Origin of the sequence: Streptomyces sp. 184, from assembly GCF_045781775.1 — a bacterium.
Taxonomy (GTDB): Bacteria; Actinomycetota; Actinomycetes; order Streptomycetales; family Streptomycetaceae; genus Streptomyces.
The window spans coordinates 340,426-397,651 of record NZ_CP123230.1 but is presented as its reverse complement, the minus strand read 5'-3'; the positions used below and the strand labels follow the sequence as shown (position 1 = coordinate 397,651).

50 protein-coding genes and 2 pseudogenes (2 of these 52 running past the window's edge) are annotated in these 57,226 nt (G+C 74.2%); 36 read left to right on the top strand and 16 right to left on the bottom strand.

Annotated features, from left to right (window positions below; genetic code table 11):
- Positions 1 to 69, bottom strand: partial view of a hypothetical protein gene (locus QBL21_RS01630; protein ID WP_407560157.1) — the start only. 834 nt of this gene lie to the left of the window's left edge; only the first 69 of its 903 coding nucleotides appear in the window; its start codon is at positions 67 to 69; the stop codon falls past the left edge of the window.
- A gap of 19 nt (positions 70 to 88) precedes the next feature.
- Here QBL21_RS01630 and QBL21_RS01625 point away from each other — a divergent pair, with 19 nt between their 5' ends.
- From QBL21_RS01625 to QBL21_RS01615, 3 genes are all read left to right on the top strand, one after another.
- On the top strand, positions 89 to 1,015 hold the full coding sequence (locus QBL21_RS01625; RefSeq protein ID WP_407560156.1) for a Ppx/GppA family phosphatase: 927 nt from the start codon (positions 89 to 91) through the stop codon (positions 1,013 to 1,015).
- Between the two features lie 188 nt (positions 1,016 to 1,203).
- On the top strand, positions 1,204 to 2,073 hold the full coding sequence (locus QBL21_RS01620; protein WP_407560155.1) for a sugar phosphate isomerase/epimerase family protein: 870 nt from the start codon (positions 1,204 to 1,206) through the stop codon (positions 2,071 to 2,073).
- On the top strand, positions 2,073 to 2,732 hold the full coding sequence (locus QBL21_RS01615; protein ID WP_407560154.1) for a TetR family transcriptional regulator: 660 nt from the start codon (positions 2,073 to 2,075) through the stop codon (positions 2,730 to 2,732). Before QBL21_RS01620 ends, QBL21_RS01615 begins: the two co-directional genes overlap by 1 nt.
- Before the next feature lie 13 nt (positions 2,733 to 2,745).
- On the opposite strand, the gene QBL21_RS01610 is transcribed toward QBL21_RS01615, so the two are convergent.
- Both QBL21_RS01610 and QBL21_RS01605 read right to left on the bottom strand, forming a co-directional pair.
- Positions 2,746 to 3,663: a phosphoribosylaminoimidazolesuccinocarboxamide synthase gene (locus QBL21_RS01610; RefSeq protein WP_407560153.1), complete on the bottom strand. Its 918-nt coding sequence runs from the start codon at positions 3,661 to 3,663 to the stop codon at positions 2,746 to 2,748.
- 78 nt (positions 3,664 to 3,741) lie between these two features.
- Positions 3,742 to 4,890: an alkene reductase gene (locus QBL21_RS01605; RefSeq protein WP_407560152.1), complete on the bottom strand. Its 1,149-nt coding sequence runs from the start codon at positions 4,888 to 4,890 to the stop codon at positions 3,742 to 3,744.
- Positions 4,891 to 5,001: 111 nt separating this feature from the next.
- Here QBL21_RS01605 and QBL21_RS01600 point away from each other — a divergent pair, with 111 nt between their 5' ends.
- The 8 genes from QBL21_RS01600 (at position 5,002) to QBL21_RS01565 (ending at position 14,008) form a co-directional block, all read left to right on the top strand.
- Positions 5,002 to 7,785 carry an AAA family ATPase gene (locus QBL21_RS01600; RefSeq protein ID WP_407560151.1) on the top strand — a complete coding sequence of 928 codons (2,784 nt, stop codon included), beginning with the start codon at positions 5,002 to 5,004 and terminating at the stop codon, positions 7,783 to 7,785.
- Positions 7,786 to 7,915: 130 nt separating this feature from the next.
- Positions 7,916 to 8,218, top strand: coding sequence for an urease subunit gamma (locus tag QBL21_RS01595; RefSeq protein WP_407560150.1), 303 nt, complete (start codon positions 7,916 to 7,918; stop codon positions 8,216 to 8,218).
- Between the two features lie 13 nt (positions 8,219 to 8,231).
- Entirely contained in the window at positions 8,232 to 8,618 is a 387-nt protein-coding gene (locus QBL21_RS01590; RefSeq protein WP_407560149.1) for an urease subunit beta, read from the top strand.
- Entirely contained in the window at positions 8,611 to 10,332 is a 1,722-nt protein-coding gene (locus QBL21_RS01585) for an urease subunit alpha (RefSeq protein WP_407560148.1), read from the top strand. Before QBL21_RS01590 ends, QBL21_RS01585 begins: the two co-directional genes overlap by 8 nt.
- Positions 10,333 to 10,335: 3 nt before the next feature.
- Entirely contained in the window at positions 10,336 to 11,043 is a 708-nt protein-coding gene (locus QBL21_RS01580; RefSeq protein ID WP_407560147.1) for an urease accessory protein UreF, read from the top strand.
- Between the two features lie 40 nt (positions 11,044 to 11,083).
- Positions 11,084 to 11,794: an urease accessory protein UreG gene (gene ureG / locus QBL21_RS01575; RefSeq protein WP_407560146.1), complete on the top strand. Its 711-nt coding sequence runs from the start codon at positions 11,084 to 11,086 to the stop codon at positions 11,792 to 11,794.
- 8 nt (positions 11,795 to 11,802) lie between these two features.
- Complete coding sequence (locus QBL21_RS01570; protein WP_407560145.1) at positions 11,803 to 12,819, top strand: urease accessory protein UreD; 1,017 nt, start codon at positions 11,803 to 11,805, stop codon at positions 12,817 to 12,819.
- 10 nt (positions 12,820 to 12,829) lie between these two features.
- Entirely contained in the window at positions 12,830 to 14,008 is a 1,179-nt protein-coding gene (locus tag QBL21_RS01565; RefSeq protein WP_407560144.1) for an epoxide hydrolase family protein, read from the top strand.
- A gap of 16 nt (positions 14,009 to 14,024) precedes the next feature.
- Here QBL21_RS01565 and QBL21_RS01560 read toward each other — a convergent pair whose 3' ends face one another.
- The 3 genes and pseudogenes from QBL21_RS01560 to purD all read right to left on the bottom strand — a co-directional run bounded on the left by QBL21_RS01560 (position 14,025) and on the right by purD (position 19,181).
- The gene (locus QBL21_RS01560) at positions 14,025 to 15,476 is read right to left on the bottom strand and encodes a N,N-dimethylformamidase beta subunit family domain-containing protein (RefSeq protein ID WP_407560143.1); all 1,452 of its coding nucleotides are present in this window, start codon (positions 15,474 to 15,476) and stop codon (positions 14,025 to 14,027) included.
- 138 nt (positions 15,477 to 15,614) lie between these two features.
- Positions 15,615 to 17,572, bottom strand: a pseudogene (locus QBL21_RS01555) (hypothetical protein); the annotation flags it as partial.
- A gap of 337 nt (positions 17,573 to 17,909) precedes the next feature.
- Positions 17,910 to 19,181 carry a phosphoribosylamine--glycine ligase gene (purD, locus tag QBL21_RS01550; protein WP_407560142.1) on the bottom strand — a complete coding sequence of 424 codons (1,272 nt, stop codon included), beginning with the start codon at positions 19,179 to 19,181 and terminating at the stop codon, positions 17,910 to 17,912.
- Between the two features lie 289 nt (positions 19,182 to 19,470).
- On the opposite strand from purD, the gene QBL21_RS01545 reads away from it, so the two are divergent.
- Positions 19,471 to 20,304, top strand: coding sequence for an SLATT domain-containing protein (locus QBL21_RS01545; RefSeq protein WP_407560141.1), 834 nt, complete (start codon positions 19,471 to 19,473; stop codon positions 20,302 to 20,304).
- Positions 20,305 to 20,378: 74 nt separating this feature from the next.
- Positions 20,379 to 21,341, top strand: a complete 963-nt coding sequence (locus QBL21_RS01540; protein WP_407560140.1) for a M23 family metallopeptidase — start codon at positions 20,379 to 20,381, stop codon at positions 21,339 to 21,341.
- A gap of 13 nt (positions 21,342 to 21,354) precedes the next feature.
- Here QBL21_RS01540 and QBL21_RS01535 read toward each other — a convergent pair whose 3' ends face one another.
- A complete protein-coding gene (locus QBL21_RS01535) occupies positions 21,355 to 22,005 on the bottom strand; it encodes a hypothetical protein (protein ID WP_407560139.1) in 651 nt (216 codons plus the stop codon).
- A 129-nt stretch (positions 22,006 to 22,134) separates the two neighbouring features.
- Positions 22,135 to 22,815 (bottom strand): GntR family transcriptional regulator, encoded by a 681-nt coding sequence (locus QBL21_RS01530; RefSeq protein WP_407560138.1) that lies wholly within the window; start codon positions 22,813 to 22,815, stop codon positions 22,135 to 22,137.
- 110 nt (positions 22,816 to 22,925) lie between these two features.
- Here QBL21_RS01530 and QBL21_RS01525 point away from each other — a divergent pair, with 110 nt between their 5' ends.
- The 4 genes and pseudogenes from QBL21_RS01525 (at position 22,926) to QBL21_RS01510 (ending at position 28,566) form a co-directional block, all read left to right on the top strand.
- On the top strand, positions 22,926 to 23,561 hold the full coding sequence (locus QBL21_RS01525; protein WP_407560137.1) for a DJ-1/PfpI family protein: 636 nt from the start codon (positions 22,926 to 22,928) through the stop codon (positions 23,559 to 23,561).
- A 170-nt stretch (positions 23,562 to 23,731) separates the two neighbouring features.
- A pseudogene (locus tag QBL21_RS01520) lies at positions 23,732 to 24,241 on the top strand (MarR family winged helix-turn-helix transcriptional regulator); the annotation flags it as partial.
- A gap of 253 nt (positions 24,242 to 24,494) precedes the next feature.
- Positions 24,495 to 26,684 (top strand): serine/threonine-protein kinase, encoded by a 2,190-nt coding sequence (locus tag QBL21_RS01515; protein WP_407560136.1) that lies wholly within the window; start codon positions 24,495 to 24,497, stop codon positions 26,682 to 26,684.
- Positions 26,685 to 26,715: 31 nt separating this feature from the next.
- The gene (locus tag QBL21_RS01510; RefSeq protein ID WP_407560135.1) at positions 26,716 to 28,566 is read left to right on the top strand and encodes a protein kinase domain-containing protein; all 1,851 of its coding nucleotides are present in this window, start codon (positions 26,716 to 26,718) and stop codon (positions 28,564 to 28,566) included.
- A gap of 72 nt (positions 28,567 to 28,638) precedes the next feature.
- Here the strand turns inward: QBL21_RS01510 and QBL21_RS01505 are convergent, their stop codons facing one another.
- Complete coding sequence (locus QBL21_RS01505) at positions 28,639 to 29,922, bottom strand: adenylosuccinate synthase (protein ID WP_407560134.1); 1,284 nt, start codon at positions 29,920 to 29,922, stop codon at positions 28,639 to 28,641.
- Positions 29,923 to 30,064: 142 nt separating this feature from the next.
- Between QBL21_RS01505 and QBL21_RS01500 the strand changes: the two genes are divergently transcribed.
- Positions 30,065 to 31,402 (top strand): diacylglycerol kinase family protein, encoded by a 1,338-nt coding sequence (locus tag QBL21_RS01500; protein ID WP_407560133.1) that lies wholly within the window; start codon positions 30,065 to 30,067, stop codon positions 31,400 to 31,402.
- Positions 31,403 to 31,637: 235 nt separating this feature from the next.
- Here QBL21_RS01500 and QBL21_RS01495 read toward each other — a convergent pair whose 3' ends face one another.
- The gene (locus QBL21_RS01495) at positions 31,638 to 32,219 is read right to left on the bottom strand and encodes a GbsR/MarR family transcriptional regulator (protein WP_407560132.1); all 582 of its coding nucleotides are present in this window, start codon (positions 32,217 to 32,219) and stop codon (positions 31,638 to 31,640) included.
- Between the two features lie 93 nt (positions 32,220 to 32,312).
- Here QBL21_RS01495 and QBL21_RS01490 point away from each other — a divergent pair, with 93 nt between their 5' ends.
- Both QBL21_RS01490 and QBL21_RS01485 read left to right on the top strand, forming a co-directional pair.
- Positions 32,313 to 33,236 (top strand): ATP-binding cassette domain-containing protein, encoded by a 924-nt coding sequence (locus QBL21_RS01490; protein ID WP_407560131.1) that lies wholly within the window; start codon positions 32,313 to 32,315, stop codon positions 33,234 to 33,236.
- The gene (locus QBL21_RS01485) at positions 33,236 to 34,936 is read left to right on the top strand and encodes an ABC transporter permease (RefSeq protein WP_407560130.1); all 1,701 of its coding nucleotides are present in this window, start codon (positions 33,236 to 33,238) and stop codon (positions 34,934 to 34,936) included. The genes QBL21_RS01490 and QBL21_RS01485 overlap by 1 nt, the downstream gene beginning before the upstream one ends.
- A 178-nt stretch (positions 34,937 to 35,114) precedes the next feature.
- Here QBL21_RS01485 and QBL21_RS01480 read toward each other — a convergent pair whose 3' ends face one another.
- Positions 35,115 to 36,131: a 2-hydroxyacid dehydrogenase gene (locus QBL21_RS01480; protein ID WP_407560129.1), complete on the bottom strand. Its 1,017-nt coding sequence runs from the start codon at positions 36,129 to 36,131 to the stop codon at positions 35,115 to 35,117.
- Between the two features lie 66 nt (positions 36,132 to 36,197).
- Positions 36,198 to 37,382: a pyridoxal phosphate-dependent aminotransferase gene (locus QBL21_RS01475; protein ID WP_407560128.1), complete on the bottom strand. Its 1,185-nt coding sequence runs from the start codon at positions 37,380 to 37,382 to the stop codon at positions 36,198 to 36,200.
- Between the two features lie 101 nt (positions 37,383 to 37,483).
- Here QBL21_RS01475 and QBL21_RS01470 point away from each other — a divergent pair, with 101 nt between their 5' ends.
- From QBL21_RS01470 to QBL21_RS01420, 11 genes are all read left to right on the top strand, one after another.
- Positions 37,484 to 37,720 (top strand): hypothetical protein, encoded by a 237-nt coding sequence (locus QBL21_RS01470; protein ID WP_407560127.1) that lies wholly within the window; start codon positions 37,484 to 37,486, stop codon positions 37,718 to 37,720.
- Between the two features lie 227 nt (positions 37,721 to 37,947).
- Positions 37,948 to 38,466, top strand: coding sequence for a DUF2617 family protein (locus QBL21_RS01465; protein ID WP_407560126.1), 519 nt, complete (start codon positions 37,948 to 37,950; stop codon positions 38,464 to 38,466).
- Between the two features lie 115 nt (positions 38,467 to 38,581).
- Positions 38,582 to 40,237, top strand: coding sequence for a polyamine aminopropyltransferase (locus QBL21_RS01460; protein ID WP_407560125.1), 1,656 nt, complete (start codon positions 38,582 to 38,584; stop codon positions 40,235 to 40,237).
- 179 nt (positions 40,238 to 40,416) lie between these two features.
- Entirely contained in the window at positions 40,417 to 41,397 is a 981-nt protein-coding gene (locus QBL21_RS01455) for a hypothetical protein (protein ID WP_407566269.1), read from the top strand.
- A gap of 353 nt (positions 41,398 to 41,750) precedes the next feature.
- A complete protein-coding gene (locus QBL21_RS01450; protein WP_407566268.1) occupies positions 41,751 to 42,521 on the top strand; it encodes an aldose 1-epimerase in 771 nt (256 codons plus the stop codon).
- Between the two features lie 10 nt (positions 42,522 to 42,531).
- Entirely contained in the window at positions 42,532 to 43,089 is a 558-nt protein-coding gene (pyrE, locus tag QBL21_RS01445) for an orotate phosphoribosyltransferase (protein ID WP_407560124.1), read from the top strand.
- A 164-nt stretch (positions 43,090 to 43,253) separates the two neighbouring features.
- Positions 43,254 to 44,276 (top strand): class II fructose-bisphosphate aldolase, encoded by a 1,023-nt coding sequence (gene fbaA / locus QBL21_RS01440; RefSeq protein WP_407560123.1) that lies wholly within the window; start codon positions 43,254 to 43,256, stop codon positions 44,274 to 44,276.
- A gap of 172 nt (positions 44,277 to 44,448) precedes the next feature.
- On the top strand, positions 44,449 to 44,862 hold the full coding sequence (locus QBL21_RS01435) for a DUF3151 domain-containing protein (RefSeq protein WP_407560122.1): 414 nt from the start codon (positions 44,449 to 44,451) through the stop codon (positions 44,860 to 44,862).
- A 180-nt stretch (positions 44,863 to 45,042) separates the two neighbouring features.
- Positions 45,043 to 45,927 (top strand): tryptophan 2,3-dioxygenase family protein, encoded by an 885-nt coding sequence (locus QBL21_RS01430; protein WP_407560121.1) that lies wholly within the window; start codon positions 45,043 to 45,045, stop codon positions 45,925 to 45,927.
- A complete protein-coding gene (gene kynU, locus QBL21_RS01425) occupies positions 45,920 to 47,251 on the top strand; it encodes a kynureninase (protein WP_407560120.1) in 1,332 nt (443 codons plus the stop codon). The genes QBL21_RS01430 and kynU overlap by 8 nt, the downstream gene beginning before the upstream one ends.
- The gene (locus QBL21_RS01420) at positions 47,238 to 47,981 is read left to right on the top strand and encodes an alpha/beta fold hydrolase (protein ID WP_407560119.1); all 744 of its coding nucleotides are present in this window, start codon (positions 47,238 to 47,240) and stop codon (positions 47,979 to 47,981) included. Before kynU ends, QBL21_RS01420 begins: the two co-directional genes overlap by 14 nt.
- A gap of 189 nt (positions 47,982 to 48,170) precedes the next feature.
- Here QBL21_RS01420 and QBL21_RS01415 read toward each other — a convergent pair whose 3' ends face one another.
- From QBL21_RS01415 to QBL21_RS01405, 3 genes are all read right to left on the bottom strand, one after another.
- Positions 48,171 to 48,794 (bottom strand): YbjN domain-containing protein, encoded by a 624-nt coding sequence (locus QBL21_RS01415; protein ID WP_407560118.1) that lies wholly within the window; start codon positions 48,792 to 48,794, stop codon positions 48,171 to 48,173.
- Between the two features lie 165 nt (positions 48,795 to 48,959).
- Positions 48,960 to 51,566, bottom strand: a complete 2,607-nt coding sequence (gene clpB / locus QBL21_RS01410; protein ID WP_407560116.1) for an ATP-dependent chaperone ClpB — start codon at positions 51,564 to 51,566, stop codon at positions 48,960 to 48,962.
- Positions 51,567 to 52,142: 576 nt separating this feature from the next.
- Positions 52,143 to 52,307 (bottom strand): hypothetical protein, encoded by a 165-nt coding sequence (locus QBL21_RS01405; protein WP_407560115.1) that lies wholly within the window; start codon positions 52,305 to 52,307, stop codon positions 52,143 to 52,145.
- A gap of 117 nt (positions 52,308 to 52,424) precedes the next feature.
- Here QBL21_RS01405 and QBL21_RS01400 point away from each other — a divergent pair, with 117 nt between their 5' ends.
- The 4 genes from QBL21_RS01400 to QBL21_RS01385 all read left to right on the top strand — a co-directional run bounded on the left by QBL21_RS01400 (position 52,425) and on the right by QBL21_RS01385 (position 56,445).
- A complete protein-coding gene (locus QBL21_RS01400; protein ID WP_407560114.1) occupies positions 52,425 to 53,426 on the top strand; it encodes a hypothetical protein in 1,002 nt (333 codons plus the stop codon).
- Between the two features lie 6 nt (positions 53,427 to 53,432).
- Positions 53,433 to 54,398: a LuxR C-terminal-related transcriptional regulator gene (locus QBL21_RS01395; protein WP_407560113.1), complete on the top strand. Its 966-nt coding sequence runs from the start codon at positions 53,433 to 53,435 to the stop codon at positions 54,396 to 54,398.
- Between the two features lie 124 nt (positions 54,399 to 54,522).
- Positions 54,523 to 55,491 carry a helix-turn-helix transcriptional regulator gene (locus QBL21_RS01390; RefSeq protein WP_407560112.1) on the top strand — a complete coding sequence of 323 codons (969 nt, stop codon included), beginning with the start codon at positions 54,523 to 54,525 and terminating at the stop codon, positions 55,489 to 55,491.
- A 3-nt stretch (positions 55,492 to 55,494) separates the two neighbouring features.
- Positions 55,495 to 56,445, top strand: a complete 951-nt coding sequence (locus QBL21_RS01385) for a helix-turn-helix transcriptional regulator (protein ID WP_407560111.1) — start codon at positions 55,495 to 55,497, stop codon at positions 56,443 to 56,445.
- A gap of 153 nt (positions 56,446 to 56,598) precedes the next feature.
- Here the strand turns inward: QBL21_RS01385 and QBL21_RS01380 are convergent, their stop codons facing one another.
- On the bottom strand, positions 56,599 to 56,991 hold the full coding sequence (locus QBL21_RS01380) for a helix-turn-helix transcriptional regulator (protein ID WP_407566267.1): 393 nt from the start codon (positions 56,989 to 56,991) through the stop codon (positions 56,599 to 56,601).
- Positions 56,992 to 57,135: 144 nt separating this feature from the next.
- Between QBL21_RS01380 and QBL21_RS01375 the strand changes: the two genes are divergently transcribed.
- On the top strand, positions 57,136 to 57,226 hold the beginning of the coding sequence (locus QBL21_RS01375) for an NACHT domain-containing protein (protein WP_407560110.1). The gene runs 3,164 nt beyond the window's last position; 91 of the gene's 3,255 nt are visible here — the first part of the coding sequence; its start codon is at positions 57,136 to 57,138; the stop codon falls past the right edge of the window.

Below are 57,226 nucleotides of genomic sequence, written 5' to 3'. Positions count from 1 at the left end.
CGAACCGGCTTGCGTTTTGCCCTGTTTCTTCCTCTTGCTCACGGGACCCAGCGTACGGCCGTGCGGCAAGGCGCTAGCGTTTCCCGTTATGCGACTCGGCGTTCTGGATGTGGGTTCGAACACGGTGCACCTGCTGGTGGTGGACGCGCACCCCGGTGCCCGGCCGCTGCCCGCGTACTCGCACAAGGCTGAGCTGCGGCTCGCCGAACTCCTCGACGAGGAGGGTGCGATCGCCGACGACGGGGTGGAGCGGCTGATCGCCACGATTCACGAGGCGGTGCAGGTTTCGGAGGACAAGGGCGCAGAAGACGTGCTCCCGTTCGCCACCTCCGCGGTCCGCGAGGCGGCCAACGCCGAGGCCGTGCTCGCGCGCGTCGCCGACGAGACCGGGGTCAAGCTGACCGTCCTGACCGGCGAGGAGGAGGCGCGGCTGACGTTCCTGGCCGCGCGCCGCTGGTTCGGCTGGTCGGCCGGGAAACTGCTGGTCCTGGACATCGGCGGCGGGTCGCTGGAGATCGCGTACGGGATCGATGAGGACCCCGACAAGGCGGTCTCGCTGCCGCTGGGGGCCGGCCGGCTGACGACGTCCTGGCTGCCGGGCGACCCGCCCGACCCCGACGACGTACGGGCGCTGCGGCGGTACGTGCGCGCGCAGATCGCCCGGGTCGTCAGCGAGTTCAGCCGGCTCGGTGAGCCGGATCACGTGGTGGCGACGTCCAAGACGTACCGGCAGCTCGCGCGGATCGCGGGCGCGGCGCGCTCGGCGGAGGGGCTGTACACGCACCGGTCGCTGTCGGCGAAGGCGCTGGAGGAGTGGGTGCCGCGGCTGGCCACGATGGCGTCGGCGGAGCGGGCGGAGCTGCCGGGGGTGTCGGAGGGCAGGGCGCGGCAGTTGCTCGCGGGGGCACTGGTGGCGGAGGGGGCGATGGACCTGTTCGGGGTGGACACGGTGGAGATCTGCCCGTGGGCGCTGCGCGAAGGGGTCATCCTGAAGCGGCTGGACCAGTTGCCGTGACGAGGCCGGACGCGCGGGAGGCCGCGTACGCTGTCTCCGTGGCAGGAGCATCCCGTTACCGGACCGACGAGCATGATGAAACCGGCAAGACCGGCAAAACGGACGGGCGCGGCACGGCCGGTGAGACCGGGGCCGGGACCGGGTCCGGGACGGAGACCAGGACCGGGGCCCGTACCGGAACCGGCACCATGACCGACGCCGAGAGCGGCGCCGGCGGCGACGCCGAGCCCCGCGGCGACGCCCGCGGGGTCCGGGTGCCGGACGCGCGGGTCACCCTGTCCACCGCGTCCGTCTACCCCGAGCCGACCGCGACCGCCTTCGAGACCGCCGCCCGCCTCGGCTACGACGGCGTGGAGGTCATGGTCTGGACCGACCCCGTCAGCCAGGACATCGAGGCGCTGCGCCGGCTCTCCGACCACCACGGCGTGCCGGTGCTCGCCATCCACGCGCCGTGCCTGCTGATCACGCAGCGCGTGTGGTCGCGGGACCCGTGGGAGAAGCTGCGGCGGGCGCGGTCGGCCGCCGAGCGACTGGGCGCCGAGACCGTGGTCGTGCACCCGCCGTTCCGCTGGCAGCGCAACTACGCGCGCGACTTCGTCCGCGGCATCTGGCGCATGGCCGACGAGACCGCGGTGCAGTTCGCGGTGGAGAACATGTACCCCTGGCGCTACCGCGAGAAGGAGATGCTCGCGTACGCGCCCGACTGGGACGTCACCAACGAGGACTACCGCCACCACACCCTGGACCTCTCGCACACCGCCACCGCCCGCAACGACGCGCTGGAGATGGCCGACCGCATGGGCGACCGGCTGTGCCACGTGCACCTGGCCGACGGCTCCGGCTCCGGCAAGGACGAGCACCTGGTGCCCGGGCGCGGCAACCAGCCGTGCGCCGGGATGCTGGAGCGGCTGGCGGCGCGCGGGTTCGGCGGGCAGGTCGTGGTGGAGATCAACACCCGGCGGGCGATGTCCGCCGCGGAGCGCGAGTCGGACCTCGCGGAGTCGCTGGCGTTCACCCGGCTCAACCTCGCGGCGCCGGTCCCGCGCGGCGCGTCGTGATGAGGCCGAAGAGGGCGGGGGACGACCCTCCGAAACGGGGCCGGGGCCGGCCCCGGCGCGGCGCCGTCGAGGACGGGCCCGGCACCCGGGACCGGATCCTGGCGACGGCCCGCTCCGAGTTCGCCGAGCACGGCTACGACAAGACCTCCATCCGCGGCATCGCCAAGTCCGCGGGCGTCGACCCGGCGCTCGTCCACCACTACTTCGGCACCAAGGAGCAGGTCTTCGAGGCGGCGCTCGAAGTCACCTTCGCGCCCGCGATGGCGGTGCCGGACCTCGTCCTCGCCGGCCCGATGGACGGCGCGGGCGAGCGCATGACCCGTTTCTTCTTCGGCGTCTGGGAGAACCGGCTCTCCCGCGAGCCTTTACTCGCCGTCATCCGCTCCGCGGTCAGCAACGAGACGGCCGCCGCGATCTTCCGCCGCATCGTCACGCGCAACCTGCTGCACCGGATCACGCCGTCGCTGCCCGGTCCCGACGGCGAGATGCGGGCGGAGCTGGCGGTGGCGCAGCTCGTGGGGACGGCGATGCTGCGCTACATCGTCAAGCTCGAACCGATGGCCTCGGCGGACCCGGAGGAGCTGATCGGCAAGCTGGCGCCGATCGTGCAGTACCACCTGACGGGCGCGCCGCCCTCGCCGCAGCCCGCGGCGGGCTGAGCGCCCTCCGGGCTCAGTCCTCCCAGCGCTCCCCCGTCAGCCGCTCGTACGCCTCCACGTACTTGGCGCGCGTACGTGCCACGACCTCCGCCGGCAGCTCCGGCGGCGGCGCGTCGCCGTGCCGGTCCCAGCCGGACTCGCCGGACGTCAGCCAGTCGCGTACGTACTGCTTGTCGAACGCCGGCTGCGGCCGGCCCGGCAGCCAGTCGTCGATGGCCCAGAAGCGCGACGAGTCCGGCGTCAGCACCTCGTCGGCGAGGACCATCTCGCCCTCGCCGACCGCGTCGCCGGTGTAGCCGAACTCGAACTTGGTGTCCGCCAGGATCAGCCCCCGCTTGCGGGCGATGTCCCGCCCGCGCCCGTACACCTTCAGCGTCACCCGGCGCAGCTCCGCCGCGACGAGCGGGCCGACCCGGCGGACGACCTCCTCGTACGTGACGTTCTCGTCGTGCTCCCCCACCTCCGCCTTCGTCGCCGGCGTGAACACGGGCGCGGGCAGCGCGGAGGCGTCGGCCAGCCCCGGCGGCAGGTCGACGCCGCAGACCGAGCCGGACTCGGCATACTCCGCGAGCCCCGAGCCGGCCAGGTAGCCGCGCGCCACGCACTCCACCGGCACCATCCGCAGCGGGCGGCACACCAGGACGCGCCCCGCCCAGGCGGCGGGGGCGCCCTCGGGCACCTCCGAGGAGAGCACGTGGTGCGGCACGATGTCGGCGATCCGGTCGAACCACCACAGCGACAGCCGGGTCAGGATCCGGCCCTTGTCGGGGATCTCGGTGGGGAGGACCCAGTCGTACGCGGAGATCCGGTCGCTGGCCACCATCACCAGCCGGCCCTCGGCGTCCTCGTACAGGTCGCGGACCTTGCCCGTGTGCAGATGCACGAGGCCGGGCACTTGGACGGGCTGGGGCTTCTCCACGAAACCGGTCACGAAATCCTCCGGGGTTTGCCGATGCGACAGTCGAATTGTCTCGCATCGCCGCCCCGGCGCCCCGACCAGGCGGTCGGCTCAGCCGGCGGCGGTGGCCGCCGGCGGCGCGACCGCTGCCTCCCGCGGCGCAAGCGCTGCCTCCTGCGGCGCAAGCGCCGGGTAATCGGTGTATCCGCGGTGGTCGCCGCCGTAGTACGTCGCCTCCTCGGCCTCGTTGTACGGACCGCCGGCCCGTGCCCGCGCGAGCAGGTCGGGGTTGGCCAGCCAGCGTGCGCCCAGCGCCACGACGTCCGCCGTGCCCGCGGCGACCAGGCGCGCCGCATCCTCGACCGGGTCGCCGCCGCCGTGGTGCGCGGAGTTCAGCATCAGCGGGCCCGCCCAGCCGCGGCGCACCTGCTCGGTCACGTCGCGCAGCCCCGGGTGGGCCTCCAGGGTGTGCAGGTAGGCCAGCGGATACGGGGCGAGCGCCGCGAGCAGCGCCGCGTACAGCTCGGCCGTGTCGGTCTCGGCGACGCCGTTGGCGTCGTTGCCGGGCGAGATGCGCAGCGCGGTGCGCTCCGCACCGATCGCCTCGCTGACCGCCCGTACCGTCTCGACGGCGAAGCGGACCCGGTTCTCCGCCGGGCCGCCGTAGTCGTCGGTGCGGCGGTTGGAGTTGCCGGAGAGGAACTGGTGGATGAGGTAGCCGTTGGCGCCGTGCAGTTCGACGCCGTCGAAGCCCGCCTCCACCGCGTTGCGCGCGCCGGCCGCGAAGTCCCGGACGATACCGCCGATGTCGTCGGCGGTCAGCTCGCGGGGCACCGGGTGCGGCAGCAGCCCCTGGTCGTCGGTGAACAGCGACTCGCCGGACGCGACGGCCGACGGCGCCTCCGGAAGCCCGCCGTCCGGATACAGGTAGGGGTGCCCGACACGGCCGGTGTGCAGCAGTTGCAGGAAGATCCGGCCCCCCGCCGCGTGTACCCGGTCGGTCACCTTCCGCCAGGCGGCGACCTGCTCCGCGGTGTGGATGCCGGGCGTCTGGATGTAGCCCTGGCCGCGCACGCGGGGCTGGGTGCCCTCGGTGACGATCAGCGCGGCGGTGGCCCGCTGCTCGTAGTACTCGGCGGTCAGCTCCGACACCAGCCCGCTGCCGGCGGTGGCGCGGGAGCGGGTCATCGGGGCCATCGCCAGCCGGTGCGGGAGGTCGAGGCGGCCGATCCGTACGGGTTCGAAGAGGGTGTTCGTCATGCGTCGAACGTACGAAGCGGGGAATGCCCGCCGGATCCGTAGCGCTTCGGTAGTCGCATACGTAAACCGCCGTCCGCGGCGCCGCCGACCCACCCACGTAGGTGCTGACTGGTGAATCTGTACGGGCGTCAGAAAGAGCTGGCCGGACTCGACGCGCTGATCGGCGCCGCCGCGGACGGCCGCGGGCAGAGCCTCGTGCTGCGCGGCGAGGCGGGCATCGGCAAGTCGTCGCTGCTCGCGTACGCCGAGGACGCGGCGCGGCGGCGCGGGTTCACCGTGCTGCGCGCCGTCGGCTGGGAGGCCGAGCGGGCGCTCGCGTTCGCCGCGCTGCACCAGTTGCTGCGGCCCGTGCTCGACCGCGTCGGCAAGCTGCCGCAGCCGCAGGCGGACGCGCTGGGCGCCGCGGTCGGCACCGGTGCCGCCGAGGGGCACGACCGGTTCCGCGTCGGGCTGGCGGTGCTGTCGCTGCTCGCCGAGGTGGCCGAGGACGCGCCGGTGCTCTGCCTGGTGGACGACGCGCAGTGGATCGACGCACCGTCCGCCGACGCGCTGCTGTTCGCCGCCCGCCGCCTCGGCGTCGAGCGCGTCGCGCTGCTCTTCGCCGCGCGCACCGCGCAGCCGGACGGCGACGCCGGCTTCCCCGCCGCCGGGCTGCCGCAGTTGCCGCTCTCCCGGCTCGGCCGCGACGACGCGCTGGCCCTGCTCGCGGGCCTCGACGTGCCCGCGGCGGTACGCAACCGGGTGCTGGAGGAGTCCCTCGGAAACCCGCTCGCGCTGCGCGAGTTCGGCGCCGCGGGACCCGCCGCCGACGGCCGGCAGCCGAGCCCCGGGCACCCGCTGCCGGCCGCCGAGCGGGTGCTCGCCGCGTACCGCGGCCGGGTGCTGGAGCTGCCGGAGCGGACCCGGCTGATGCTGCTCATCGCCGCCTCCGACGCGCGCAGCACCCTGCGGTACGTGCTGGCCGCCGCGGCGCGGCTGGACGTCGGGCTCGCGGACCTGGCGGCGGCGGAGCAGCGGGGGCTGGTGGCCGTGGTCGGGGAGTTCGTCGAGTTCCGCCACCCCCTGATCCGTACCGCCGCCTACACCGCCGCCCCGCTCGCCACCCGCATCGCCGTGCACGAGGCGCTGGCCGCCAGCTCCGGCGACCCCGACTGCCGCACCCGGCACCTGGCGTCGGCCGCCACGGGGCCGGACGAGGCGGTCGCCGCCGGACTGGAGGCCGGCGCGCGGCGCGCCATGACCCGCGGCGGCCCGGCCGCGGCGGCGGAGACGTACGCCGAGGCCGCCCGGCTCACCCCGGAGACGGAGCCGCGGGTGCGCCGGCTGACGGCGGCGGCGTGGGCCGCGCAGCAGGCCGGGCACGCGGAGCAGGCGGCGGAGCTGGCGGAGGAGGCGTACGGGCAGACGGCAGACGCGAACCTGCGGGCCGAGCTGGCGTACATCCGCTCCTTCTGGCTCTTCGAGAAGGACGCCGCCGCCGAGGCCGCGGCCTTGCTCCTCGCGCACGCGCCCGACTCCCTCGCCCACGGCCCGACCATGACGCGCACGGCGGCCACCTACGCCTGGCTCGGCGGCGACGTCGCGGCCGTGCACCGGGCCGCGACGCTGCTCGGCCGGCGCGGGGGCGGCGACGGCCGGGACCGGTCCGTGCGCGGCCTGGCACACCTCGCGGAAGACGACTTCGCCCGCGGCCTGCCGCTGCTCACGGAGCTGCTGACGGACGCGCCGACCGGCTCCCCGGCCCGGCTCCAGGCCATCTCCGCCGGCTCGCACCTCGCCGACGCCACGCAACTCCCGCTGGTCGCCGAGGAGATCGACCTCGCCCGCCGGGAAGGTCTCATCGGCCGGCTGCCGTACCTGCTGCACGTGCTCGCCCGGCACCAGATCTACGCCGGGAACCACCGCGAGGCCGAGGCCACCGTCGCCGAAGCCGCCACCATCGCCCGCGACACGGGCCTCCAGGCGCGCGTCGGCCGCCTGAACAACCTCCTCGCCCGCATACCCGCGATCGAGGGCGACGAAGACCGTGTACGGTCCCTGGCCACGCCGGCGATGACCGCGGGCGGGGCGTACGGCGCCACCGCCCTGGCCCTCCTCGACCTCGGCCTCGGCCGGCACGAGGACGTGCTGAACCGGCTGGCGGAGGCCCGCGTCGGGGTGGCCCGTTACAGCGCGGCGCTGCTGTTCGCGACGGCGGACGAGGTGGAGGCGGCGGTGCGGCTGGGGACGCCGGAGCGCGCCGCGGCGCCGGCCCGCCGCTTCGCGGCGTGGGCGGCGGCGAGCGGGCAGCCGTGGGCACGGGCGGTGGCGCTGCGCAACGCGGCGCTGCTGGCGGAGGCGCCGGGCGGACAGGCGCCGGGCGGACAGGCGGGCGGCCAGGCGGACCGGGAGGCGGGCGGCGGGTCTCCCGGTGCGGCGACGGCGGGCCGCGTGGAGGGGGCGTACGCCGAGGCGGTACGGCTCCACGCGGAACCGGCCGGCCGCCCCTTCGAACAGGCCCGCACCGAGCTGCTGTTCGGCGAACACCTCCGCCGCGCACGCCGCCGTACGGAGGCCCGCACCCACCTCCGTACCGCACTCGCGCTCTTCGACTCCCTGGCCGCCGCCCCCTGGTCGGACCGCACCCGCGCGGAACTCCGCGCGGCCGGCGAAGTCCAGGCGACGGCCCGCGCCACGGCCCCGGACCCGGCGGACCGGCTGACGCCCCAGGAACTCCAGGTCGTCCGCCTGGCGGCGGACGGCACCAGCAGCCGCGACATCGCGGCCCGGCTGTTCCTCTCCCCCCGCACGGTGGAGTACCACCTGTACAAGGCGTACCCGAAGCTGGGCGTCACCTCCCGCCGCGAACTCCCCGCGGCGCTGGCGTCGATGAAGCCGAGGAAACCCGTGGAGTAGCGCGGAGCGCCGACGTCACCGGCGGCGGCCGCGTAACGCGCCCGAAAAACGCGCGGGCTACCGTGGCCCGCCGGACTCCGGGCCTGGACGGCGCCCGGGGGGACCGGAGCCGGAAGGGCAGGTGGGACGCGTGCGACTGACTCCCCGGGAACAGGAACGGCTGCTCATCCACGTGGCCGCGGACGTCGCCGAGAAGCGCCGGGCGCGCGGGCTGCGGCTCAACCACCCGGAGGCGGTCGCGCTCATCACCTCCCACGTGCTCGAAGGCGCCCGCGACGGCCGCAGCGTCGCCGACCTGATGGCCTCCGGCCGCAAGGTGCTCACCCGCGACGACGTCATGGACGGCATCCCCGAGATGCTGCGCGACGTGCAGGTGGAGGCGACCTTCCCGGACGGCACCAAGCTCGTCACCGTCCACGACCCCATAGCCTGAGGGAGGACCGGCCGTGATCCCAGGAGAGATCCGCTACGGAGCCGGGGCCGTCCGCCTGAACGAGGGCGCGGACGTCATCCGGCTCACCGTGCTCAACGCCGCCGACCGGCCCGTCCAGGTCGGCTCCCACTACCACTTCGCCGAGGCCAACCCGGGCCTGGAGTTCGACCGCGCCGCCGCCCGCGGCAGGCGCCTCGGCGTCGCCGCGGGCACCGCCGTGCGCTTCGAGCCCGGCGTGCCGGTGGAGGTCGAGCTGATCCCGCTCGCCGGCCGGCGGGTGGTGCCGGGGCTGCGCGGCGAGACGGGCGGGGCGCTCGATGACGGGGCACTTGAGGGCGGGGCGCTGGACGGCGGGGCGCTGGACGGCGGGGCGCTGGACGGCGGGGCGCTCGATGGCTGAGCTGTCCCGAGCCGCGTACGCCGACCTCTTCGGGCCCACCACCGGCGACCGCATCCGGCTCGCCGACACCGACCTGCTGATCGAGATCGAGGAGGACCGCGCCGGCGGCCCCGGGCGCGCGGGCGACGAGGCGGTCTTCGGCGGCGGCAAGGTCATCCGCGAGTCCATGGGCGTCTCCCGCGCCACCCGCGCCGACGGCACGCCCGACACCGTCATCACCGGCGCCGTCGTCCTCGACCACTGGGGCGTCGTCAAGGCCGACGTCGGCATCCGCGACGGGCGCGTCACCGCGCTCGGCAAGGCCGGCAACCCCGACACCATGGACGGCGTCCACCCCGAGCTGGTCATCGGCCCGGACACCGAGATCGTCGCGGGCAACGGCAGGATCCTCACGGCGGGCGCCGTCGACGCCCACGTCCACTTCATCTGCCCCCAGCTCGCCGACGAGGCGCTCGCCGCCGGCATCACCACCCTCATCGGCGGCGGTACGGGCCCCGCCGAGGGCAGCAAGGCCACCACCGTCACCCCCGGGCCGTGGCACCTCGCCCGGATGCTGGAGGCCATGGACGGCGTCCCCGTCAACGTCGGCCTGCTCGGCAAGGGCAGCACCGTCTCCCGCGAGGCGCTGCTCGGCCAACTGCGCGGCGGCGCCCTCGGCTTCAAGATCCACGAGGACTGGGGCGCCACCCCCGCCGTCATCGACGCCTGCCTTACCGTCTGCGAGGAGACCGGCGCGCAGCTCGCGCTCCACAGCGACACGCTCAACGAGGCCGGCTTCGTCGGCGACACCCTCGCCGCCCTCGCCGACCGTACCGTCCACGCCTACCACGCCGAAGGCGCCGGCGGCGGCCACGCCCCCGACATCATCACCGTCGTCTCCGCCCCCCACGTCCTGCCCAGCTCCACCAACCCGACCCGCCCGCACACCGTCAACACCGTCGAGGAGCACCTCGACATGCTGATGGTCTGCCACCACCTCAACCCCGCGGTGCCCGAGGACCTCGCCTTCGCCGAGTCCCGCATCCGGCCCTCGACCATCGCCGCGGAGGACGTCCTGCACGACCTCGGCGCCATCTCCGTCATCTCCTCCGACTCCCAGGCCATGGGCCGCATCGGCGAGGTCGTGCTGCGCACCTGGCAGACCGCGCACGTGATGAAGAAGCGGCGCGGCGCGCTGCCCGGCGACGGCCGCGCCGACAACCTGCGGGCGCGCAGGTACGTCGCCAAGTACACGGTCAACCCCGCCGTCGCCAACGGCGTCGACCACGAGATCGGCTCCGTCGAGCCCGGCAAGCTCGCCGACCTCGTCCTGTGGGACCCGGCGTTCTTCGGCGTCAAGCCGCAACTGGTCATCAAGGGCGGCCAGATCGCGTACGCGCAGATGGGCGACGCCAACGCCTCCATCCCCACCCCGCAGCCGGTCCTGCCGCGCCCCATGTTCGGCGCCACCGGCCGCGCCCCGCACGCCAACTCCGTCTCCTTCGTCTCCCCCCTCGCGCTCGACGCCGGCCTCGGCGACCGCCTCAGGCTGGGCAAGGCGCTGGTCGCGGCCCGCTCCACGCGGTCGCTGACCAAGGCGGACATGCGGCTGAACGACGCGACCCCGGACGTACGGGTCGACGCCGACAGCTTCACCGTGACCATCGACGGCGACGCGGTCGAGCCCGCCCCGGCGACGGAACTGCCCATGGCCCAGCGCTACTTCCTCTTCTGAGCCGTGCCGCCGCCGCCCGCCGCCCGCGCCGCGCTGCTCGTCCTCGCCGACGGCCGCTTCCCCGCCGGCGGCCACGCCCACTCCGGCGGCGCCGAACAGGCCGTCGCCGCCGGGCGGATCACGGACGCCGCCGACCTGGCGGCGTACTGCCGCGGCCGGCTGCACACGGCCGGGCTCACCGCCGCCGCGCTGGCCGCCGCCGCCTGCGCCGGAGCCGACCCGCTCCGCCTCGACGAGGCCGCCGACGCCCGCACCCCGTCCCCCGCCCTGCGCGCCACCGGCCGCCGGCTGGGCCGCCAACTGCTGCGGGCCGCCCGCGCCGCCTGGCCGTCCGCGGAGCTGGACGCCCTCGCCGAGGCCCGCCCGCGCGGCGTCCACCAGCCCGTCGTCCTGGGCCTCGCCGCCCGCGCCGCGGGCCTCGGCCCCGGCGACGCCGCGCACGCCGCCGCGTACGAGGCGGTCTCCGGGCCGGCGACCGCGACCGTACGGCTCCTCGGCCTCGACCCCTTCGAGGCCACCGCCGTCCTCGCCCGCCTCGCCCCCGAGCTGGACGACGTCGCCGCGCGGGCCCTGGAGGCGGGCGTCCAGGCCGCCACCGAAGACCGCACCGGCGGCGACCCCGGCGACGTGCTGCCCGCGGCGGGCGCCCCTCTCCTCGACATCGCCGCCGAGGAGCACGCCGTGCGGGCGGCGCGGCTCTTCGCCTCGTAGCCAGACCTCAGCGTCCTCGTACGAACCCCAGGGAGACGGCATGCACCTCGACCACCCCGAGACCCCGCCGCAGCGCTTCACCTACGGCACCGCCGCACCCCGCACCGGCGCACCCCCGGCGGCGGCCGGGAGCGCCACCCGCCGCGCCCTGCGCGTCGGGCTCGGCGGCCCGGTGGGCTCCGGCAAGACCGCCACCGTCGCCGCGCTGTGCCGGCTGCTGCGCGAGGAGCTGTCGCTGGCCGTCGTCACCAACGACATCTACACCCGGGAGGACGCCGAGTTCCTGCTCCGCGAGGCCGTGCTGCCGCCCGAGCGGATCACCGCCGTGCAGACCGGCGCCTGCCCGCACACCGCCATCCGCGACGACATCTCCGCCAACGTCGAGGCCGCCGAGGAGCTGGAGGCGGCGGTGGGGCCGCTCGACGTGATCCTGGTGGAGTCAGGCGGCGACAACCTCACGGCCACCTTCTCCCGCGGCCTGGCCGACGCGCAGGTCTTCGTCATCGACGTCGCGGGCGGCGACGACATCCCCCGCAAGGGCGGGCCGGGCGTCACCATGGCCGACCTGCTCGTCGTCAACAAGACCGACCTCGCCCCGTACGTCGGCTCCGACCTCGCACGCATGGCGCGCGACGCGCGGGCCCAGCGCGGGGAGAAGCCGGTCGTGTTCACCTCGCTGGCGCGGGAGGGCGGGGTGCGGCCGGTCGCGGACTGGCTGCGTACGCGCGTCGCCGCGTGGCGCGCGGCGTGACGGAGGGCATGGCGCACGGCGCTACGGAGGGCACGGCACACGGCACGGCGCACGGCGCGGGGCGCGGCGTGACGGACCGCGCGGCACACGGCGCCACGGACCGCGCGGAGCGCGGCATGGCTCGCGGCCCGGCGGGCGCGGCACACGGCGCTACCGACGACGCGGCGCACGACGCGGTACGCGGCCTGGCGGGCGGCAGCCCCGCGTCCGCCGCCCGCGCGCCCGGCGGCGGAGTCCGCGCCCACGCCCGTATCACCGCCGCCCCCGACGCCCGCGGCGGCACCGCGCTGCCGGAGCTGGCCGGGGACGGGCCGCTCGCGCTGCGCCGGGTGCGGGCCGGCGCCGGGGAGGTGCGGGTGTGCCTGGTGGGGGCCATGGCCGGGCCGCTCGGCGGCGACCGGCTGCGGCTCGACGTACGCGTCGAGGCCGGCGCCGCGCTCTGCGTCACCAGCGCCGCCGCGACCCTGGCCCTGCCGGGCACCGGCGGCGCACCCGCCCGCTACGACGTGTGCCTGACCGTCGGCGACGGCGCCGAACTGCGCTGGCTGCCCGAGCCGCTGGTCTCCGTGCGCGGCAGCAGCCTCCACGTCACGTACCGCGTCGACCTCGCCCCCACCGCCCGCCTGGTGTTCCGCGAGGAGCAGGTGCTCGGCCGCGCCGGCGAGCCGCCCGGCCGGCTCGCGTCGCGCCTGACGGTACGCAGCGGCGGCCGGCCGCTCCTCGACCAGGCCACCGACTACGGGCCCGGCGCCCCCGCGTGGGACGGCCCCGCCGTACTCGCGGGCAACCGCGCCACCGGACAACTGCTCGTCGCCGCCCCCGAGTTCGCCGACGCCCCCGCCGAGCCGTACGTCCTCGCCCCCGGCCGCGCCGCGATCACCCCCCTGCCGGGCCCCGCCGCCCTCACCACCGCCGTAGCCCCGGACGCCCTGCTCCTGCGCACCCTGCTGGACGACGCCCGCACCCGCACCGCCGCCCCGCCGCCACCGCGAGATCCCGAGGCCGAAGGCGGCGGCGCCGCCTAGGCTCCCGATCATGACGACGGACGACACCATCAGGCCGTTCCGGGTCTCGATCCCGGACGGCGACCTGGACGATCTGCGGAACCGCCTCGACCGTACGCGCTGGCCGGACGAACTGCCCGGTGTCGGCTGGGCCTACGGCGTTCCGCGTGACTACCTGCGGGAACTCGCGCACTACTGGCGGCACGAGTACGACTGGCGGGCGGCGGAGGCCCGGCTGAACCGGTGGCCGCAGTTCATGACCACCATCGACGGCGCGGACGTTCACTTCGCGCACATCCGCTCCCCGGAGCCGGACGCCACTCCGCTGGTCATCACGCACGGCTGGCCGGGGTCCATCGTCGAGTTCGAGCGGATCGCCGGCCCGCTCACCGATCCCCGGGCGCACGGCGGCGACCCCGCGGACGCCTTCCACCTGGTCCTGCCGAGCATCCCCGGCTTCGGGTTCTCCGGCCCCACCCGCGATACGGGCTGGGAGTACCGCCGGGTCGCGGGCGCGTTCGCCGAGCTGATGCGGCGCCTGGGCTACGAGCGTTACGGGGCGCAGGGCGGCGATTGGGGGGCCGCCGTCTCCCGCGAGTTGGGGCGCACCCGTCCCGAACATGTCATCGGCGTCCATCTGAACATGATCCCCGGTGCCCAGGCAACGGCCGAGCCGACCGAGGCGGAACTCGCCGCCCTCGGACCCGCGGAACGTACCCGCACCCTGGCCTCCTGGGCGCGCATGCAGGCATGGAGCCGTGACCGGCAGGGCTACGCCGACATCCAGTCCACGCGACCGCAGACCCTCGCCTACGCGCTCACCGACTCGCCGGTCGGCCAGCTCGCCTGGATCGCCGAGAAGTTCAAGGAGTGGACGGACTCCGTCGACCGGCCGGAGGACGCCGTCGACCGCGACCATCTCCTGACCAACGTGATGCTCTACTGGCTGACCGGCACCGCCGGTTCCGCCGCGCGCCTCTACTACGAGCGCGCCCACGCCGCCTACCGGGGGGAGCCGGCGGAGCGCTCGACCGCCCCCACCGCGTTCGCGTCCTTCCCGCAGGAGAACTACATCGTCCTGCGGCACGTCGCCGAGCGCACCGACGACATCGTCCGCTGGACGGAGTTCGACCGGGGCGGCCACTTCGCCGCGATGGAGCAGCCGGAGCTGCTCGTCGGCGACATCCGCGCCTTCTTCCGCAGCCTGTGACGCCGCGGCGCCGGCGTCAGTCCCGCTTGCAGATCCGGTCCAGCAGGTTCGCCGTCGCCCGCTGGATCACGGTGTTCACGTGGTCCGGCCGGTCCAGGGCCGGCGACCACGCGAACGTGCCCGCCGCGAAGACCAGGCCGCCCGCCGGCGTCTCGTACAGCGACGTCTCCTGGTAGCGCCGGACCCCGCGGCCGTCCGGGTACGGCGAGTGGGCCAGCAGCTTGCGCTTCGTGTGCTTCGGCAGCGGTGCGCGCGGGAAGTAACGGTCCGCCTCGCCCGCGACCAGGCCGGGCAGTTCGTCGCCCTCAAGGGCGCCGGTCGCCTCCCACAGCCAGTGGTCCGCGTTCCGTACGACCAGCGGGCTCGGCTCCGGCACCCGGCCCACGTACTGCACGCCCAGCAACTCCTGCTCCGGCGCGCCCTGGTCGCGCCAGAGCGCGGGGCGTCCGGGGCCCTGGCGCTTGGTGCAGTGCAGCAGCCGGTCCGGCTCGCCGGACGCGGAGGGTGCCAGGACGACGCGCCAGTACATGGTGTTGGCGGAGAGGAACACCAGCGACGTGCCGGCGTCCCGGGCCCGCTCGGCGGCCCGGCGCATCCGCACCGACCAGTACTCGTCGTGGCCGGGGAAGACGATGCCGCGGTAGCGCGTCGGGTCGATGCGGCCGGCGTGCAGGTCGCGGGCGTCGCCGTAGGCGAGGTCGTAGCCGTAGCGCTCCGCCCAGCGGATGAAGTCGTAGGCGTGGCCGGCGTGCAGCGGCAGGCCCGCGCCCGCGTAGGGGCGGTCGAAGGAGACCGTCGTGGCCGCCTCCGGCTCGCCGAGGAGGCAGCCCTCGTCGTCCCAGGCGTGGTAGAGGCTGGCGCCGGTGCGGCCGTCCTCGGGGTAGAGGTTGTACGCCTGCCACGTGACGTCCGGGAGCAGCAGCAGCAGGTCGGCGGGCTCGGTGGAGCGGACGGTGAACGGCGCGTGGGAGCGGTGGCCGTCGGCGGTGGTGAGCACGGCGACGTACGCGCCCGGGGAGAAGTACGTCGGGATCTGGAGCCGCCAGGAGAGCCACCAGTGGTGGCAGGAGACCGTACGCCCGGCGGCCAGCGGCACCGGCTGCACGATGCCGGCGAGCCGCGGACTGCCGGTGATCTTCGCGGCGCCGTCGCCGGCGTAGTGGCCGATGCGGTAGATGTCGACGCCGAACTCCTGCGGCGGGTCGACGGAGACGCGGAAGTCGACGGACTCGCCGGGCGCGACGCACGAGGGCGCGGCGAAGCCCTTGATCTGCTGGAGTACGTCGTTGGCGAGGTGGACGCCGCCGTCGCCGGTGGTGGCGCTGTCGACGTACCAGGGGACGAGGCGGCCGTCCTCGAAGGACTCCTCTCCGGCGTGCAGCCACGGCAGCGGGCCCGCCGCGAACGGATCGGAGACGGCGTGCGCGAGCGCCCCGGACTCCCATCGCCGGATGCTGTCGTGAACCACGGGCCGAATCCCTCCCTCGCCCCCGCGTGGGTCGGCGAGTCCAGGACATCACATAACGCGAACGGCCCCTCACGGAACGCCGACATTCGTTCGACATGACGCCCGTACGAGGGCGGCGGTTCCGGAACCGTCAGGTCAGACCAGGAGGACCGGCTTCTCGGGGCGTACGCCGGCGGTTGTCAGCCAGGAGCGAAGCTGGGTGTCGTCGCGGGTCTCGACCAAGGTGCGGACCGCCGCCGCCGGGTTTCCGCCCCGGCGGGTGCGCAGCACGGGGCCGTCCAGCCAGTCGAGCCCGGGGGCGGCGCCCGCGGTGTCGACGGCCGCGCAGCAGACCATCGCCAGGACGTGGTCCACGAGCAGTTCCCGGCCGGTACGGGGCGGCTGGAGGGGCGCCGCGGGCCCCGGTGGGGCCTGCCGCTGGGCGCGGGCGAGTGCGGCGCCGATCCGGTCGGTCTCCTCCGGGCCCGCGGTGAGCCGCTCCACGACGCGGGCGAGGGTGCCGCGGTCGGGGCGGCCGGCGGGCTCCGGGCAGTCTTCGAGGCGGTCGAGCACGGCGTGCAGCCGGGCGGCCTCCAGCCGCCACTTGCGGTCCACGACCTCGTCGGGGTACTGGTCCCAGCTCACCCCCGCGAACCCCGCCGCCGGCTCCCCGCCGACCACGGCGCCCACGGCCGCGCCGCCCGGGCCGCTGAACAGCTCGGCGGCCAGCAGCGACGCCGCCTCGTCGACCATGCCGGGCTCCTCCAGCAGATCGCAGGCGGGGCGCTCGCCGAGCCGGGTGGCGAAGCCCTCGGCGAGGCGGTCGCGGCGGGAGAGTTCGGTGAGGGCGGAGACGACCCCGGCGTTGAGCCGGGAGGGCCAGCGGCCCATGCGCCAGGCGGGCAGCGCGACGCGGGTCAGCAGCCGGTCCCAGCCGGCGTACGCGAGGCCCACCTGCTCCTGCGCGACGATCCGCAGGCCGTAGTCCACGGCCTGGGCGCGCTCGGCCGCCGCGGTGGCGACGGCGCGCTCCATCTCGACGGGGTGCTCGCCGCAGGCGCGCAGCAGCAGCCGCGCGACGCCGCCGGTGAACCGCTGCCAGAGCCGCGCCAGGCCGGCCGGGGGCCCGGGCGGCGGTCGGGCGGCGGCTGGGTCGCGTACGGGTCGGGGACGCCGAGCGTCGCCCCGGGGCCGGCCTCGTACGGTCCCGTCTCGTACTGGCGCGTCTCGTACGGCCCGGGGCCCCCCTCGTACGCCCCCGGGCCCGCCTCGTCCGGCCCCGGGGTCTCGCCGCCGCCCGGCGCCGCGCGCGCCGGCAGCGCCGCCGCCGCGTCCAGGGCACGTACGAAGCGCCGCGCCGCGGCGATGTCGGGCTGGGCCGAGGCCGCCGTACCGGCGACGACGGGGGCGAGGACCGCGCGCAGTTCGCCGACGCGCATCCACCACAGGAACGGCGAGCCGATGACGAGCACGGGCCCGTCCGGGTCGGCGGTGGCGCGCTCGACGACCTCGCGCCAGTTCGGCGCGTACGACGCCTCGGCGGACGCCTGCCGCCGGGCCGCCGCCGCGGCGGCGTGGCTCTCCGCGGCCGGCGCGCGCGGCGCGACGATCCCGTCGCCGGCGCCGAACGTCCCGTCGCCGCCGGTGCCGTACGCACCCGGAGCCCCCGGTCCCGTACCGGAACCGGAAGCGGAGCCGCCGGGTGCACGGGACCGCAGCGCGCGTCCCGCCCGGCCCGCCAGCCGTCGCAGCCAGCTCCGCACCCCCGTGGGCACGGGTCCCGGGTCCTCCAGCCAACTGTCGCAGTCGGGCGTGAGCGCCACCGCCGCCGGCACCGGCACGCCGAGCCGCTCGGCGAGGTCGCCGACGAGGCGGTACAGGTCGGGGGCGGCCCGGCGCGGCACGGGGACGGTCAGCGTGGCCGCGGGCTCCGCGCGGGAGATCGACCGCGCGACGGCGGCGGCCAGCACGGGCACCAGGACGGCGAGCGCGACGGCGGGCCAGCGCAGCGCGGCGAACACCCCGTCCAGCCGTCCCATCGCCGAGCCGGCCAGCAGCACGACGGCCACCGCCCCCGGCAGCAGCACGACGGCAAGGGCCGTCCCCCGCACGCGCAGGACGGCGAGAGCGCGGGAGCGGGCGGCCCCCGCACCCGCCTCAGAACCGGTCGCTGTGGACACGTCCGTACCTCACCCCCTCAACCGCCGACGGGTAGCGCATCGGCCGTAACGAGGCGAAACGGCCGTACTCCACCACTGTCGCACCGGCCACGGCCAGTGCAATGCCGGTAGGCCAGTTGGCCTGATCAGGCCCCCACCGCCGGGACGTGGCCGACCGGACGGCCGGTACGTCAGGCAGGTGCACCATAGTTGGGGGGCGCGGCCCCGTCAGCAGGACCGCGTCCCGGTCACCCGATGGTATGGCCTTGGGCAAAGGTCTGGGTGAGGTGCAAATTCAGTCGGCGGCGGCCTCCGCGGCGCGCGCGGCGATGTCCCCGCGGTAGTGCGAACCGTCCAGCCCGATCCGCCGAATCGCCTCGTAGGCGCGGTGGCGGGCGACGGTGAGGTCCGCGCCCACGGCGGTGACGCACAGCACCCGGCCGCCGGCGCTGACGACCTTGCCGGAGTCATCGAGCTTGGTACCGGCGTGGAGCACGTAGGCGTCGGGTGCGTCCGCGGCCTCGACCGCGTCCAGGCCCGTGATGGCGTCCCCGGTACGCGGCTTCGCGGGGTAGTCCCGGGCGGCGAGGACGACGGTGACGGCCGCGTCGTCGCTCCACACCAGCGGCGGGAACGCGGCGAGCCGGCCCTGCGCGGCGGCCCGCAGCAGCCCGGCGAGCGGGGTGCGCAGCCGGGCGAGGACGGCCTGGGTCTCGGGGTCGCCGAAGCGGGCGTTGAACTCCACGACCCGTACCCCGCGCGAGGTCAGCGCGAGCCCCGCGTACAGCAGGCCGGCGAAGGGCGTACGGCGGCGGCGCATTTCGTCGACCGTCGGCTGGAGCACGGTCTCGACGACCTCGTCGACCAGCTTGGGGTCGGCCCACGGCAGCGGCGTGTACGCGCCCATGCCGCCGGTGTTCGGGCCGGCGTCACCGTCGTACGCGCGTTTGAAGTCCTGGGCGGGCGACAGCGGTACGACGCTCTGGCCGTCCGTGACCGCGAAGAGGGACACCTCGGGCCCGTCGAGGAACTCCTCGATCACCACCTGGCCCGCGGCGGTGCAGGCGCGCGCGTGCGCGCGGGCCGCCGCCAGGTCCTCGGTGACCACGACGCCCTTGCCGGCCGCGAGCCCGTCGTCCTTGACGACGTACGGCGGGCCGAAGGCGTCGAGCGCGCTGTCGGCCTCCTCGGGGGTGGTGCAGACGTAGGAGCGGGCGGTGGGGACGTCGGCCTCGGCCATCACGTCCTTCGCGAACGCCTTCGACCCCTCCAGCCGGGCCGCCTCGGCGCCCGGTCCGAAGCAGTCGATGCCGCGCGCCCGTACGGCGTCGGCGACGCCGGCGACGAGGGGCGCCTCCGGGCCGACGACGACGAGGTCCGCGCCGAGGCCGGCGGCGAGCGCGGCGACGGCGTCGCCGTCGAGCGCGTCGACGGCGTGCAGCCGGGCGACGGCGGCGATGCCGGCGTTGCCGGGCGCGCAGTGCACTTCGCGGACGTCGGGGTCGAGGGAGAGGGCGCGGCACAGGGCATGTTCGCGGGCGCCGCCGCCGATGACGAGGACCTTCACGGGGTCAGCCTAGCGGTCGGCCCGGGGGCCACCGGTCCGGGTGACGGCGGTTCGCCCCCATACCCGATCAACCACTCCTTACGAGGGTAAATAACGCCATTTTCGGCTCGTGTCCCCTCATTCGGCGGTAGGAAGGCCGCCGCGGGCGCACCATCCGATTGCCCAGTCATCACACGGCACATGCGCCACACGGAACACAGAGAGCACGGCCGGCACAGAGAACGCGGCGAAGCAGAAGTCGGAAACCAGCAGGAACAGGCGAGTTCGAGCGACGAGCGAGGAGTCCCGTATGAACCACTCGGAGGAGACCCGGACGACCGGCCCGGCGACCGGCGGCACCGAAGGCCGCGGTGGCCGCGGTCGCTTCGGCCGCAGGAGCCGGGCCGGGCGCAAAGGCCGCGCGGCCGGCCCCGGCGGCACCGGCGGTCCCGGACGCACGGGGCAGCCGGGCGAGCTGCTCTCGCGGCCGTTCCCGCTCGGCGACTGGGGCGACCCGGCCAAGCGGCTGGACGAGCTGTACCTGTGGGCGGAGGAGGGCGCCCTGCACACCGCCCGGTCGTACCTCGCCGCCCGCCGCGTCAAGCGCCGCGCGGCACGGGCGCTGCGGGCCGGGGCGGCGGTGTGCGCGGCGGCGGGCGCGGCGCTGCCGGTGCTCGACCTGACGGAGACGGTGCCGGACCGCTTCGCCGGCTGGGCGTTCGTGGCGCTCTTCGCGGCGCTGGCGTGCCTGGCCGCGGACCGGTTCTTCGGGCTGACGGCGGGCTGGATGCGCGACGTGGCGACGGCGCAGGCGGTGCAGCGGCGGCTGGAGGCGCTCCAGTTCGACTGGGCGTCGGAGTCCGTACGTGAGGTGCTGGGCCCGACGGAGGGCACGGCGAGCGACGCGGCGGAGCGGTGCCTGGTGGTGCTGCGGCGCTTCACGGAGGACGTGACCGAGCTGGTACGGGCCGAGACGGCGGACTGGATGGTGGCGTTCGGCGGCGGGCGCGCGGCGCTGGCGACGCAGTCGCTGGCCTGGGCCCGCTGCCCCGAGACCCAACCCCAGGCCCGCGCGCCCCTCCCGCCGGCGGGGCTGCGCCCCACGATGCCGCGCCAACGCCCCCCGGAATCCCCGGGCCGCTAGGGGGCCGCGGGGTCCCCTCGCCGTTCAGGCACAGTGGTACGGGGTACGCGACAGGGGACGAACGGGGGTTGGGTGTGAACGGGGCACGGATCGTCGCGGTGGTGCGCGGCGCGCAGGCGCTGGCCACGGTGGTGCTGCTGGGCAAGGCGGTGACGGGCGTCGAGGCCGGTGCCGCCGGCGAGGTGGTGCTGTGGGTCGCCGTCGGCGTCTGGGCCACGATGATGGCGGAGATGGTCGTACGGGCTTCCCTCGGTGCCGTACGGGCCCTGCGGCGGCGCGGCGCACACGGCGGAGCCGCGGCGGGCGAGGACGGGTCGCTTCCCGGCGCCGTCGCCCTGCACTCCCCCGTCGCCGGCCGGTGGCGCGCGTACAACAGCCCCGCCGACAAGGTGCCCAGCCACGGCACCCGCTACCTCGCGCAGACCTACTCCATCGACATCGTCCGCACCCCCGAGGAGCCCTCCGGCCGTACGCTCCGCTGGTGGCCGCCGTTCCCGCCGAACCGGGACTTCCCCGCCTTCGGCGCCCCCGTCCTCGCCCCCGCCGCCGGCCGCGTCGTCACCGTCGCCGGCTCCGCGCACCGCGACCACCGCGCCCGCAACACCGTCCCGGGGCTGGCGTACCTCGTGGTCTTCGAGCAGTTGGTCCGCTCCGTCGGCGCCGGCTCCGGCATCGGCACGATCGTCGGCAACCACCTGGTGCTGGAGCTGGAGGACGGCTCGTACGCCCTCTTCGCGCATCTGCGCCGCGGCTCGACGACCGTGCGCGAGGGCGACGTCGTACGGGCCGGGCAGCAGCTCGCCGAGTGCGGCAACTCGGGCAACTCCACCGAGCCGCACCTGCACTTCCAGCTCATGGACGGCCCCGATCCGCGGCGGGCCGAGGGCGTGCCGTTCACCTGGCGGGGCATCGGGGTGCCGCGCAACGGCACGGACTTCACGGCCACCCCGGCCGGTACCGGCGAAGACGACGGCCGCCCGGCCGACGACTCCGCGGCCGACCGGTCCGTCAGCGGAAGACGCCCGCCCGCCGGCTGAAGACGCCCGGCCGCTAGCTGAAGACGATCATCGACCCCTGCGCCAGGCTCCGCGTCGCCGCGGCGTGCAGCCCCAGCCACACGTGCCGCTCCTGCGCGAACTCCCCGCCCTCCGACGGCGCCGTCGCCGCCGGCTCCGACAGCTCGGTCGGCCCCGGCGGCGGGGCCGGGGCGGGCGGCGGGTTGTCCGGGTCGATGCCGATCGCCGGGGCGACCGCGACGAGTTCGCGTACGAGGCCCTGCGCCGAGCCCAGCGGCCCGCCGCCCGCCAGCAGTTCCTCCGTGACGAGCGGGTGCGGGAAGTCGACGGGGACGTACGCGCCGGCGTGGTCGTAGTGCCAGACCAGGTGCGACTGCTGCGCCGTGGACTCGAACATCTCCAGCAACTGCTCGTAGTCCCCGCCCAGCTCGCCGACCGGCGTGACCTCAAGCCCGCACAGTTGCAGCAGGTAGGCGCGGCGCAGGAAGTGCAGCGCGTCGTAGTCGAAGCCGGCCACCGGGGCGACGTCCCCGGAGAGCCCCGGCATGTAGCTCTGCACGGGCACCGGCGGCAGCCCCGCCTGCCCCAGCGCGGCGTCGTAGGCGGCGATCTCCTCGGCGAAGGGGTTGTCGGGGCTGTGGCACAGCACGTCGACGAGGGGCACCAGCCACAGGTCGCAGGCCAAGCGGAACGCTCCTTAACTGCGCGGTTCGGCTCAGCGTAGCCGCTGACGGCGGCCCGGCAGCACCCCCCGGCCGGGTACCGCGCCCGCCTCCGCCGGGTCTCGGCCAACGTGCCGCGCGGGATCGGGCGGTCAGCCGCCCGCGAGCCGTTCGATCAGCTCCAGCGAGTGCCGGTTGTACGTGCGGACGACCTCCTCGGCGGCGGCCACGTCGCGCCGCTCGATGGCCTCGACGAGCTGCATGTGCCCCTGCCAGAACGTGCCGGGCACGCAGCCCTCGCTCTCGCCGCGCAGGTACGGCACGGCGAAGACCCAGCAGTGGATCCGTACCCGCTCCAGGAACTCGGTGATGTAGTCGTTGCCTATGAGGCTGGTGATCTCGCGCCAGAAGCGCAGGTCGTAGTGGACGAGCACGTCGAGGTCGCCGGCCTTCGCCGCCCGCTCGGCCTCCTCGCCGCGGCGCCGCATCGCGGTCAGCGCGCCCGGCGCGGGGTCGACCGTGTGCGGGGGGCTGGCGCGGAAGACGCCCATCTGGACGACGGTGCGGGCGTCGGCCATGGCGCGGAAGTCGTCGAGGGTGAAGGCGTGCACGCGGTAGCCGCGGTGCTGCTCGACGTCGAGGAGTCCCTGTGCGGAGAGGTCGACCAGGGCTTCGCGTACGGGGGTTGCCGAGACCCCGTACTGCGCCGCTATCTCGCCGACCGTGATGTGCTGCCCGGCCGCGAGCCGGCCGGCCAGGATCTCGTCGCGCAGGGCGTCGGCGATCTGTGCACGCAGCGTGTCGCGCCGGACCACGGCGCCTGCGGGGGTCATGCGGTGGCCCTTCTGATGGGGGATGCCCCACACGATAAGCGCAGCGACGACTTCGATTGACAGCATGCTGTCTTTTTGACAGCATGCTGTCGTACGTCGAAGGAGGCACCATGGCCCGCAGAAACGTTCATCTGGCCGTCTACGACACGCTCGCCGACTGGGAGACAGGGCACGCGGTCGCTCACATCCGCGACACGTCGCTTCACCGCCCGCCCCGCGACACGTACGAGATCGTCACCGTCGGCCCCGCGGCCGACCGCCCGGTGACCACCACCGGCGGCGTGCGCATCCTGCCCGACCTGGCGCTTGACGACCTGCGCCCCGAGGACAGCGCGCTGCTGATCCTGCCGGGCGCCACCCTCTGGGACACCGGCGACGAACTGGCGCCGTACGCCCGCGCGGCGGGCAGGTTCCTGGCCGCGGGCGTGCCGGTGGCGGCGATCTGCGGCGCGGTCGCGGGGCTCGCGCGGGAGGGGCTGCTGGACGACCGTAGCCACACGAGCGCGGTGGCCGAGTACGTCGGCGCCCAGCCCGGCTACGGCGGGCAGGCGCGCTACGTCGAGGCGGACGCGGTCACCGGCGACGGGCTGGTGACGGCGGGGCCGACGGAGCCGGTGGCGTTCGCGCGCGAGGTGTTCCGGGTGCTGGGCCTGCACGAACCCGAGGTGCTGGACGCGTGGGTGCGACTGTTCGGCGCGTCGGACGCGAGCGCGTTTCCGGTGCTGAGCGAGGCGCAGGCGCGGTGACGGGGCAGCCGGGGCGGGCAGGGCGGGTCACGCGAGGCGGCGGCACGGCGCGTAACCGGCCGAAAAGCGACGCACCGGCGGGCAGCGCGGAGCGTACGGCACGCGCGGGGGCGACAGGCGCGGAGGCGGGGGGCGAGAGGCTACCCGGCGGCGTGCCGGACGAACAGGACCTGACGGCCCTCGGCGCCGCGGCACTCCTCGACGGCGTCGCCACCGCCTCCTTCCGACTGAACGGCCAGTTCCTCGCCCGCGGCGACCAGCTCGCCCGCCCCGCCGGGCTGACCGCGTCCCGCTGGCAGGTGCTGTACGCCGTGGACCGCGAGCCGCTGCCCGTCGCCGGCGTCGCCCGCGCCATGGGCGTCGCCCGGCAAAGCGTGCAGCGCATCGCCGACGTGCTGGTGGACCAGGGCCTCGCGGCGTACGAACCGAACCCGGCGCACCGCCGCGCCAAGCTGCTCCGCCCCACCCGCGCGGGCCGCCGGGCGCTGGCGCGGCTGGATCCGGGGCACGGGGAGTTCGCCGTGCGGCTCGGGCACCGGCTCGGCGGTGAGGAGAGGTTCCGCGAGACGCTGGCGGCGCTGCGGCGGCTGTCGGCGGCGATGGAGGCGCTCCAGGCGGAGGATGTGGAGGCGGCAGAGGAGACGGCTTCGGACGAGATCGCGACGGGACACCCCGCAGGGGCGGCGGGCGTCGACGCGGCCGGGAGGCATGCGGCCGGGAACGCAACCGGGGAACCGGCCGGTGACACCGACCCGGGCGCCCCCGGGCCGGGGCACCGGAGGGCCCGTACCCGCCGCTGATCCGCACCGCGCCCAGGTCACCGCCCCACGACGATGGGGTGACAGCACCGCAACGAGAAGCCCGGCCCCCCTCAACCGCACCCCCCTCCACCGCCTACGCTCTCGGGGTAGACCACGGGGGTGGGGTAGGGGAATGGAGAGCGTGGAACCGCTGGCGCCGCAGGATCCGCAGCAGATCGGCGCGTACCGGCTGCTCGGCAGGCTCGGCAGCGGCGGCATGGGCCGGGTCTACCTCGGCCGCACCGCGGGCGGGCGGACGGTGGCCGTCAAGCTGGTCAAGCCGGAGCTGGCCGTCGAGGAGGAGTTCCGCGCCCGCTTCCGCACGGAGGTGCGCGCCGCGGCGCGCGTCGGCGGCCGGTGGACGGCGCCCGTGCTCGACGCCGACACCGAGGCGCCGGTGCCGTGGGTGGCCACCGGGTACGTCGCGGGGCCGACGCTCCAGGAGGTCGTCGAGCGGTACGGGCCGCTGCCGCCGGAGTCGCTGTTCACGCTCGCGTACGGGCTGGCCTCCGCGCTGCGCGACGTGCACGCCGCCGGGCTCGTGCACCGCGACCTCAAGCCGTCCAACGTGCTGGTCACCATCGAGGGCCCGCGCGTCATCGACTTCGGCATCGCCCGCGCGCTGGACTCGCTCTCCGACGGCACGGTCACCCGCACCGGGATCGTCGTCGGCTCGCCGAGCTTCATGTCCCCGGAGCAGATCATCGGCGAGGACGTCTCGGCGGCGAGCGACGTGTTCTGCGTGGGCGGGCTGCTGGCGTACGCGGCCACCGGGCGGGCGCCGTTCGGGTCGAGTTCGTCCGGGATGCACGCCGTGATGTTCCGCGTCGTCCAGGAGGAACCGGATCTGGCGGGGGTGACGGACCCGGCGCTGCACGGGCTCATATCCGGCTGCCTGGCCAAGCTCCCGGCCGAGCGGCACGACCCGGACCGGATCGCCGGGCTGGCGGGCCCGCCGGCCCCGGAGGCGGCCTGGCTCCCGGCCCCGCTGATCGCCGACCTGGGCCGCCAGGCGGTGCGGCTGCTGGACACGGACACGCCGCCGGCCGGCGACCGCGACACCAGCCCCCTGCGCACGGTGCCTCCGGCGGACCCGACGCCGACACCGACCCCCACGCCGACAGCCACGCGGACCCCGACACCGACACCGACGCCGCATCGGCCGGCGACCGGCGCGGAGCCCCGGGTTTTGGACATCGCGGCGACGAACGGATCGGGCCACCGCACCGCAACCGCCGCGGGCGCCGGCTCCGAGGCCGTCACCGCCCGGCACAGCGCGCGGCCCCCCGCCGCGGAGCGGGACCCCGCAGCCACCGGCGACGACTCCGACCCCCGCCTTCCCGCCACCCGCACCCGCCCGTACGAGGCCCCGCCCGCCTCCTACGCCCCCGCCACCGAGCCCCCCGCCGGATCCGCCCCCGCCCCGCCCCGGCGCCGTCCGCGCCGCGCCCGGCTCCTCGCCGGGCTCGCGCTGCTCGTCGCGATCGGCGTCGCCGTACCGGTCGCGCTGGCCACCCAGCGCGACGGCGGCGGCACCGCGGCCCCCGGCTCCGACGTCCCCACCCGCTTCGTCGGCACCTGGCTCGGCACCCAGACCCGCGACGGCGAACCCACCGGCACCTACCGGCAGTTCACGATCCGCCCCGGCCAGAAGGGCGAGGTCGTGGCCACCAGCATCGTGCTCAGCGGCGAGTCGCAGTGCACCAGCGAAGCCAGGCTCCGCTCCGCCGACCGGGGGCTGCGCCTGGACACCGAGGTCGTCGAGGCCGCCCCCGCCGGGGAGTGCACCGCGGTCGGCGGCCACACGCTCACGTACGCGGACGGCGCGCTGCGCTGGCGCGCGGCCGACGGCCGTACCGCCGAGCTGACCAAGGTCGAGTCCCGCGACCGCCGGATGCCGCGCGAGCTGCTGGGCAGTTGGCAGCGGCCCGCCGGCTCCGGCACCCAGGTGATGCGGGTGGTGCAGGCCGCGCCGGGGCAGGTCGCCGTGCACTTCACGACCCGTACCGGCGACGGCAACACCTGCCGGGCCAGGGCCGACTTCGTCGGCGTGGACGAGCGCGACGACCGGGTGCTGCTCGGCCCGTCCGAGATCACGTCGGTCTCGGGGCCGGAGAGCGAGGGGGACCCGGCCGCCGACGACCTCGGGGACGACTCCGCCGCCGGTGCCGGCCGGCTCGGCGGCCCGTGCGTGCCCGGGTTCCCGTCCGCGATGCAGGCGACGGCCGACGGCTCCGTGCTGGACCGCCAGTTCCTCGGCGGCGAGCAGCGCACCCGGCATTACACAAGGGCGGACGGCTCACCGGCCGACCCGACACAATAGGCTCGCTCGACGAGGGGGAAGGGGGGGCAGCATGGACAGCCTGGGACCGGACGATCCGCGTCGCGTCGGCTCGTACCAACTGCTCGGACGGCTCGGCGAAGGCGGCATGGGACGGGTCTATCTCGCCCGCTCGGAGCGCGGCAGGACCGCCGCGGTGAAGCTGGTCAAGGCGGAGTTGGCGCGCGAGCCGGAGTTTCGGCGCCGGTTCACGCAGGAGATCACCGCCGCGCGGCGGGTGGGCGGCGAGTGGACCGCGCCCGTGCTCGACGCCGACACCCACGCCGCGACCCCCTGGGTCGCCACGGGCTACGTCGCCGGCCCCTCGCTGCACGAGGTCGTCGCCAAGGACCACGGCCCGCTGCCCGACGCCTCGGTGCGGGCGCTCGCGGGCGGGCTGGCGCGCGCGTTGCAGGCGATCCACGCCGCCGGGCTCGTCCACCGCGACCTCAAGCCGTCCAACATCCTCGTCACCATCGACGGGCCCCGCGTCATCGACTTCGGCATCGCCCGCGCGCTGGACTCGGTCACCGCCGCCGGCGACGGGCTCACCCGCACCGGCGCGGTCATCGGCTCCCCCGGCTTCATGTCGCCCGAGCAGGTCCGCGGCGAGCGGGTCACGGCGGCGAGCGACGTGTTCTGCCTGGGTACGGTGCTGGCGTTCGCGGCGACCGGCCGGATGCCGTTCGGCACGGACGACAGCGGCGCGCACGCGCTGATGTTCCGCATAGCCGCCGAGGAACCCGAACTGTCGGGCATCGAAGGCGAGTTGCGCGCGCTGATCGAGCGCTGTCTCGCCAAGGAGCCGACCGCCCGGCCGCAGGTGGCGGAGCTGGTGGCGCTGACCGAGCAGGCGGCGCAGCTCAAGCCGTGGCTGCCGGGGGCGCTGCTGGAGCTGCTGGCGCGACGCGCGGTGGAGCTGCTGGACGCCGAGACGCCGCAGGCCGCGGGCGGCCCGGTCACCGGAGCCGGCCCGGCCGGCGGGGCCGCCCCGGCGTACGGGCCGCCGCTCACCGGCGCCGGCCCCGGTCCGTACGGGCAGACGGGCCTCCAGCCGCAGCACCACCGGCCCTTCGGCACCCCGCCCCACGCGCCGCAGCACACGCCGCCGCAGCAGCAGCACCGCCCCGCGTACGGCACCGCACCCACCGCGCACCCGCAGCCCTACCGCACCCCGCCGCCGTACGGCCAGACCGGGTGGCAGACCCCGCACCCGCCGCTGCCGATCCGGCCGCGCCCTGTGCGGCCCATCGCCACGGCGCTCCAGGTGCTGCTGGGCGTGTACGCGGCGTTCGTCTGCCTCCAGATCATCCAGGAGCTGAACCTCCTGGTCCTGCTGAGCGAGGACGGCGCCGACACCTGGTACATGGCCGAGGACCTCGACCGGATGGAGAACTTCACCGCCGTCAACTTCCTCCTCTTCGCGGTGTGCGCCGTGCTGTGGTGCGTCTGGTTCTACCGGCTGCGGACGAACTCCGAGGTGTTCGCGCCCGGCCAGGTGCGCTACTCGCAGGGGCTGGCCATCGGCTGCTGGTTCATCCCGGTCGCCCAGTTCTGGTTCCCGCTCCAGATCGCCAACGACTTCTTCCGGATCAGCAGCCCCTTCCCGCACCACGCGCGCCCGCCGGTCGGCTACGGCCCGCGGCCCGTGTCGTACGGGAAGGGGGTGCTGCACTCGTGGTGGACCGCCTGGGTCGCCTCGATGGTGCTCGCCGTGGCCACGGCGGAGGACTGGGAGGTCGGCGGTTCGATCGACTCGGCTGTGCAGATCGTGCTGTTCGACCTACTGTTCTCGTTCGTGCTGATCGTGACGAGCGTGCTGGCGATGCTCGCGGTGCAGCAACTGACGACGTTGCAGGAGCAGCGCCTCAAGGGAACGGGCTGACGGCTGACGGACTTAGGGGCAGGCTCAGGGGCGGGCTCGGGATCGGGTCCGGGTTCGGGATCGGGTTCGGGATCAGAGGAACGAGTTGATCTGGATCGTCTCGTCCCGCCCGGGGCCGACGCCGATCGCCGAGACGGGGGCGCCCGACATCTCCTCCAGCGCCTTGACGTACCCCTGCGCGTTCTTCGGCAGCTCCTCGAAGGTCGTGGCCTTCGAGATGTCCTCGGACCAGCCCGGCAGCATCTCGTAGACCGGCGTGGCGTGGTGGAAGTCGGTCTGGCTGTACGGCAGTTCGGTGACGCGGCGGCCGTCGATGTCGTACGCGACGCAGACCGGGATCCGCTCCCAGCCGGTGAGCACGTCGAGCTTGGTGAGGAAGAAGTCCGTCAGGCCGTTGACGCGGGTCGCGTAGCGGGCGATCACCGCGTCGAACCAGCCGCAGCGCCGGTCCCGGCCGGTGGTCACGCCGCGCTCGCCGCCGATGGTGCGCAGCCGGTCGCCGTCCTCGTCGAGCAGCTCGGTCGGGAACGGTCCGGCACCCACGCGCGTTGTGTACGCCTTGAGGATGCCGATGACCCGGCTGATCCGTGTGGGGCCGACGCCGGCTCCCGTGCAGGCGCCCCCCGCGGTCGGGTTGGACGAGGTGACGAAGGGGTACGTGCCGTGGTCGACGTCGAGGAGCGTGCCCTGCCCGCCCTCGAAGAGCACGACCTTCCCGCCGTCGATCGCCTCGTTGAGCACGAGGGTGGTGTCGGCGACGTACGGGCGCAACTGCTCGGCGTAGCCGAGGAGCTGCTCGACGACGGCGTCGGGGCGGATGGCGCGGCGGTTGTAGAGCTTGGCGAGGACCTGGTTCTTCTGGTCCAGCGCGGCGTCGACCTTCTGCCGCAGGATCGACTCGTCGAAGAGGTCCTGCACCCGGATCCCGACGCGGTTGATCTTGTCGGCGTACGCCGGGCCGATACCGCGGCCGGTGGTGCCGATCTTCCGCTTGCCGAGGAACCGTTCCGTCACCTTGTCGAGGTCGGTGTGGTACGGCGTGATGAGGTGGGCGTTGCCGCTGAGCAGCAGCTTGGACGTGTCCACGCCGCGCTGCTGGAGCGCGCTCAGCTCGCTGAGCAGCACCTCGGGGTCGACCACGACGCCGTTGCCGATCACCGGCGTACAGCTCGGCGACAGGATGCCCGACGGCAGCAGGTGCAGCGCGTACTTCTGATCGCCGACCACCACCGTGTGCCCGGCGTTGTTCCCGCCCTGGAAGCGCACCACGTAGTCCACCGAGCCGCCGAGCAGATCGGTGGCCTTCCCCTTGCCTTCGTCACCCCACTGAGCACCGAGCAGCACAAGTGCGGGCACAGGCGTACACCCCTTCCGGGCGGGGCATGTCCAACGTGCGGTGCGCCGTGCACCGGGGATCGGACCGGGCCCCGGATAGACGAAGCCCCTGGCACAAGTGCGACAGGGGCTCTTGCACCGAGAGATTACCTGAGGAAGGACCGTGGTGTCGGCTCCAGACCCCACCGGGCGCTCACTGCTCGTGCTCATCGACCCCGCTGCACGGCGGGCGGACGGGGAAGCCGTACGGATCGCGAGGGACGTGCTCTCCGCGGCGGCGGACACGAAGATCTGCCTGCCGGAGAGCGCGGCGGAGCTGGCCCGCGCCCTGGCCCGCCGGGGCGGGCGGCGCCCGGTGGTCATCGGTGACGACCTGGCGTTCATGCGGGTGGTGAGCGAGCTGCGCCGCCAGGAGACGCTGGGGGACGCGCCGCTGGCGCTGGTCCCGGTGGGCCCGGCGCGGACGCTGGCGGCGACGCTCGGGGTGCCGACGGGGACGGTGGACGCCGCCCGGACGGTGCTGGACGGCGAGGAGCGCCGGCTGGGGCTGCTGGTGGACGACGGGGGCGGGGTGGTGCTGGACGCGCTCCGCCTGCCGGCGCAGGGAGCGGGGCCGGACGGCTCGGGGGCGGTGGACGGGCGATCGCCGGACGGGCGGACGTCGGACGGCCGGTCGCGGGACGGGCGGTCGCCGGGCGGCCGGTCGCCGGGCGGCGCGGGGACGGTGGCCGGCTCCGGGCCGGGAGACCTCACGACGCCGGACGGCCGGGCAGCGGCGGACGGCCGGATGCCGGACGTCGGCCCGACGCCGGGCGGCCCGTCGCCGCACGGCGCGCAGGCGGTGGCCGGCGGTGCCCGGACGGAGTCCGGTCCCCCCGGTGGCGCGCCGAGCGGCGGGCCCGCCGGCGGGCTGGGCGGCGGACTGAGCGGCGGGCTGGCGGGGCTGACGCAGCGGGTCGGCGCCGGCGCGGGCGGCGGCCCCGGACGGCGGTGGACCCCGGCGGCGGGCCTGCGGGCGCTGGCGGCACGGGCGGTGGAACGGCGGAACGGGACGGCCCGCGAGCCGGGCCCGCCGCCGGTGGTGACGAAGTGGGGCGCGGAGGACGCGACGGGGGGCTGGGAGTCGGGCGGCGCGGACGGAGCGGGGCGGACGCCGGGGGACTGGACGCCGCCGGCCGCCGACGACCCGGTGCCCGTGGACGTGGCCGCCCCGGAGGACGGCTTCCGGCTGCGCGTCGAGGCGGACGGCGTGCTGCTGGCGGATCTGGACGGCCCGGCGTCGCAGGTGAGGGTCGTCACGGACCCGGCGAGCGGGCTGGCCCAGGTGATCATCCGCCCCCGCGGCGCCGGCGACCCGCTGCACGCCCAGGCCCGTAGCGTACGAGTCTGGGGCAGCGACTTCCGCTACCGCGCCGACGCCCTCCTGAGCCCCCCGGTCAGCCAGCGCACCTGGACCGCCCACCCCAACGCCTGGCGCCTCATCACCGCCCCGCCCCACTGACCCGCCACACCCGCATTCCCGGCCCGCCGCCGGACCCGTGGCGAACCCGGCAGCTACCCCACCCGCCGTTAGCGCGGTTCGCGCGGGTGGCGGGTCGAGGTCGTCACCGGGGTGGTCCTCGTCGCGACGCTCTTCGGGGGCGGCGCCGCCTTCGGGGACTGGCTGGCCGTACGGGAGGACGCCGGTGCGGCGCCCGGGGAAGCGCTCGATCGGTGTACCGCCGACGACTGACCGGTCAGTCCCCGGTCGCCCTCGCCTCGTCACGGCGCTTGACGTAGTCCCACCAGCGCTGTTCCAGGCGGCCGTTCTCCTCCCGCAGGAACGCGAAGAACTCCGTCGTCTCCTCGATCCGCCGGCCCGCCGGGGTGTCCGCCCCCAGGACGCCGATGCCCGTGTCCAGGGTCTGTTCGAAGCGCCTGATCATCTGCTCGCGCTGCGCGAAGATCTGGTACCAGCGGTCGCTCTCCATCCGGTACCGCTCCCGCCGCGAGCCCGGCTCGCGTTCGCGGGTGATGAGGCCGACCTGCCCGAGGAAGCGCACCGCGCCCGAGACCGCCGCCGGACTCACGTGCAGGCGCTCGCCGACCTCCGCGGCGGTCAGGGCGCCCGCGTCGTCCGCCAGGATGCAGGCGAAGACCCGGGACGCCATCCGCTGCAAGCCCATCTCGGTCAGCTCGGCGGCCACCCGTTCGACGTATCTCGCCACGGCCCGTTCGTCGCGCCCCGCGCGTACGTCGCGCCCCGCGCGTTCTGTGCGCTCCGCGCCGTCGCCGCGCTCTTCGCGCCCACCGCGCTCGTCACGCTGCTGATCTGCCACTTTTCTACGTTCTCCCCGTCCGACCCCGTTCGGATCGATACTAACGCTTCCTTAACTTCACACATTTGTGAATGTTCGTGTAGCTTACATGCTATGACCAAGGCAATCACCGTCTCCGGCCTGACCAAGACGTTCGGCCGGACCCGTGCGCTCGACGGCCTCGATCTCGACGTGGAGACGGGCGAGGTGCACGGCTTCCTCGGCCCCAACGGCGCGGGCAAGTCCACCACCATCCGCGTGCTGCTCGGCCTGCTGCGCGCCGACACGGGCACCGCCCAGGTGCTCGGCGGCGACCCGTGGGCCGACGCCGTCACGCTTCACCGCCGACTGGCCTACGTGCCGGGGGACGTCGAGCTGTGGCCGAACCTCACCGGTGGTGAGGCCATCGACCTGCTGGCCCGGCTGCGCGGCGGCATCGACAAGCAGCGCCGCGACGACCTCATCGAGCGCTTCGACCTCGACCCGACCAAGAAGGGCCGGAGCTACTCCAAGGGCAACCGGCAGAAGGTGGCCATCGTCGCCGCCCTCGCCTCCGACGCCGAGCTGCTCCTGCTAGACGAACCCACCGCGGGTCTCGACCCGCTCATGGAGGTCGTCTTCCAGGACGTCATCATCCAGGCGAAGGCCGAGGGCAAGACCGTCCTGCTCTCCAGCCACATCCTCGCCCAGGTGGAGAAGCTGGCGGACCGCGTGAGCATCATCCGGCTGGGGAAGATCGTGCAGTCCGGCACGCTCAGCGAGATGCGCCATCTGACCCGTACGACCATCGAGGCCGAGACCGAGCGCCCCGCCACCGGCATCGACGAGCTGCCGGGCATCCACCAGCTCCGTACCGACGACAGCCGGGTGCACTTCGCCGTGGACGGCGAGCACCTGGACGCCGCGGTGCGGCGGCTCGGCGAGTTCGGCATCCGCAGCCTCGTAAGCCATCCCCCCACCCTGGAGGAGCTGATGCTCCGCCACTACGGCGACGAGCTGGAGCACAACGGCCACCACTCGGAGGCGGGAGCGGCCTGATGTCTGCCACCCCCTCCGCCACGAACGACACGAACGGGACCGGCGCCGCGGGCGCCACCAAGACCCGACCCGACGCATCCCCGCGCGCCCAGGAGGGCGCGAACACACTGGCCGGCGCCGGGACGCTGTTCCGGTTCGCGCTGCGCCGGGACCGCGTACGGCTGCCCGTCTGGGTGCTCGCGCTGTTCCTCGGGACGTTCACCAGCCCCGGCAGCTTCGACTCGTCGTACCCCACGGCGAAGGACCGGGCGGACGTCGCCGAGACCATGAACAGCCCGGCCGGCCTGGCGATGACCGGCCCGGAGCGCTACCTGGACGACTACAACGTCGGCTCGATCATGGGCCACCAGCTCCTCGGCTTCTTCGCCGTGCTGGTCGGCATCATGAGCGTGCTCATCGTCTCCCGGCACACCAGGACCGAGGAGGAGACGAACCGCGCCGAGCTGGTGCGCTCCGGCGTCGTCGGCCGGCACGCCTACCTGGCCTCCGCGCTCGCCGTCGCCGTCGTCGCCAACGTGGTGCTCGGGCTGCTGATCGCCGGCGGCCTGGCCAGCGCGGGCATCGACGGCATGGACGGCAAGGGCTCCCTGCTCTACGGGCTCGCGCACACGGCCATCGGCATCTTCTTCGCCGCAGTCGCCGCGATCACCGTGCAGATCACCCCGTACGCGCGCGGTGCGTCCGGGCTGGCGATGGCCGTCATCGGTGCGGCGTACGCGCTTCGCGCCGTCGGCGACGTCGGCAACGACTGGGTGTCGTGGCTCTCGCCGATCGGCTGGATCCAGCGCACGTACGTCTTCGTGGACGACCGCTGGTGGCCGCTGCTGCTCGTGCTCGCCGCGGCCGTGGTCTCCGCGGCGGCCGGGTTCGTCCTCAGCACCCGCCGCGACGTCGGCGCGGGCCTGAAGGCCGCCCGGGTCGGCAGCCCCGTCGGCTCCGAAAGCCTCACCACCCCGCTGGGCTTCGCGCTGCGGCTGCACCGCGGGCTGCTCGTCGGCTTCGGCGCCGGCGCGCTGCTGCTCGGCGTGATGTACGGCTCGGTCCTCGGCGACGCCGAGGAGATGATCGAAGGCATCGACGAGCTGGAGGAGCAGCTCGCCGAGATCGGCGGCGCCAACGTGGCGGAGTCCTTCGCCTCGGTGGTGATGATCGTCCTGGCGGTCGTCTGCTCGATCTACGTCGTGATGGCCGCCCTGCGCCCGCGCGCGGAGGAGTCCGCGGGCCGCGCCGAGCCGCTGCTCGCGACCGCGCTGTCCCGCGACCGCTGGGTGCTCAGCCACGCGGCCATCGGCGCGGCCGGCGGCACGGTGCTGCTGCTGCTCGCCGGCATCGGCTTCGGCGTTTCGGGTGCCGCCTCCACCGGGGACGGCGGCCTGTTCCTCAAGCTGGTCGGCGCGTCCCTGGCGTACGCCCCCTCGCTGTGGGTCACCATCGGCCTGGCGGTCGCGCTCTTCGGCTGGGCCCCGCGGGCGGTGGCGGTCGCCTGGGTGGTCCCGGTGTACGGGTTCGTCGTCGGCTACCTCGGCGAGATCCTGAAGTTCCCGGACGCGCTGAACGACCTGTCCCCCTTCGGGCACGTACCGCAGCTCCCGGCCAAGGACATGTCGTGGACGCCGCTGCTGGCGCTGACGGCGATCGCCGTGGGGCTGGTCTGGCTGGGCCTCGTGGGCTTCCGCCGGCGGGATCTGGAGACGAAGTAGCGGGAGTGACCATCCGCGCCAGGGGGGCGGTCGTGCCGCCGGCAGGCGGTACGACCGCCCCCCTCACGTACGCCCCGGTCCACCGCCCCCGGACGCCCCGCGGGCCACCATCCCGTACGCCCCGCGGGCCACCGACCGGGTACGTGGCCACGCCTCCGTGCGAAAAGTGTGATCAGGCTCAGGCGGAGCCGGCGGGCGGGAGCAGGAAGTTCTCGCCCGTACGGCCCCGAAGGTGATCGCGGACGTTGCGGAGCGTCGCGTCCACGATCTGGCCCACCGCGTCGGCGGTGAAGTACGCCTGGTGGGAGGTGACCAGGACGTTGCCGAAGGTCATCAGGCGGGCCAGCCGGTCGTCCGTCATCACCTCCATCGACCGGTCGTGGTGGAACAGCCCGGCCTCCTCCTCGTACACGTCCAGGCCCACGCCGCCCAGGCGGCCGGCGCGCAGCGTCTCGACCAGGGCGTCGGTGTCGACGAGGCCGCCGCGGCTGGAGTTGATGAGGATCGCGTCGTCCTTCATGGCCGCCAGCGCCGCCGCGTCCACGGTGTGGTGCGTCTCGGGCAGCAGCGGCGCGTGCAGGCTGATCAGGTCGGACTCGGCGAAGAGGCGGTCGGTGCCGACGTACTCCATGCCCAGCGCCAGGCAGTCGGGGTTCTCCACGACGTCGTGGCCGAGCAGCCGCATGCCGAAGCCGTGGGCGATGCGGGCGAAGACCTCGCCGATCTTCCCGGTGCCGAGCACGCCCGCCGTACGGCCGTGGAAGTCGCGGCCCATCAGCCCGTCGAGGCGGAAGTCGAACTCGCGGGAGCGGGTGGCGGCGCGGAAGAGGCGGCGGTTCACGGCCAGCGCCAGGCCCCAGGCGAACTCCGCGACGGAGTACGGCGAGTAGTGCGAGACGCGGGCCACGGACAGGCCGGCGGCGCGGGCGGCGTCGAGGTCGATGTTGTTGTAGCCGGTGGAGCGCTGGGCGACGAACCGGGTGCCGCCGTCCGCGAGGCGGCGCAGGACGTCGCCGTCCAGCTCGTCGTTGACGCCGGTGAGGACGATCTCGTAGCCGGCGGCGGTGGGCACGGTGTCGCGGTTGAGGAACAGGTCGAGGCAGCGCAGGGAGTGCTCGTCGCCGAACGCCCCGGTGAAGGCCGCCTCGATCACGGGCAGCTCGTCGGCCAGCACTCCGTACGCGACGATCTCCATGCCCGTGCCTCCCTCGCGCGTCCTGCCCGCCATGCTTCCGGGCCCCCGGGCCGGCGGCCTCCCGGCTTACGCCGAACGGCCCTCCTTCAGCCGCCGCACCGCCTCCGCCAGCACCTCGTCCTTCTTGCAGAACGCGAACCGCACGATGCTGCGCCCGGCGTCCGGGTCGTCGTAGAACACCTGCGTCGGCACGGCGACGACCCCGCAGCGCTCGGGCAGCGACATGCAGTACGCGACGCCGTCCTTCTCGCCGAGGGGGGTGATGTCGGCGGTGATGAAGTACGTGCCGGCCGGGCGGAAGACGCGCAGGCCCGCCTCCGCCAGACCGGCGGCGAGGAGGTCGCGCTTGCGCAGCAGGTCGGCGCGGAGGCCGGTGAGGTAGGAGTCCGGCAGCGCCAGCGCCTCGGCGACGGCGTACTGGAAGGGGCCGGAGCTGACGTACGTCAGGTACTGCTTGGCGGTGCGCACGGCGGCGACCAGCGGGGCGGGGGCGGTGACCCAGCCGACCTTCCAGCCGGTGAAGGAGAAGCTCTTGCCGGCCGACGAGATCGACACGGTGCGCTCGCGCATGCCGGGGAGGGTGGCGATGGGCAGGTGCTCGCCGTCGAAGACGAGGTGTTCGTAGACCTCGTCGGTGACGACGAGCAGGTCGTGCTCGCGGGCGAGCGCGGCGACGGCCTCCAGCTCGGCGCGGTCGAGGACGGTGCCGGTGGGGTTGTGGGGGGAGTTGAGCAGGATCAGGCGGGTGGCGGGGGTGACGGCGGCACGCAGCTCGTCGAGGTCGAGGCGGTACGAGGCGGCTCCGGCGCCCGCGTCGGGGCGCAGGGTGACCGGGACGCGGCGGGCGCCGGCCATCGCGATGCCGGCGGCGTACGAGTCGTAGTACGGCTCCAGGGCGATCACCTCGTCGCCCGGCTCCAGCAGCGCGAGCAGCGCCGCCGCGATCGCCTCGGTGGCCCCGGCGGTGACGAGCACCTCCGAGTCCGGGTCCCACTCCAGCCCGTACCACCGCCGCTGGTGCGCGGCGACCGCCTGGCGCAGCTCGGGGATCCCGGGGCCCGGCGGGTACTGGTTGCCGCGGCCCTCCCGCACGGCCCGTACGGCCGCCTCGGCGACCTCCGCGGGCCCGTCGGTGTCGGGGAAGCCCTGGCCCAGGTTGATGGCCCCGGTGCGCACGGCGAGGGCGGACATCTCCGCGAAGATCGTGGTCACGAAGGGGGTCAGGCGGCTGCTCAGCGGTGGGCGTCCCATGGGGACATGCTTGCACGGCGGAGGGTTGAGGAGCCCTCGCGCCGGGCACATCCGGTGGTACACCGGACCTCCGCGGGGGCGGGGGAGATTGGGAGGTTCCGATGGGATTCCTCATTTTTGGCGTGGCCTCGATCGGGTTGCTCGTGGCCCTGTCCGCCGCCGTCTCCAGGCGCAGCACGCACCGCGGCGGGCTGTCCGGAAAGGGCCGCTGGGGCGGCGTGGGCGGCGCGGCCGCCGGCACGGACGCGTTCGGCTGGGTCGGGGACACCGGCGGCGGCAGCGGCGGCGGGGACTGCGGCGCGGGTGGCGGCGGTGACGGAGGCGGCGGCGGGTGCTAGTTGTCAGAAAGTGAACACCTGACCAGTCGCGCGCCCGCGCGATGGAAACCCGGTGAAGAAGGGTAAAAACGCTGTCGGCGGGCCGCACTTCATGATTCCGTATTTCCCGGGCGCATTCCCCTTCTGCCGGGGCGTGCCCACGTGCATCTCGGCCTGCGCCCGCACCCGCGGTCCCGCCATCAAGCGGGCGGCCCGATGTCTCTCCACCCTGCCTGCGGAGCCGACCCATGCTCACCACTCTCAAGACCTCGTACACGGACACCCGGGCCCAGGACCTCGCATGGCGGCTCGGGATGGACCCCATGCCGGCCCTCGCGGTGCTCGATCTGCGCCTCGGCTCGGCCGACGTGCAGCTCAGGCTGCTCGGGGCCTCACATCAAGTGCTGCTCAGAGAGGGCGACTCGGCCTGTTCCGAGACCGTCGCCTGCCTGCCGGGCAGCAGCACACCGCTCCCACTCGGCGTGGCCAAGCAGGTCGCCGGTTGGGAGTACGAGTTCGCCGCCCGGGTCGAAACGCTGAACCGCAGCGCCTTCGAGTCCCGCGCACAGGAACTGCTGGCGCTGGTCGCCGACCACCCGCGCGGGCTCGCCGGCACGTTCCCCGGCAGCCCGCACGCGTTCACCGCGCTGCTGGTGCACCGTCAGGGTGACGTCGTCGGATGGCGCACGTGGCACTCGTATCCGCAGGAAGGACGCCTGGTGGCGACGCGGACGACGATGGCCGCGCGGGTCGCGGAGCCGGTCTAGGACGGGTCGCCGGACGCCGCCGGTGCCGTGGACCGGGCAATTCGCCTATGTCCAGGGCATATTGCACACGTGTGGGTGACAAGGGGCGGCACCGGCGCAAACGTATCGTTCCTTCGTGATCGAACCGTACGAGCAGACGACGCGCGCTCCCGGCCGCGCCCCCGCGCTGCCGGGCGCGCCGCCGCCCGCCCTCCCGGTGCGGCCCGCCACCGGGCGGTTCCTCGTGCTCGCCACGGTCTTCGTCTGCGCCGCCTGCGGGTTGGTGTACGAGCTGGAGCTGGTCGCCCTCGGTTCGTACCTGATCGGTGACTCCGTCACCCAGGCGTCCGTCGTGCTGTCCGTCATGGTCTTCGCGATGGGCGTCGGATCGCTGCTGGCCAAGCGGCTGCGGATCCGCGCCGCCGTCGCCTTCGGCGCGGTCGAGGCGGTGCTCGCGCTCCTCGGCGGGCTCTCGGCGATGGTGCTGCACGCGTGCTTCGCGTGGTTCGGCCAGCCGCGGTTCGTCCTCGTGGCGTACGCGCTGGCGCTCGGCGTGCTGATCGGCGCCGAGGTGCCGCTGCTGATGACCCTGATCCAGCGCGTCCGGCGGCAGGACCCCGGCGGCGCCGTCGCCGACCTCTTCGCCGCCGACTACGTGGGGGCGCTGGCCGGCGGTCTGGCCTTCCCGTTCGTGCTGCTGCCCTGGCTCGGGCAGCTCTCCAGCGCACTCGTCACGGGGGCGGTCAACGCAACGGCGGGGTGTGCGCTCGTGCTCTACCTCTTCCGGCACGACCTGAGCCGGCGTGCACGCTGGGCGCTGTTCGCCGGGAACGCGACCGTCCTGGCGCTGCTCGCGCTGACCGCACTTCTGTCCGCCCCCTTCGAACGCGCGGCCAGGAACGCGCTCTACGGCTCGGAGGTGCGTGTCGCGCAGCGGACCGGCGTCCAGGACATCGTGCTCACGGCGGGCAAGGACGGGTCCGTGGCGCTGTACCTCGACGGGCAGTTGCGCGTCGACTCCAGGGACGAGCGCCGCTACCACGAGGCGCTGACCCATCCGGCGCTGGCCGCGCCGGACTCGCGGCAGCGGGTCCTCGTCCTCGGCGGCGGCGACGGGCTGGCGGCCCGCGAGGCGCTGCGGCACGCGGACGTCGCGGAGGTGACGGTCGTCGAGGTGGACCCGGTGCTGAGCCGGCTGGCCGCCGAGGACCCCCGGCTGACCCGGCTCAACGAGCACGCGTACGGCGACCCGCGGCTGCGGGTGGTGCACGCGGAGGCGTTCGACTGGCTGCGCCGCGCGGCGCCGCACGGGCGGTACGACGTGATCGTCTCGGATCTGCCGGGGCCGCGGAACACGCAGAGCACGAAGCTGTATTCGCAGGAGTTCTACGGGCTGGCGGGGCGGGCGCTGGCGGGCGGCGGGCGGCTGGTGGTGCACGCGGCGTCCTGGGACGCGGAACCGGGCGCCGGGACGGGGCCGGGCGCCGGGACGGGGCCGGGCGCCGGGACGGGGCCGGGCGCCGGGGCGGGGCCGGGCGCGGACCCGGGTGCGGGGCCGGGATCCGGGGACGCGGCGCACAGCCTGTGGACGGTCGCGGCGACGCTGCGGGCGGCGGGGCTCACCCCGTCGGCGTACCAGGCGGGCGACGGCGACGACCGCTGGGGATTCGTGCTCGCCGCCCGCCGGCCCCTGGCCCCGCCGCTGCCCCCGGGCGCCGGGCCGCTGGCGGCGCCGCCGGAGGCGGCGGACCTGACGCCGTCGACGCTGCTGCATCCGCGGTATCAGGAGTGAGTCCGTGACCGGTTCACGGCCCGTGCGGGGCCATATCGCCCGCTCACGCGGACCTTTTTGCTGGTCGGGGCGGGTGCGAGGGGGTGCGGGGTCGGTGGAGTGACCTGTTCCCCCACCCGCCGCAGAACCCTGTGCTGGGCAGGTTCCCCGTGGGTAGGCTCCGGTTCATGGAGCGAGAGGTGCACGTACCGCAGCCCGCAAAAACCGTTCGCCGCGCCCTGTCCGACGCCGAGCGGGTCGCCCGCAGCGTCCCCGGCCTGACGCTCGACGATGACGAGGCGGTGGCCGAGGGCGCGCTGCGCGGCCGGCTCCGGCTCCGCGTCGCCGGCTCCAGCATCACGTACCGCGGCACGCTGCGGCTGACGCCGCGGGGCGACTCCGTGACCGTGGCGGCGGAGGGCGAGGAGTCGCGCGGCAGCGGCACGGTGACGGCGTCGCTGACCCTCACGCCGCGGGACGACGCGGACGCGCCGGGGACCACGGCGCTGCGGTGCACGGGCAAGGTGTCGAGCACGGGGCGGCTGGCCGCCGTCGAGGCGGCGCAGGCGGAGGCGGCGGGTGTACGGCTGCTGGAGCGCTTCGCGGAGAGCCTGGCAGCGGACCTGACGGCCGAGCCGCTCGCGGAGGCGGCTGGGAAGCCGGCCGAGAAGCCGGTGCAGGAGGCGGCCGAGGAGCCGGCTCGGGAGGCCCCTCAGGAGCCGGCCGAGGCTGAGCACCCGGACGACGCCGCGCAGCCGTCCGGGGACGGCCCCGACGTCGGCCTCGGCGACGGCAACGAGCGCGCCATCCCCGGCATCCCGTCCCCCGAGCAGTCCGGCGAGACCCCGCCGGGCACCGGCAAGGTCTTCGACGCCGAGGTCCCGCCGCCGTCGCTGGACCCGCTGGCCGACGAGGTGATCGACGCCCTCGCCGAGGAGGAGGACGCGGACGAGCGGGTCGACGGCCTGCTGGAGGAGCCGGAGGCCGCGCACGCCCGGCGCACGATGATCGGGCGCAGCGCAGAGGAGGTCGACCACGCCCCGCCGCGCGGCCGGTACGCCCCGGCCCCCGCCGCCGACGCCCCGCTGCCCACGGCGGGGCTGCGCTGGATGGCACCGGCCGCGGCCCTGGCGGTGGCCACGGCGGTCATCGTCGGCCGAGCCCTCCGCCGCCGCCGCTGACGGCCACCGCGGGGGACGGCAGAAGCCCCCGAACCGCACCCCACCCGCCGGACGGCGCGTTGCCGCCGTAACAGCGGCGCCGGGCGACGCCCCGAAGCTCCGCCCGCCGGCGGCCCGCCGCGGAACACCCCGCGCCCGTACGACCACCCGCTCCCCCACGCCACCTCCCACAACCACCCGCTCCCCCGCCCCCACCGCCCTCGGCCTCCCCGCCCGCGACCGCGCACCCCGCGCACCCGCCGCCCGCCGCCAGGCGCCCCGCCGAGGCCGGTCCTGCCTGCTGCCCCGTCCCCGCGCTCGTCTAGGCTCGGGGCGTGCCCACACGTCTCACCGCCGGTGACGCCGAGTTGACCATGGATCCCCGCAACGGCTGCCGGGTCGCGAGCCTCCGCGTGGCCGGCGCCGAGCTGCTGCGGGCCGGCGACCGCTACGGCTCCTTCCCCATGGTCCCGTTCTGCGGCCGGCTGGAGCTGGGCGAGTTCCGCAACGGCGGCGCCAAGCACCGGCTCCCCGCCGACGCCCCGCCGCACGCCATTCACGGCACCGGCCGCGACTCCGCCTGGCGCACCCTGCGCGCCGACGACGCCGCCGCCGCGTTCTCGTACGACCTCGCCGACCCGTGGCCGTACCCGGGCCGCGTGACCCAACTGGTCGAGCTGGAGCCGGACAAGGTGACGCTCACGCTCGCCGTGGAGACCGCCGGCGACTCCTTCCCCGCGCAGGCCGGCTGGCACCCCTGGTTCGTACGCCACCTCGCCGGAAGCGGCGACGGCGGCGCGCGCGACGACAGCGGCGTGCGTATCGACTTCGCCGCCGCCTGGCAGGAGCAGCGCGGCGAGGACCACCTCCCCACCGGCAAGCGCGTCGACCCGCAGCCCGGCCCGTGGGACGACTGCTTCGGCATGCCCGACGGCGTCGAGGTGACGCTCACCTGGCCCGGCAGGCTGGAGCTGACGGTCACCAGCCGCGCGGAGTGGGTCGTCGTCTACGACGAGCAGCCCGAGGCCGTCTGCGTCGAGCCGCAGTCCGGCCCGCCCAACGGGCTCAACACCCACCCGCGCCTCGTCACCCCCATCGAGCCGCTGGAAGTATCGACCACTTGGGCGTGGCGCACGCTCGGTTAGGCTCACGGCCATGAGCGACGCACATGCCGACCTGCTGGGTCAGATCAAGGACAAGGCCGTGGTGCACGGCAAGGTGACCCTCTCTTCCGGCATCGAGGCCGACTACTACCTCGACCTGCGCCGGATCACCCTGGACGGCACCGCCGCGCCGCTCGTCGGGCGGGTCATGCTCGATCTCGCCGCGGACTTCGAGTACGACGCCGTCGGCGGTCTCACCCTCGGCGCCGACCCCATCGCGGACGCGATGCTGCACGCCTCCGCCGCCGCGGGCGACCGCGCGCGCCCGCTCGACGCCTTCGTCGTACGCAAGACGAGCAAGACGCACGGCATGCAACGCCGCATCGAGGGCCCGGACATCGCGGGCCGCCGGGTGCTGGTCGTCGAGGACACCTCGACGACGGGCGGTTCCGCGCTGACGGCCGTGGAGGCGGTGCGCGAGGCGGGCGCGGAGGTGGTCGCCGTCGCCACGATCGTGGACCGCGACACGGGGGCCGCGGAGCGGGTGCGCGACACGGCGGGCGTGCCGTACGTGTACGCCTACGGGCTCGCCGACCTGGGCCTCGGCTGAGCCGTACGGCAAGGTTCTGCCGGTCGGCGCAAGGTTATCCACAGGGCGGGGAAGCGGGGACGCGGATCTGGGAGGATGGGGGCACTCCAGGGGCGCCACGGCAACGGAGCCGGCCGCACTCGTACACCCATGCAGACACCCGCACGTCTCCAAGGAGCGGACAGATGCCCATCGCAACCCCCGAGGTCTACAACGAGATGCTGGACCGGGCGAAGGCAGGCAAGTTCGCCTACCCGGCCATCAACGTCACCTCGTCGCAGACCTTGCACGCCGCGCTGCGCGGCTTCGCCGAGGCCGAGAGCGACGGCATCGTCCAGATCTCCACAGGCGGCGCCGAGTTCCTGGGCGGGCAGTTCAGCAAGGACATGGTCACGGGCGCGGTCGCCCTCGCCGAGTACGCGGCGATCGTCGCCAAGAAGTACCCGGTGAACGTCGCCCTGCACACCGACCACTGCCCCAAGGACAAGCTCGACGGGTACGTACGCCCGCTGCTCGCCGCCTCCGAGGAGCGCGTCGCCCGCGGGGAGAACCCGCTGTTCCAGTCGCACATGTGGGACGGCTCCGCCGAGACCCTCGCGGACAACCTGGCGATCGCGGCGGAGCTGCTGCCCCGCGCCGCCGCCGCGAAGATCATCCTGGAGGTCGAGATCACCCCGACCGGTGGCGAGGAGGACGGCGTCACCCACGAGATCAACGACGAGCTGTACACCACGGTGGACGACGCGCTGCGCACGGCCGAGGCGCTGGGCCTGGGCGAGCAGGGCCGCTACCTGCTGGCCGCCTCCTTCGGCAACGTGCACGGGGTCTACAAGCCGGGGAACGTCGTGCTCCGTCCCGAGCTGCTGAAGGACCTCCAGGAGGGCGTCGGCGCGAAGTACGGCAAGCAGAGCCCGTTCGACTTCGTCTTCCACGGCGGCTCCGGCTCCTCCGAGGAGGAGATCGCCACCGCCCTGGACAACGGCGTGGTCAAGATGAACATCGACACGGACACGCAGTACGCCTTCACCCGCCCCGTGGCGGCGCACATGTTCCAGAACTACGACGGCGTGCTGAAGGTCGACGGCGAGGTGGGCAACAAGAAGGCGTACGACCCGCGCGCCTGGGGCAAGGTCGCCGAGGCGTCGATGGCCGAGCGCGTCCGGACCGCGTGCGAGCACCTGCGCTCCACGGGCACCAAGCTGAAGTGACACCCGCGCGGACACCGTCCCGGCCGGGCTGGGGCCCGGTCACGGGCCCCGGCTGCGGGGCCTCGGCCGGGGGTGTCCGTGAGGTGATGGGCGCGTGAGGTTTCGCTGAGAAGTACCGCCGGGACCGCCCGCGCCGGTCACCGCCGCGGGCGGCCATGGCAGGGTGGAACCCATGGCGATTCACGAGAACCTCCTCGGCGGACCACCCCCCACCTACCTGCCCGAGGACCCCGGACCGCGCGACCTGCTCGCGAACGGCGCAGCCCCGTCCGAGGTGGCGGCGCAGTACCCGGCGTCCTCGCTGGCTTGGGCGCAGCTCGCGGACGAGGCGTTCGAGGCCGGCCGCGCGGTCGAGTCGTACGCGTACGCGCGCACCGGCTACCACCGCGGCCTGGACTCCCTGCGCCGCAACGGCTGGAAGGGCCAGGGCCCGGTCCCGTGGGAGCACGAGCCGAACCGCGGTTTCCTGCGCGCCCTCGCCGCTCTCGCCCGCGCCGCGAAGGCCATCGGGGAGACCGAGGAGTACGAGCGGTGCAGCACGTTCCTGCGCGACAGCTCCCCGACCGCGGCGGAAACGCTCTCCTGAGGAGCCGGCCGAGTAGCTGACCCGGCCGGGTCGGCTGCTCTTGCCTCCCGCCGCCTCGCCGCGGATGATGCGAAGTGGGTACGGCGCACCGGATGCCGCCGTACCCGAGGGGACCGGGGCCCTGTTGCCGGCAGGAAGGGGCGGACCGCTACCCGGTGGCTCATGTGTGGGAGACAGCTCATGGACAGCCGTGCTCACGACCCCCTGCCCGCGGAGACCGGCGGGCACCAGCCCCCGGCTCACCAGCCCGACGGGCACCAGCCCCCGAACCTCGACTTCCGGGGCACCACTCCGTACGAGGACTACGTCCAGGCGGACGTCCTCACCCATCTACAGCACCCGCTGTCGGACGACCCCGGCGAGCTGGTCTTCCTGGTGACCACGCAGGTCATGGAGCTGTGGTTCACCGTCGTCGTCCACGAGTGGGAGACCGCCGCCGAGGCGCTGCGCGGCGACGACCTGCCGGTCGCGCTGGCGGCGCTGCGGCGCAGCACGTACGAGCTGCGCTCGCTGAACGCCTCCTGGGAGCCGCTGGCGCGGCTCACGCCGCGGCAGTTCAACTCCTACCGGGCCGCGCTCGGCGAGGGCTCCGGCTTCCAGTCGGCGATGTACCGGCGGATGGAGTTCCTGCTCGGCGAGAAGTCCGCGTCGATGCTCGTGCCGCACCGCGGCGCCCCGCGGGTGCACGACGAGCTGGAGAAGCAGCTCGGCGAGCCGAGCCTGTACGACGAGGTGCTGAAGTATCTGGACGCCAAGGGCCACCGGCTCTCGGCCGCCGTCCTGGACCGCGACCCGACGCGGCGGTACGAGCCGCACGACGAGGTGGAGGCCGCGTGGGCGGCGGTCTACGCGGGGCCGCAGGACTCCGGGCTGATCAAGCTCGGCGAGGTGCTGACCGACATCGCCGAGCTGGTGTGGCGCTGGCGCAACGACCACCTGGTGGCCACCCGGCGCGCGATGGGCGGGAAGGTCGGCACGGGCGGCTCGGCGGGGGTGTCGTGGCTGGAGAAGCGCGCGGCGAAGCAGGTGTTTCCCGAGCTGTGGACGGCGCGGAGCCATGTCTGAGGCGTACGGGCCCGCGGCGGAGTTCGCGGGGCTGGCGAAGCGGGCGGCGGAGCTGGACCTGACGGACCCGCTGCGGTCGAAGCGGACGGAGTTCGTCCTCGACGACACGGACCCGACCGCTGCGAACCCGACCGCTGCGAACCCGACCGCTGCGAACCCGTCCGACGCGGACCCGACCGGCGCGGTGTCCCCCGGCCCGCCCGTCGTCTACCTCGACGGCAACTCCCTCGGCGCCCTGCCCGCCGCCGTCCCCTCCCGGGTCGCGGACGTCGTGGCGCACGAGTGGGGGCGGCTGGGGATCCGGTCGTGGACGGAGTCCGGCTGGTGGACCGCGCCGGAGCGGATCGGCGACCGGATCGCGCCGCTGCTGGGCGCCGCGCCCGGCCAGGTCGTCGTCGGCGACTCCACCAGCGTCAACGTCCTCAAGGCCGTCGTCGCCGCGGTGCGCATCGCGCAGTCGGGCGCCGGGGCGGCCCGGGACGAGGTGCTGGTCGACGCGACGACGTTCCCCACCGACGGCTACGTCGCCGAGTCCGCCGCCCGGCTGACCGGCTGCGCGCTGCGGGCCGTGGAGCCGCACGAGATCGCCGCCACCGCCGGGCCGCGGACCGCCGCCGCGCTGGTCAACCACGTCGACTACCGCACCGGCCGGCTCCACGACCTGCCCGGCACCACCGCCGCGCTGCACGCGGTGGGCGCGCTCGCCGTGTGGGACCTGTGCCACAGCGCCGGAGCCCTGCCGGTCGGGCTCGACGTGCACGGGGTGGACCTGGCGCTGGGGTGCACGTACAAGTTCCTCAACGGCGGCCCGGGCGCGCCCGCGTTCCTCTACGTACGCCGCGGCCTCCAGCCCCGCTTCGACTCCCCGCTGCCCGGCTGGAACTCGCACGCCGACCCCTTCGCCATGTCCGCCGGCTACCACCCGGCGGACGGCGCCGCGCGCGGGCGCGTCGGGACGCCGGACATCCTGTCGATGCTGGCGCTGGAGGCGGCGCTGGAGGTGTGGGACGGCGTGGCGATCGAGGCGGTGCGCGTGAAGAGCCTGGCGCTGTCGGACTTCTTCCTGGAGTGCGTCGCGGCCCTGCCGGGCGGGGCGGCGCTCACCCCGCTGACCCCGCTGCCGCACGCCGAGCGCGGCAGCCAGGTCGCGCTGCGGTGCGCGGACGCGGAGGCGGTGATGGGCGAGCTGATCGCGCGCGGCGTGGTCGGTGACTTCCGGCCGCCGGATGTGCTCCGCTTCGGCGTGACGCCGCTGTATACCTCGTTCTCGGACATGTACCGCGCCGCCGGAGTGCTGGGAGAGGTGCTGGATGACCGCCGTTGACGAGGTGGACGACGAGGCCAGGACGTTCTTCGCCCTCAGGAGCGCGGCCCCCGCCCGCACGCTGTCGTACGGGGACCACCCCGCGCAGGTCATCGACCTGTACGGGGACGAGTCGGCGGCGCCGGTCGTGGCCCTGCTCCACGGCGGCTTCTGGCGGGAGCGCTACGACCGCACCCACCTGGCACCGCTGGCGGCGGCGCTCGCGGCGGACCTGCACCGGTGCGTGGCACTTGTCGAGTACCGCCGCGTGGGCGGCGGGGGCGGGTTCCCCGCGACATTCGACGACCTGGCGCCGGCGCTCGCCGCGCTGCCCGGCGCCGGGCCCGTGGTGCTCGCCGGCCACTCCGCGGGCGGCCACCTCGCGCTGTGGGCCGCCTCGCGGTGCCCCACCGCCGTCTCCCGCGTCGTCGGCATCGCCCCGGTCGCGGACCTGGCCCGCGCCCACGAACTGGGCCTCAGCGACGGCGCCGTCGCCGGGCTCCTCGGCGGCGCCGCGCGCGTGGCGGAGCGGCTCGACGAGACGGACCCGATGCGGATGCCTGCCCCGGCGGCGCCGGTCGTGCTGCTCCACGGCGAGGCCGACACCGACGTACCGGTGGAGCTGTCCCGCCGCTACGCCCGCGCCGTGGGGGCACGGCTGCGGGAACTGCCCGGCGCCGGCCACTACGCGCCCGTCACGCCGGGCACGCGGGCGTACGAGGCGCTGCGCACCGCCCTGACGGAAGCCTGACCGCCGGACGGAGCCAGACCGCCCAGGCGGACACCTCACCGCCCAGGCGGACGCCTGGCCCGCCCACGCGCCCGCACACGGCACCCGGGGCCCGGGACCCCACCGGAGGCCCCGCGGTGCCGGCCGGCCCCCGCAGCCGCCGTCCCCCGCGCCCGCCGCCCCCGCCCGGCGCCGCCGGCCGCCGCGCGCTCAGCTCTCCTTCGGCCCGTCGCCGCCCGCGGCGTCCGGACCGTCCGAGCCGTCCGCACCCTCCGGGCCGCCCTCGCCCCCGCCCTCACCGTCGTCCGGCTTCTCGCCGTCCACCTCCTGCTGGAGCCCGAGCGTCTCCACGAGCCACTTGTCGAACTCGATCGACGCCCGCACCCAGCTCACCGTGCTCGACACGAAGTGCTCCAGCGCCACGCCCGTGCCGATCAGCATCTGCGCCTCGCCGATCAGCCGGACGGTGCCGTCGTCGTGCGTGTGCGTGTAGACCTTCGGCCACAGCGTGCGGCGGTTCCAGTCGTCGATGGCCTCCAGCAGCTCCGGCTTGTCGTCCAGCACGTGCTGCCGGTCGTAGAAGGTGCGCACGGAGTAGAGCTGCTGCTCGCCCTCGCCGCGGAACATGAAGTACGTGCGGAACTGCTCCCACGGCGCCGCGAGGTCCCCCTCCTCGTCGACGACGTACTTCAGCTCCATCTGGTCCAGGAGCTGCTTGACCAGATCCTGGTCGGGCACGATGGGGCCCTGCGGGGGCCCCTGCGGGCCGCCGCTGCCGGGGGATTCGGGCTTCTGGCCCCCGAAGTTCGGAATCGAGGACGGGTCGATGCTCACGTGGGGTTCCCTTCGAACGGTTCCCGCCCATCCTCCCCCACCTAGGGCCCGTGCCCGCAACCCGGCGGCGACACCCTGTGGATAACCCGCTACGGCGGACACCGCCGCCGCAGCGGACCGTCCCCGTACCGCTTACGCGCTGGCCCCCTGCCGCGCGCCGTACCCCTACCGCGCCGGGCCGACGAGCAACTGGTCGCCGAAGACCTCCACCCGCACCGTGTCGCCGTCCCGCACCTCGCCCGCCAGGATCTCCTTCGCGAGCTGGTCGCCGATCGCCGTCTGCACCAGCCGCCGCAGCGGCCGGGCCCCGTAGCTGAGGTCCGCCGCCGGCTCGTCCTCCGGGACGCCGAGGCGCGCGAGCCAGTCCAGCGCCGCGTCGCTGACCTCCAGCGTGAGCCGGCGCTCGGCGAGCCGGTCCTGGAGGTGGGCGAGCTGGATGGCGGCGATGCGCTTGAGCTGGTCGCCGCCGAGGGCGTTGAAGACGACGAGGTCGTCGAGGCGGTTGAGGAACTCGGGCCGGAAGACCTTCCGTACCGTGTCCAGCACCCCTTCCCGCTTCTGCTCCTCCTTGATCATCGGGTCGACGAGGAAGGTGGAGCCGAGGTTGGAGGTGAGGATGAGGATGGTGTTGCGGAAGTCGACGGTACGGCCCTGGCCGTCCGTCAGCCGCCCGTCGTCCAGCACCTGGAGCAGGATGTCGAAGACCTCGTTGTGCGCCTTCTCCATCTCGTCCAGCAGGATCACCGAGTACGGGCGCCGCCGTACGGCCTCCGTGAGCTGGCCGCCCTCCTCGTACCCGACGTACCCCGGGGGCGCGCCGACCAGGCGGGAGACGGAGTGCTTCTCGCCGTACTCGCTCATGTCGATGCGGACCATCGCCCGCTCGTCGTCGAAGAGGAAGTCGGCCAGCGCCTTGGCCAGCTCGGTCTTGCCGACGCCGGTGGGGCCGAGGAAGAGGAACGAGCCCGTCGGCCGGTTGGGGTCGGCGATGCCGGCGCGGGAGCGGCGTACGGCGTCGGAGACGGCCCGTACGGCGGTGTCCTGGCCGATGAGCCGCCGGCCCAGCTCCTCCTCCATGCGCAGCAGCTTCTGCGTCTCGCCCTCCAGCAGCCGGCCGGCGGGGATGCCGGTCCAGGAGGAGATGACGTCGGCGATGTCGTCGGAGCCGACCTCCTCCTTGACCATGGTGTCCCGCTTGACCTCCTCCTCGGCGGCGGACGCCTCCTCCAGCTCGCGCTCCAGGGCGGGCAGTTCGCCGTAGAGGAGCTTGGAGGCGGTGTCGAAGTCGCCGTCGCGCTGCGCGCGCTCGGCGGTGCCGCGCAGCTCGTCCAGCCGCTCCTTCAGCTCGCCGACCCGGTTGAGCCCCTGCTTCTCCTTCTCCCAGCGGGCGGTGAGGCCGCGCAGTTCCTCCTCCTTGTCCGCGAGGTCGCGCTGAAGCCGCTCCAGGCGCTCGCGGGAGGCGACGTCGGACTCGTTCTTCAGCGCCAGCTCCTCCATGCGGAGGCGGTCGACGGCGCGCTGGAGCTCGTCGATCTCGGTCGGCGAGGAGTCGATCTCCATCCGGAGCCGGGAGGCGGCCTCGTCCACGAGGTCGATGGCCTTGTCCGGGAGGAAGCGGGAGGTGATGTAGCGGTCGGAGAGGGTGGCGGCGGCGACGAGCGCCGAGTCGGCGATGACGACCTTGTGGTGCGCCTCGTAGCGCCCCTTGAGGCCGCGGAGGATGGCGATGGTGTCCTCGACGGTGGGCTCGGCCACGAGCACCTGCTGGAACCGGCGCTCCAGGGCCGCGTCCTTCTCGATCCGCTCGCGGTACTCGTCCAGGGTCGTCGCGCCGACCATCCGCAGCTCGCCGCGGGCGAGCATGGGCTTGAGCATGTTGCCGGCGTCCATGGCGGACTCGCCGCCCGCGCCCGCGCCGACGACGGTGTGCAGCTCGTCGATGAACGTGATGACCTGGCCGTCGCTCTCCCGGATCTCGGCGAGCACGGTCTTCAGCCGCTCCTCGAACTCGCCGCGGTACTTCGCCCCGGCGACCATGGCGCCGAGGTCGAGCGCGACGAGCCGCTTGTTCTTCAGGCTCTCCGGTACGTCACCCTTCACGATCCGCTGCGCGAGCCCCTCGACCACGGCGGTCTTGCCGACGCCGGGCTCGCCGATGAGGACGGGGTTGTTCTTCGTACGCCGCGAAAGCACCTGCACGACGCGGCGGATCTCCTGGTCCCGCCCGATGACCGGGTCGAGCTTGCCGTCGCGGGCGGCGGCGGTGAGGTCGGTGCCGAACTTGCCGAGCGCCTGGTACGTGCTCTCGGGGTTCTTCGTGGTGACCCGCCGGTCGCCGCGGATGTCCTCGAACGCCTGCACGAGCGCCTTGGCGCTCGCCCCCTGCTTCTTCAACAGCTCCTTGGCCGACCCGCCCTCGGCGGCGATCCCGATCAGCAGATGCTCGGTCGACACGTACTGGTCACCGAGCTTCCGCGCCCGCGCGGCGGCATCGGCCACGGCGGCCAGCAGCTCCCGGTCCGCCTGCGGCGGCGACACGGTCGCCCCCTGCACACTGGGCAGCCCCCCGAGCAGCGCCTCGGCCCCGGACCGCACGGCGGCCTGGTCGGCGTCGACGGCGGCCAGCAGGTCCTGGAGGCTCTCGTTGTCCGCCACCTCCAGCAGCGAGAGCAGCAGGTGTACGGGGGTGATGTCCGGGTGCCCGCCGGACACCGCGCGGCTGTTGGCGCCGGCGATCGCTTCCTGGCTCTTGTTGGTCAGCTCCGCGTCCACTGCTGTGTGCTCCTCCTTGCCGGGGTGCCGGTCACGGGATACACCTCGGCCCGCACGGGGGCGTGCCTGAGGCGACGTAAGCTAAGTTGAGTCTACTCCACTCAACCTCAACCCAGCACCGGCCACCGGCGACCACGACACGGCCGCCACCCCCTAAGCATGCGCGTCCGCGCACGCAAAAGCGGTGCCATCGCGGGGTTGCGTCCGCGATGGCACCGCTGGTGTGCCTTCGGGCGATCTGGACACGGGGGATACCGCCCGGTCAGGCACAGTGGGGGGTGATGCTCTCGCTATCCGGTACGCCGTCGGCTGCCACGGGAACGTGATCCTCTTCGCCAAGATTGACGAAGATCACGCCGCAGCGAACCACGCAGCGTACATAACGCCCTGGCCTCCGGCGGAAGGCCCGGACGCTCCCACCCCGGTCACGGAGGATGGTGATCGGCTCACCCAGCAGGGCTACCGTCATCCTGTCCCCGGGATGGGGAACCGCCGTAGCGAGATCGATGGAGTGCCAATGGTTCTCCATCTTTCGGCGGTCGTCTGTGTTCATCCCTTCACCTATGTCTGAGTCATCTACGTCCAGACAGGGTCCTGTTGGACGTAGATCGCTGCCGCCTCACTGGTTTTGCCATCCCAATGAGGATCACTGTCTTCGACGCCCTGCTGAAGGCCAGCCGCCCCGCCGATCGCAATCACTGCGACCAAGGCAACGGCCCACGTCATCAGCTTCTTTCCCATGGGGAGTCCCGGCCTCGCTCTCTGCTTCCCTCTGAAGAAGGTGCCCTACCAACAGGTCAGACACCACCTCCGCACTGCATCATGTTCCTGAATCACATCTTCCTGTGGGACGGATAAATGGTTATAAAAAATGACCAACCCAGGCATTCGCATGGATACGCAGACCTGTGCGAGGCGGGCGCGGAGCTGTACGCCAGAGCCCTGCGGGTAGGTCGTGTCTCCCGGGCCGAGGTGGACGACGTGCCGTGTCTGATCGATCTGACGCTCCTCCACGCCGATCTGGACGATCCCCAGTGGCTGCGCCCCGTCCCGCCTTCAACGGTGCTGGCACAGCTCGAGCACCCCATCGAGCGGGAGATCCTCGAGCGCCGAGAGCAGACCCTGGCGCTTTCGGAGGCATTCGCTCCGTTCCTTGCGATCAGTGAGCAACGCCCTCCGGCCTCCGGCGCGATGACCGAACTACACGGCGTGAGCAACATCGACGCGACGATCGTCCAGGCAACAGCGGAGTGCGAGAAGGAGTTGCTCACGGTGCAGCCCGGCGGCGGCCGGACCCCGGAGGTGCTGAGCACGGCGATAGCCCGGGTCCGTCCCCTGGTGGAGCGCGGCGTGCGCGTACGCAGCCTGTATCAGCACACAGCTCGGCACAGCTACGGGCTCCTCGCGTACCAGGAACGCATAGGCGAGGAACACATGGAGCTGCGCACACTCGAAGAACTCGTCGACCGGCTGATCATCATCGACAGGAAGGTGGCGTTCATCCCCGCGCAGCGAGAGCGCCCCGTGATGTACAACCGGCACGTCGCCCTGGAAGTCCGTATCCCCGGCCTTGTCGAGTATCTCGCGGGCGTCTTCGACCACCTGTGGCAGAGCGCCACTCCGCTGGACGAGGAAGTGCACTACACACCCCCGGAGCAGGACGGAATCACCGGCGTGCAGCGCAGCATCGCCAAGCTCCTCGTCGAGGGCCACGTGGACGAAGTCATCGCCGACCGCCTCGGCATGAACGTACGCACCTGCCGCGCCCACATCGCCAAGCTCGCCACCGTCCTCGGCAGCAACGGCCGCGCACAACTCGGCTACCTCATCGCCCGCTCGGACATCCTCGACCGGGACTGATCTCCCATGGCGACTAGCGGACATCCGCACGAGTTGGTCGAGCCGTGCCCGGCCGGCCGGGATCTCTATGCCACGGCCGTACGCGACGGCGGCATCTCCCGAGCGGCCGTGGCCGCCGCCCCGTGCCTCGTCGACCTGGCCCTGCTGGAGCCCGACCACGACGACGGTGACTGGCTGCTCCCCGTACCCGCACAACACGCCATGGCCGGTCTGCTCCAGTCCCTTGAGCAGAACATCCGTGACCGACAACGCCAGGCTGTCAAACTCGCGCTGGCCTTCAGCCGATTCACCGACATCAGTGCCGAACCTCCCCTCGGCGCCCCGGCCACCGTCCTGGAGGGCCTTGGCACGATCAACGCAGCACTGGACCGGGCGGTGACCGACTGCGCCGAAGAACTGCTGACCGTGCAGCCGGAGGCGGCCCGCGGCTCACGCGCCCTGGGGGAGGCGCTGCGCCGGGTACGCCCCCTCATCGACCGGGGCGTCAGCATGCGCACGCTCTACCAGCACGCCGCAAGGGAAGCACCGCTCACCCGGGCGTACCTGCGGTTCGTCGGACCACACCGGGTAAAGGTACGGACGCTTGAGGAGATCATCGAGCGGTTGATCATCGTCGACCGGAAGGTGGCCTACATCCCCGCACGACCGGACCGGCAGGTCGCCCTGGAAGTCCGTCATCCGGGCCTGGTCGGTTACCTCGCGGGCGCCTTCGACCAGTTCTGGCAGATCGCCACCCCCATCGAGCAGGCGGCCTACGCCGAACCCACCCCGGAAGGCGTCAGCGGTATCCAGCGCAGCATCGCCCGGCTCCTCGTCGAAGGCCACCTCGACGAGGCCATCGCCCGCCGCCTCGGCATCAGCGTCCGCACCTGCCGCGCACACACTGCCCGGCTGGCCACCCTGCTCGGCAGCAGCAGTCGCACCCAACTCGGTTACCTCATCGCCCGCTCGGGGATTCTCGAGGAGGCGTGACGGATGGCGCGTGACCTCGCCCGTAGCCCGCGGGTGTCACAAAGGCCACCGCGTCCGGTGTCCGGTTCCGAGAGTTCATGGCCACTCGCCGACCGCTCGGGCACATCCAAGGAGACCTGGCAGCATGGAGCACCCCCCCCACCCGGACACCGCCCTCTGTGACGTGGGCCGAAAGCTCTACACCTCTGCGTTACGCACCGGCCTGCTGTCCCACGAGGCCACCGGCTCCGCGCCGTGCCTGATCGACACCGGCCTCCTGCGCCGCGACCCCGGCGATGCGCAGTGGCTCGTACCCGCACCGCCGTCCGAGGCCGTCGCCGACCTCGTCCGTCCGCTGGAGCGGGAGCTGTCCGAGTACCGGCGGTTCGCCACCGCGCTCGCGGGTACGGTCGAGCAGCTCACCACGCACACCCCGGAGGAGACGGCTCCGTCCCTGCTCACCGTCTGGAGGGGAAAGGAGCAGATCGAAGCCGCGCTGCTACGCGCTCTCGACGACGGCACCGAGGAGTTCCTCGCGATCCAGCCCGCCAGCGGGCGGACCAACCGGACCGCAGAGAAGATCCGCGCGACCGCGCAACGGGTCCGGGAGCTGCACGAACGCGGCATCACCCAGCGGACGTTGTACAACCACACCTACCGGCACCACCCCGCCACGCTCGCGTATCTGGACGCGCTCAGGGACACCGGCCTTGAGGTGCGCACCATGGAGGAAACCGCCGAGCGACTCCTCATCATCGACCGCGCCGTGGCGTTCGTGCCCACGCAGCCCGACCGCGAGACGGCGCTGGAGATCCGCCACCCGGGCCTGGTCTGGTATCTGGTCAGCGTCTTCGAACGGTTCTGGCAGTTCGCCGTCCCCTGGGAACACCAGGTCCCGTACCGGGAGACGCCCTCGGGCATCACGGGCGTTCAGCAGAAGATCGCGCAGCTCCTGGTCGAGGGCCACCTCGACCAGGCCATCGCCCGCCGACTCGGTATGAACGTCCGCACCTGCCGCGCGCACGTCGCCCGGCTCTCCGCCGCCCTCGGCAGCACCAACCGCGCCCAACTCGGCTACCTCATCGCCCGCTCCGGCATGCTTGAGGAGGTCTGACCCGTGGGCCACTCCCCCCACCCCGCCTCGCGCATCTGCACGACAGGCCGGAAGCTCTACGCCCAGGCCCTCCGGGCCGGCAGCATCGCGGCGACGGGGAGCGAAGCCGCGCCCTGCCTCGTCGAGTCCGGTCTCCTGCGGCGCGACGGCGACCGGCTGGTCCCCGCGCCGCCGACGGAAGCCATGGGGCAGCTCTTCGCACTCGTGACGAAGGAGATCGGCGGCTACCGCGATCTCGCGCTCACCCTCGCCGGCAGCGTCGGGCAGTCCGCACCGTCCGGTGGCGGTACGGCGGCGGAGCCCTCGGTCATGCTCTGGGAGGGGAAGGAACAGATAGACGCCGAGCTCGTACGGGCCCTCCAGGGGTGCGCCGACGAACTGCTCACCGCCCAGCCCATGGGGAACCGGCCCGCGTGGGTGTACGAGGCGGCCGTGCAGCGCGTGCTGCCACTGGCGGAGCGGGGTGTCCGCATCCGCAGCCTCTACAGCCACACCGCCCGGCACACCACGCAGACGCTGGACTACCTGGCACGGGTGGGGCACACGGGCCTGGAAGTCCGCACGCTCGCGGAGAACATCGAGCGGACCATCATCATCGACCGCGAGGTCGCCTTCATCCCCGCGCAGGCCGACAACGCGGTGGCCATCGAGGTCCACCACCGTGGCGTGGCCTGGTATCTGGCCGCCACGTTCGACCACTTCTGGCACCTCGCCACGCCCTGGGGCGAGGACATCGCCGCCCAGGTGACGCCGGAGGGGATCACGGGCGTCCAGCTCAAGATCGCCCGGCTTCTCGTCGAGGGTCATCTCGACGAGGCCATCGCCCGCCGGCTCGGCATGAACGTACGTACCTGCCGCGCCCACATCGCCAGGCTCGGCGCGGCACTCGGCAGTGACAGCCGCGTCCAGCTCGGCTTCCTGCTCGCCCGCTCCGGGATCGTCGACGAGGCGTGACGAAACGCGGGACGTGGGGGAAGTGAACGGAGGCACTGGTGCGCATGAGGCCGGGAAGCGAGCGCACCAGCGCTCCGTCCGAGGGGTGCCGCAGGCGCCCGCGGACGACGATGGCAGGTCGCGTCCGCATCAGCCGTGAGGCACTTCCCCACATCATTCACGAATGTCCCGGCGCGAGCCATTGCCTCTTCCGGCAACCCGGTCCGCGCCCGCGACGGCCGGCAGCAGTGCCCGCCGGTTGCGGTCGGCGACCAGGGCGGCCTGGACCCGCGACTCCACGTTCAGCTTGCGGCAGATGTTCGTCAGGTGGGCTCGGACCGTACGCTCCGCCACCCCGAGCTGAACCGCCAGGCGGCGGTTGGTCGGGCCGTCGGCGAGCAGGAGCAGCACCTGGCGTTCCCGGTCTGAGAGCAGCGCGAGACCGACCGGTGGAGACTCTCGCGCCGTGTTGCCCGAACCGTGAGACCTCACTGTATGAACTCCCGGACCAACTGGGCCGTACGTGCACCACGTCCGGCGGCTTCTCCCCGTTCCTAAAAAGAACATTGGCTTACTGTCCGTATCAACTCCACCCGAACCCAGCATCATCTTCCTGAAATTCAGGATGATGAGGGTGTGCAAACTCCGACGAACCGGACCTTCGGCGAACACCGCCGGTGACCTGTCGCCACCCGCTATATCGTCGGCCGCATGGAACCCGCAGCCGCCGGCGTCAGGCTCGCGTCCGCCGTCGTAGCGCCCCTCGTCAAGCGGCTGTTCCGCACCGAGGGGCCCGGCGCCG

Coding starts and splice junctions, on each gene's coding strand:
- QBL21_RS01380 (WP_407566267.1), bottom strand. CDS start 56,991: ATGTTCTTTTTAGGAACGGGGAGAAGCCGCCGGACGTGGTGCACGTAC.
- QBL21_RS01570 (WP_407560145.1), top strand. CDS start 11,803: ATGGCGCACGGCGCTACGGAGGGCACGGCACACGGCACGGCGCACGGC.
- QBL21_RS01390 (WP_407560112.1), top strand. CDS start 54,523: ATGGAGCACCCCCCCCACCCGGACACCGCCCTCTGTGACGTGGGCCGA.
- fbaA (WP_407560123.1), top strand. CDS start 43,254: ATGCCCATCGCAACCCCCGAGGTCTACAACGAGATGCTGGACCGGGCG.
- pyrE (WP_407560124.1), top strand. CDS start 42,532: ATGAGCGACGCACATGCCGACCTGCTGGGTCAGATCAAGGACAAGGCC.
- QBL21_RS01585 (WP_407560148.1), top strand. CDS start 8,611: ATGGCTGAGCTGTCCCGAGCCGCGTACGCCGACCTCTTCGGGCCCACC.
- QBL21_RS01395 (WP_407560113.1), top strand. CDS start 53,433: ATGGCGACTAGCGGACATCCGCACGAGTTGGTCGAGCCGTGCCCGGCC.
- QBL21_RS01510 (WP_407560135.1), top strand. CDS start 26,716: ATGGACAGCCTGGGACCGGACGATCCGCGTCGCGTCGGCTCGTACCAA.
- QBL21_RS01530 (WP_407560138.1), bottom strand. CDS start 22,815: ATGACCCCCGCAGGCGCCGTGGTCCGGCGCGACACGCTGCGTGCACAG.
- QBL21_RS01625 (WP_407560156.1), top strand. CDS start 89: ATGCGACTCGGCGTTCTGGATGTGGGTTCGAACACGGTGCACCTGCTG.
- QBL21_RS01545 (WP_407560141.1), top strand. CDS start 19,471: ATGAACCACTCGGAGGAGACCCGGACGACCGGCCCGGCGACCGGCGGC.
- QBL21_RS01480 (WP_407560129.1), bottom strand. CDS start 36,131: ATGGAGATCGTCGCGTACGGAGTGCTGGCCGACGAGCTGCCCGTGATC.
- QBL21_RS01400 (WP_407560114.1), top strand. CDS start 52,425: ATGGTTATAAAAAATGACCAACCCAGGCATTCGCATGGATACGCAGAC.
- QBL21_RS01615 (WP_407560154.1), top strand. CDS start 2,073: ATGAGGCCGAAGAGGGCGGGGGACGACCCTCCGAAACGGGGCCGGGGC.
- QBL21_RS01490 (WP_407560131.1), top strand. CDS start 32,313: ATGACCAAGGCAATCACCGTCTCCGGCCTGACCAAGACGTTCGGCCGG.
- QBL21_RS01470 (WP_407560127.1), top strand. CDS start 37,484: ATGGGATTCCTCATTTTTGGCGTGGCCTCGATCGGGTTGCTCGTGGCC.
- QBL21_RS01450 (WP_407566268.1), top strand. CDS start 41,751: ATGGATCCCCGCAACGGCTGCCGGGTCGCGAGCCTCCGCGTGGCCGGC.
- QBL21_RS01565 (WP_407560144.1), top strand. CDS start 12,830: ATGACGACGGACGACACCATCAGGCCGTTCCGGGTCTCGATCCCGGAC.
- QBL21_RS01525 (WP_407560137.1), top strand. CDS start 22,926: ATGGCCCGCAGAAACGTTCATCTGGCCGTCTACGACACGCTCGCCGAC.
- QBL21_RS01420 (WP_407560119.1), top strand. CDS start 47,238: ATGACCGCCGTTGACGAGGTGGACGACGAGGCCAGGACGTTCTTCGCC.
- QBL21_RS01605 (WP_407560152.1), bottom strand. CDS start 4,890: ATGACGAACACCCTCTTCGAACCCGTACGGATCGGCCGCCTCGACCTC.
- QBL21_RS01465 (WP_407560126.1), top strand. CDS start 37,948: ATGCTCACCACTCTCAAGACCTCGTACACGGACACCCGGGCCCAGGAC.
- ureG (WP_407560146.1), top strand. CDS start 11,084: ATGCACCTCGACCACCCCGAGACCCCGCCGCAGCGCTTCACCTACGGC.
- kynU (WP_407560120.1), top strand. CDS start 45,920: ATGTCTGAGGCGTACGGGCCCGCGGCGGAGTTCGCGGGGCTGGCGAAG.
- QBL21_RS01430 (WP_407560121.1), top strand. CDS start 45,043: ATGGACAGCCGTGCTCACGACCCCCTGCCCGCGGAGACCGGCGGGCAC.
- QBL21_RS01405 (WP_407560115.1), bottom strand. CDS start 52,307: ATGGGAAAGAAGCTGATGACGTGGGCCGTTGCCTTGGTCGCAGTGATT.
- QBL21_RS01435 (WP_407560122.1), top strand. CDS start 44,449: ATGGCGATTCACGAGAACCTCCTCGGCGGACCACCCCCCACCTACCTG.
- QBL21_RS01485 (WP_407560130.1), top strand. CDS start 33,236: ATGTCTGCCACCCCCTCCGCCACGAACGACACGAACGGGACCGGCGCC.
- QBL21_RS01515 (WP_407560136.1), top strand. CDS start 24,495: ATGGAGAGCGTGGAACCGCTGGCGCCGCAGGATCCGCAGCAGATCGGC.
- QBL21_RS01620 (WP_407560155.1), top strand. CDS start 1,204: ATGACCGACGCCGAGAGCGGCGCCGGCGGCGACGCCGAGCCCCGCGGC.
- QBL21_RS01475 (WP_407560128.1), bottom strand. CDS start 37,382: ATGGGACGCCCACCGCTGAGCAGCCGCCTGACCCCCTTCGTGACCACG.